Genomic DNA, 40,940 nt, shown 5'->3' with positions numbered 1-40,940 from the left:
GGAATGGGGGCTGAGCGTGCGCGCCTGTCGCATTTCTATCTTGCTGGCGCTGTCGCATCCTTAACTTGCTAAAACAAATTGTATAACAGGGGTGGGTTCAAGCTTGAAGTGCAACTTGCAAGCGAGGTAGTTTCGTATCAAGGGTTGATCCATTCAGAGGCCATGACCACGCCAGCAGGGTCATAGCTGAATCGCGCCCTGCGATTGCTCTCCCGCCGAAGCTGAAACCAATCCAATGTGTCGGCGCGGAAAGCCAGCACGCCGAAGTGCTCTTTACCGTCAGCACCGTCTGCAAGTTCCGATACAAAGGGCTGCTCGTCAGTTACAAAGGCAAGCTCATCTCCGGGTGGGCCTCCTGCATAGGTCGCACGCGTCCTAGCAGGGAGCATTTCCCAAGCTGTTTCGGCAACTGGGCTACCCGGCGCGTGAAGCTCTACCGTTCCCTGCAATCGAAGCTGCAAACGCGTCTGTGAACAGTAACCGAGCAAGGTCGCATAAGGATGCGCGCCAAATTCACGCCATTTGGCACTGCGTGTATCCGTGTGGAATTCAAGCATCCGTTTGGTCACGTCGGTTCGCCGAAGCACAACCATTCGCGCCTGAGGGAGGTTTTCGGCATCAACCGAACAGAGATTCACATAACGGAAGCAGGATTCCGGAGAAGACGCCGCCGCTTCAAGCTCGGCCCAAGCAGCAAGTTCCACTTCCTCGATAGGTTCCATTCTATGTCACTCCATATGATAAAAAGCGGCGCTGGCCCAATGACCGACACCGCTTCTTGATTGTTCCAAACAAGAACCGATCAAACGGAACGGGTCACACCACCGTCAACGCGAAGGTTCTGCCCGGTGATGTAACCTGCCCCATCAGACACCAGAAACGCGATCGTCGCGGCGATTTCCTCTGCCGTGCCATAGCGATTCATCGGCACGCTGTCGCGCCGCTCATCAGTAGACGGAAGACTGTCGATCCAGCCGGGCAGCACATTGTTCATACGGATGTTCTTGGCGGCATAGTTATCCGCGAAGATCTTGGTGAAGCTGGCCAGACCCGCCCGGAATGTTGCCGAAGTCGGAAACATAGCCGAAGGCTCCGAGGCCCATGCCGTCGAAATATTGACGATAGCGCCGCCGCCCTGTGCTTCCATAATCGGCGTTACCAGACGGATCGGGCGCACGGCGCTCAGGAAGTAAACCTCCATGCCCTTGTGCCAGTCTTCGTCGGTCAGCTCAAGGATCGGCGCACGCGGACCATGACCGGCAGAATTAACCAGTGCATCCACCCTGCCCCACTTGTCCATCGCCAGATCGACAAGTCGCTTCACATCGTCATTGACCAGATTTGAGCCGGTGACGCCCACGCCGCCCAATTCCTGCGCCAGCGCTTCGCCCTTGCCGGACGAAGACAAGATCGCTACGCGATATCCGTCCTGTGCCAGCTTTCGTGCAGCCGCAGCGCCCATGCCGGAACCGCCAGCGGTGATGATTGCAACTTTTTCTCCAGACATCAAAGGCTCCTTTGTTTCGATCTTGAGCACACTATGCCAAATTTTGATAAGACTTTCGCGCCAGAAAGAAACGCATTATACTGTAGAAAATCTACAGGCTAATCCATGAACCCGTCACGCCGCAAATTGCCTCCATTAAATGCCCTGCGCGCCTTTGAAGCTTCGGGCCGCAGGCTGAATTTCCGCGCCGCAGCGGACGAATTGCGTGTCACGCAAGGCGCTGTTGCACAACAAGTCCGTGCGTTGGAGGATCATCTCGGCCTGACGCTTTTTCATCGCCTGCCACGTGGATTAGCCCTGACGACGCAAGGTGCGAACTATCTGGCGGATGTGACCCGTGCCTTCGATACGCTTGGAGACGCCACCGGACGGCTTCTGGACAGACCGGAGACGGTTACGATTAGCGTTACGCCGACTGTCGCGGCGAAACTTCTTATTCCACGACTGGCCAGACTTCATGCAGATCTCGCAGGCGTGGAATTGCGCACCGTTGCGACGGAGGCGGTTTCCGATTTTGACCGGGACAATGTGGACATTGCGGTGCGCCTCACGCGGCCGCCTTTCCCGTCTACGCTTGATGCAAAACTGTTGTTTCGTCAGGAACTGGTAGCTGTTGCCAGCCCCTATCTCATCGACGGTAGGTCTTTGCCACTGACAAGCGAACAGCTTCGGGAAATGCCGCTTCTGCACGATGCGCATAATCACTGGCCCGAGCTTCTTGGCTCAAAAGGAAAACTGCCAGGTGCGATGTTCAACCAGACAGCACTTGCACTGGATGCTGCTCTCGCCGGTCAAGGCGTCGCTCTCGCATGTAGAGCCTTCGTTGCGTCCGACCTGGCGACCGGACGACTGGTGCAAGTGGCCGAGCCTACAATCATGATAGAACCAGATTATTACCTTATCCGCAAACGCTCAACCTCACCGAGAAAGGCGGTCGATGCCGTTTGGACCTGGTGCTCTGAGCGGTTGCTTCTGCCCGAAATGAAGTAAGGCTGAAACAGCATAGTCTTGCTAAGGGTTAGCCGACGTCCCGAAACTGTCTGTTTTCTAGGACCCAGAAGAAGACAATTGTTATGACGAGCACGATCAGAAGCAGGATGAATGCTGCTGCCGAACCCTCGTTGAGGGAGAGTCCAAGAAACGCCTGTCTATAGGCGAAGAAGCTCAAGACTTCCGTCGACGTGCCGGGGCCACCCTTAGTGAGAACATAAGTCAGATCATACGTGCGGAACTCATTGATCAGCTGGATGATGATGGCGATAGCCGCAACGGGACGCAACATCGGCAGCGTCAAGTACCAGAACTGTTCGATCTTGCCAGCGCCGTCTACTTCCGCCGCCTCGTAAGGATCGCGCGGCAACGAAGCCAGTCCAGCCGCAAGGATAAGCACGACAAAGGATGTTTGCTGCCAGATATCGATGGCTGCCATAGACCAGAGCGCGAGGTCGGACGAGCCAAGCCAGTCAAGCCTTGGCAGACCTATGGTCTCCATCATGTGGTTCACGATACCCAGATTGGGCTGCAGCAGCATACGCCAGATAAGGGCGACACTTACCGGAGACATGGCCATCGGTATGGTCAGGATTGCGAAGTAGATGGGTTTGGTTTTCACGACCGCGTTCAGCATGAGCGCAATCCCCAACCCGAGTATAAACTCGGCAACCACGGTGACGATCGAGTATTTGACTGTCAGCCATAGTGAACTCCAGAACTGCGCATTGCTCATGATCCGCGCGTAGTTTTCAAAGCCCGTGAACGGTAACAGCGATGGCCGCATCAGTGTCATCGAGGAAATCGACATGAGAACGGCATACAGAAGCGGCAGCCCCATGACGACTGCAAGTGTCAGTAATCCTGGCAAGGAAAACGCCCAGCCGGTTTTCCAGGTTCGGTCGATTGCAGTGGTGGACGTGGACATACGAATGTTTCCTAGAATGCCGCCGGGATGAAACTGAAAATTTTCTGCCGCCCTCCCTTCAACAGGGAGGGCGGCAAAGCATTATTTCTTGAGAAGGTCTTCCAGACCGGAAGCGGCTGCCTTTATGGCTGCGTCCGGCGCAATCTCGCCGCCTGCCGCCTGCGATACTTGCGTGCCGAGAACATCTTCATACTGCGCCGAATAGGCGAATATCGGGAACGACTTTCCAGAAGCGACAACATCCAGAGCCTGTTCATAGAACGGGTACTTCTTCAAGACGTCGGCGTCCTTGTAGACAGCTTCGCTGACAGGCGCATGGCCCTCAAGCGCGCGTGCGACGCCGATCTTTTTGCTCTGCACCCACTTGATGAAAGTCCAGGCTGCTTCCTGTGCTTCTGGTGATGTGTTCTTCGGAATGCCCCAACCCCAGCCACCGCTTTCGCCGTGGCCACCCGGCATCACGGAAAGACCGACCTTGCCAGCAACATTCGGGCACTTTTCGGCATTGTCCATCTGAGGCAGCATCCACCAATAGGTGACCATGCTGAAAGCTTCGCCGCTGCACATGAGGCGCATCGTATCATCCAATGTGGCCGACAGTGCGCCTTGTTGCGCCGCATTCTTGATCGCATCGACATAAAGCGTAAGCGCCTTGACGGCTTCCGGGCTGTCGAGCGTAACCTTGCGGTCCTTGTCGAGATAGCCGCCACCTGCCGAGAACAGGTAGTTGGAGAACTCCATGCTGTTCGGATCGCCACGCTGGCCCTGCATGGCCGTGCCCGCAACATTTGCCTTCGCCTTCATGAATTTGGCGACCTGCACATAGTCTTCAAGCGTTTCTGGCTTCTTCAGCTCGGCATTGAACTCGCTTTTATAGGCTTCCTTGAGCTTTGGATCGTCCAGCAGGTCTTTTCGATAAAGCATTCCCATCGAGTAGTTGTACATCGGCAGGATCGGCATGGCCTGGTCGGTCCGGCCAAGCAGATCGAGTGTTGAGGGGATAAATTCGGACAGATCAAGCTTGTCGCGTTCGGCAAGAGGCTTCAGATCAGTCAACCAACCGGCAGCGGGAAATTCGCCCGCCCATAGAAAATCTACCTCAAGGAGATTGTAATAGCTTTCCGGCGAGACAAGCTGCGTGGCGAGCTTGTCATGCATGTCGCCATAGCCCACTTTTTCAAATTCCACCTTGATGCCGGTTTCCTTCTCGAAGTCCGGCAGCAGTTTTTCAATGATGTGCGTTTCGGGCACATCTTCCATCAGTGCGCGCAGCGTAACGGTTTCCGCGTGTGCGTATCCCGCACCCGCCAGAAGAAGCAGGCTGACGCTCGCCAATAATTTGTTCCCATATTTCAGCATTTTCGTGGTTCCCTTTGTTATGTTTACCTGCATGCAATTTATCTTGGCGTCATTTGACGCTGCCGAATGTGAGCCCCTGCACGATGAAGCGCTGGATGAAACGCGATGCGATCACGAGCGGCAAAATGGCCAGAATGACGCCCGCCGCCACTTTCGCAATCTGAACCCCGTTGGAGGTCTGTAGAGAGGCAAGACCGACAGGCACGGTCGCTGTCGCCGGGCCGCTTAGCACCAGAGCAAACAGGAATTCGTTCCAGGCAAGGATGAAGCCCAGCACACCTGCCGCTGCGATACCGGGCAGAGAAACAGGCACGACAATACGCCAGAACGCACCCCAGGCGCTGGCGCCATCTGTCTGCGCTGCCCATTCCAGATCGACAGGAATACCCTCGAAGAAACCCATGAGAATCCAAATCAGGAACGGCAGATTGATTGCAGCATAAGCAATCGTCAGGCCGAGCACAGAATTGGTCATGCCCACTGAGCGGAACAGCATGAAGGCTGGCAAGACAATAGCCACTGGCGGAAGCATCTGAGTGGCAAGCACGGTGAAACGGGCCAGCGGACCGCCGGTCTTGAAGCGCGCAAAGGCATAGCCCGTCATTGCCGCAAAGGGCAGCGCGAGTAGCACAGAGCCCGTCGCCACAATCAGACTGTTGAGGTAATAGACGCCAAAGCGCTTTTGCGTGAACAGATCCACATAGTTCTGAAAGGTGAACTGAGGCATCAGTTCGGTGGAATAGGCCATCTGCTCCGGAACAAAGCTTGTTCGAAGAGTCCACAGCAATGGTAACAGGATCGCAAGCGATACGATGAAAAGGCCCGTATGGATGACTATCTTGCGCATCACCGTCTCCTAGACCGTCACAAGGCCGGGTTCTAACGGTGGTCGTTTGATGACCTTTTCCGTCTGGGCATCAAAGAGATGCATCGGTTTGGTATCGATGAACAACCGTACCTTTTGCCCGACTTCAGCGGTAAAGTGGCGGCTCACGCGGGCATTCAGTTCCAGCGGTTTGTCGTTTCCAATCTGCCCGATGACGACCGTCTCGACGCCCAGTTTTTCGACCGCAACGACAGTCAGATCGAGCGGTTGCCAATCGGGATTGTTCTGGGCTTCGTAGATGTCTTCAGGCCTGATGCCTAACAGAAGCGGTTTGCCGCTGCTGGCCGCATAATGCGGCTTATGCATCGCTGGAATGCGAATATCGACACCATCGCCCTTTGCCTGCAACTCGCCATCGTCAGATGGCGTTAGTTGCACAGGGATGAGATTCATCGGCGGTGTCGCCAGAAACTTTGCAACAAACGTATCCGCAGGATTGGCATAAACCTCCAGAGGAGCCCCCACCTGAACCATCACACCGTCGCGCATGATACAGATGCGATCTCCCATGGTCATGGCCTCGACCTGATCGTGCGTCACATGGATGATGGTCTTGCCAAGCCTGCGATGCAGCTTGACCAGTTCCAGCCGCATTTCTGCGCGCAATTGTGCATCAAGGTTTGAAAGCGGTTCGTCGAGAAGAAAGGCGTTGGGCTCGCGGACAATCGCCCGGCCAAGCGCAACGCGCTGGCGCTGCCCGCCGGACAGTGCGGCAGGTTTGCGATCAATATATTTGTTCAGCCCCAGCATATTGGCAGCATCGGAAACCTTGGCTGCAATCTCGGCAGCGGGCACGCCACGCATCTTGAGACCGAAGCCCATATTCTGCCGCACGCTCATATGCGGATAGAGTGCATAGGATTGAAACACGACCGCAACATTGCGATCTTTTGGCGGGAGCCGCGTCACGGATTTACCGCCAATACGCAGGTCGCCGGAGGTGATGCCCTCCAGCCCTGCTATCATGCGCAATGTCGTCGATTTCCCGCAACCAGATGGTCCGAGAAAAATTACAAACTCGCCGTCCTCGATCTTGAGATCGACATCACGCACCCCATAGGCGCCATTGGCGTATAGTTTGGAGACGTGTTCTAGTTCGATCGACGCCATTCAGGTCTACCCTTCTGCACGATCAGCGACACGGGCCATTTTTAGCCGGCCGCCGTTATTCCCCTGGAGGTGACTGCACTTTGTCAGCCATTCTTGTTCGTGGGCGCCTCACATCTGGCGTGAAGCGCCTTGTCTGCACTAGGTCGTATAGACGCCGCCGGTCACATTGATGCCTTGTCCGGTCATAAAGCGCGCGCCATCCGAGCAGAGGAACACAACCACTTCAGCGACATCTTCCGGTTCTTCGAGACGACCCAGCGGAGTCTGCGATACATAATCGGCAATGACCTGTTCAGGTGTAATGCCGCGCAGTTCTGCTTCCCATTCCACTTCGCGCGATTGCATGGAGGTTTTGACGAAACCGGGACAAACTGCGTTCACGCGAATTCCATTCGGCGCGAGTTCACGCGCCAGTGCTTGTGTCCAACCAAGAACTGCAAATTTGCTTGCTGAATAATGGGCCAGAAGCGGTGCCCCAATCTTGGCGGCGAGCGATGCCGTATTGACGATCACGCCCTTGGTGTCGCTGGCGAGAAAATAGCGGGCGGCAATCTGATTGGTCAGAAACACGCCACGTGTGTTCACGTCGAAATTGAAGTTCCACTCTTTGTCAGTGAGGTCGACAGCACGGTTCATCGTGGAAACACCGGCATTTGCCGCGACAATATCAAGACCACCCCATTGGGCGATCAGAGCTTCGAAACCCGCCTCGACGGATGCGCGCTGGCTGACGTCCATCGCCAGTCCGACAGCATCCCCGCCAAGTTCGCTTGCTGCGCGTTTCGCAGCATCACCGTTGATATCGGCAATTGCGATACGAACGCCATGGCGCGCCAATGCACGCGCTATCGCTTTGCCTATGCCGGAAGCAGCCCCCGTCACAATGGCGCGCTTTCCGTTCAGTTCGCTGGCCAGTTTGCCCGGCATTGCAGCGTTGGTCATTTTGTTCACCCTCGGAACGAATGTTATCGATCACGAAAAAGCATATTCACTGTTTGATTATGTTGGCAATACATAAAATTATGTTCGTTTATGTTTTTTTGAGATTGATTTTGTTCGATCCTTCTCCTAATGAATAAGTTGAATGTCTGGTCGAACCACCGGAGGAAAGTATGACGGACAAGCAAAAGGACATCCAGCCAGCAGAAGCAAAACGGCTGCCTGCCCGCGTTCGCCATGCCCATCTCGTCGACGCCGCACGCAAGCGTGGATTCCTCCAGGTTGTTGATATCGCTGCTGAACTTGGCGTCTCTGAAATGACCATTCGCCGTGATCTCGTTGAACTGGAGCGCGATGGCCTGCTTGTTCGAACCCATGGCGGAGCGGTTATCGACGAGGACGCGCCGGAGCCTTTTCTCGACCGCGAGGAACCTGCTTTTTCAGCCCGCCTGCGTGAACACAACCCCGAAAAGATGAGCATCGTTGCCAAGGCACTGGAGCTTGTTGAACGCCGCATGAGCGTCGCGCTTGATGTCGGTTCGACCACTTATCTTCTCGCCGAAGCCTTGTGTGACACCGTGGGCGTCAAGTTTTTTACATCCAGCCTCCGGACCGCGCAGCTTCTCGGCGGCGCACAACGCGAAGTCTATGTCCCTGCGGGTCAGATCCGCGGTGAAGAGCTTTCCATCTGCGGCAAGTCGGCCTGCGATGAGTTCGAGCGCCTGTGGTTTGATATCGCCTTTATTGGCGTTTCGGGCATTACGGCAGATGGTCTCTTCGATTATTCGCCGGAAGACAGTGACCTGAAGCGGGTTTACCTGCGCCGCGCCAATCGCAAGGTGCTTCTCTGCCATAGCGCCAAGTTCAACCATATGTCCCTCATCAGGATCGCCGATCTCGACGAAATCGACACCTTGATCAGCGACGCGGCCCCTCCTCCGAATATCGCCAGCGCGCTTTCCAGAGCGAATGTCGAGATCATTATCGCTCCCCCAGTTACAGGCATTTGACCGGAAATTTCCATGAGCTGCGTTCTAGGTCTTGATATCGGCACCACCTCTACAATCGGCATTCTCGTGCGACTTCCGGACGAAGTGCTCGGCATCACATCGCGACCCGTTACCCTGACGTCGCGTCAGCCCGGTTGGGCTGAAGAAGACCCGGAACAATGGTGGAGCAATTGCTGTGCCATCATTCAAGAGCTGATTGGTGCAGCCGGCATCTCAACCACCGAGATTGTAGGCGTTGGCGTCACTGGTATGCTGCCTGCAGTTGTTCTCCTTGACGAGAATGGTGCTGTGCTTCGACCGAGCATTCAGCAAAGCGATGGACGTGTCGCCGCTGAGGTCGCGGAACTGCGCAGTGAAATCGAGGAAGTTGAATTCATTGCCAAGGCTGGCAACGGCATAAACCAGCAGCTTGTCGCCACCAAGCTGCGCTGGATCGAACGGCACGAACCAGAGGTCTTTGCCAAGATCGCAACCGTTTTCGGCTCCTATGATTACATTAACTGGAAACTGACCGGAGAACGGCGGATTGAACAAAACTGGGCTCTGGAAGCTGGTTTTGTCGACATCGCAACCAACGAGTTGTCCCCGGAGTTGATCGCGCTCACCCACCTGCCTTTGTCGGTCGTTCCAGCGAAGGTCTCATCTCATGCGGTCATGGGAACGATAACGAAATCCGCTGCCCTCTCCACGGGCCTTGCAGAGGGGACACCGGTCGTCGGCGGCGCTGCCGATATGATTGCCTCAGCGCTTGCGGCAGGTGTTTCGCAAGAAGGTCAGGTACTGCTCAAATTTGGCGGCGCGCTGGACATTCTGGTTGCGACCGCAAAGGCAGCGCCAGATCCGCGCATGTTCCTCGACTACCATCTGGTACCGGGGCTTTATATGCCGAATGGCTGCATGTCGACCGGCGGTTCCGGGCTCAACTGGTTTGCCGAGAACTTTGCAGGCGGCGAAAAGCAAGCTGCAGTTGATGCGGGTTTAAGCTTGCACCAGCATCTCGATACGCTTGCCGCGAAAATCGATGCGGGCGCTGACGGCGTGGCGATTGTTCCGTATTTTCTTGGCGAGAAGACGCCTATCCATGACCCTTTTGCCCGAGGCACCATTACCGGTCTTAGTCTCAATCACAAGGTCGGCCATGTTTGGCGGGCATTGCTTGAGGCCTATGCCTATGCTGCACGCCACCATATCGAGGTGCTTCAGGATATGGGACACCACCCCAAGCAATATCTCGCTTCTGACGGCGGCGCGAACAGCCGCGTCTGGATGCAGATCATGGCGGACGTGCTTCAGGCTCCAATTCGTCAGCTCAAAGGGCATCCAGGCTCATCATTAGGCGCAGCCTGGGCGGCGGCTGTGGGCGCAAACGCCGTAGACGGCTGGGCGGGAATTGCCGCCTTCGTTGAAAATGGCGATCTCATCCAGCCACGGCCTGAAAATGCAGTGACTTACAACAGCGGTTACCAACGTTTCCGCGAAATCTACACCAACCTCAAGCCGCTTTACAGAGAGTAATCACAACGATGACGATCAAAGCCATCGCATGGGATATTGACGGTACGCTCGTAGATAGTGAGCCGCTTCACCATAAGGCACTTCTGGCCGGCACGGCGCATTTCGGCACCGATCTCAGCGATATTCCAGAAGAACGATTTCGCGGGGTCCATATGGATGCTGTCTTTGAAGCTGTCAAACCGCGATTGCCAGCCGATTTGAGCTTTGAGCCATGGATCGAACGCATTCGTGACCATTACATCGCCCATGCGGGCGAACTTCGGCCCATCACGGGCGTCCTGCAAGCAATGGACGCGGCAATGGAATACGGTCTGTTGCAGGTATGCGTCTCAAATTCCGGTCGAAATATTGTCGACACCAACATCGCCGCGCTTGGAATTGCAGACAAGCTTCGCTTCTCCATCAGCATCAACGATGTGCTGCATGGCAAGCCTGATCCAGAGCCTTATCTGGCTGCGGCCGAGCGGCTACGCCTTGCTCCAGCACAGATGATAGCAATCGAAGACAGTTTGACCGGAGCAATCTCAGCACATGCCGCAGGCATGAAGGTCGTCGGCTACGGTTTGGCTGAACAGCCCGGAAATCCAATCGACCACTACCTGGATAACTACGCAGAGCTACCGGCAATCCTGCGCGCTCACATGTGAGCGTGCAGACCGCATGAAGATCAACCGACCCGAGGTCGGAAGAAGAATACGAAGCTAACGCCGTCTCCGGATTGAACCGAAGACCGGCACAACAAAGGGGTTCACCATGAGCAAGTTTTTTGATCTTTTCCCGACGAAGAAGCCCATCATCGCGATGGTGCATCTTAACCCGATGCCTGGCGCTCCGCTTTATGACGCGGAAGCTGGCATCGAAGGTATCGTCGAGGCAGCGCGTCGCGATCTTACTGCTTTGCAGGACGCTGATGTCGATGCTGTCATGTTCGGCAACGAAAACGACCGTCCATACGAACTTGCTGTCGACGTCGCTTCCACGGCGACCATGGCCTATGTCATTGGCCGCCTGCGTGGTGAAATCGCAAAGCCTTTTGGCGTTAACGTTCTCTGGGACCCCAAAAGCTCGGTCGCTTTGGCCACGGCAACCGGCGCGTCCTTCATGCGCGAAATCCTGACTGGCACTTATGCCTCCGACATGGGGCCATGGACGCCAAATGCGGGTGAAACGATGCGCTATCGCAATCGTCTTGGCCGTTCGGATCTTGTCATGCTGGACAACGTATCTGCTGAATTCGCGGATTCAATGGATCGCCGCCCCCTCCCCGACCGGGCACGTTCGGCAGTCTTCTCGTCCATTCCGGATGCCGTTCTGGTGTCGGGCACGATCACCGGTGAAGCCGCCAATGTTTCGGACCTCGAAGCCGTCAAGCGGGTCCTGCCTAACACGGCGGTTCTGGCCAATACGGGCGTGCGTCATGCAACCGTCGCCGATATCCTCAAGATTGCCGATGGCTGCATTGTCGGTTCGTCGCTGAAGGTCGATGGTAACACCTGGAATGCGGTCGATCCGGAACGCGCCAAGGAATTCATGAACATCGTGAAGAAAGCCCGCAAGGACTGATAAAAAGACAATCGCGCGCGGTGACTGTTCGCCGCGCGCGATTGACGCCTATCACGCTCCCAAAGGCTGCGCCAGACGCGCCCGATGCCGGCTCAATCGCTCGATCAATATCGGCAAGCCCGTACCCACCACAATCAGACAACCTATTACGACCTTTTGCCAATAGGATGGCACACCCGCCATCAACAGCGTTGTATTGATCATTGTGATGACAAATACACCAAGTAGCGTCCCGAGCACTGTACCGTGACCGCCTGTTATTCGGGCTCCACCGAGAACAACGGCTGCGATGACATTCAACTCCATGCCAACCAGATCGAACGGATTAGCCATGCGCGACAGGGTCATATGGGTCATGGCAGCCAGACCAGCAATTGCGCCCGCCAGAACATAGATCAATAGCTTGACGCGCCCCACGCGAATGCCAATACGAGCGGCAGCTTCTTCAGAACCGCCGATGGCGTAGATTTTGCGCCCGAACAGCGTGAAGTTCATGATGAAGGCGACGAATACAGCGACCCCTACTAGAACAAAGAATGACATTGGAAGCGATACCATCTGGCCCAATGCGTTCTCCATCCGCACCAGAATGCTGCGCGCAAAATTGATAACTTCACGCGGCACTGACGTGACGTACACCGTCCCGACGAAGGTCAATAACGCCCCCCGAAAAAGGCTCATTGTACCAAGGGTGACGATAAGCGTCGGTAGACCGAGTCCACCGACCAGTATTCCATTGATAAGACCAAGACTGGCCCCTATGAGGGCTGCCAGTCCGAAATAGGCGATAATCGGAACATGGATATCAATACCCATGACGATTTTTACCGTTGCATACATCGCAAAGGCGCCGATTGCCGTGCAGGACACGTCAATGCCGCCGGATGCCAGCACCATCATAACGCCAAGCGCGAATATTCCGGTCACCAGTGAGTTACGTGCCAGGTCTATCAGCGTTGCCGGTGAAAAGAACGCAGGATTGAGAATGCTCAGCACAATCGCAAAAGCAACGGCTGTCAAAAAGACGACACCCTGTGGTGTCGAGAGCACCCGGATCAATGAATAGTTCATGGCCGGTCCTCCCGAATGACTTCCTGATAGAGTGTTTCTTCGTCGATATCACCGGCATCGAAACTGGCCACAATTCTTCCCTTCACCATCACCTTGATCGTGTCGGACAGTGCAATGGCTTCGCTAATGTCGTCGGTCACCACCAGAACCGCTGTTCCCGAACGGCTCAATGCGAGCAATAGTTCGTGGATTTCCCGTTTGGAGCCGACATCGACGCCGACTGTTGGACCATTGAGGATAAGCAGCTTCGGCTTTCTCTCCATCCATCGCGCCAGAACGACACGCTGTTGATTGCCGCCTGACAGCGTCACCACAGGTGGGAAGACACTGGGTGTCTTGATACGCAACCGCTTAACGGCTTCGCGCGCGCGCTCGGTGAGGCTCGACGCGCTGACAATGCCACCTTTAGTATCCGCTTCAAGACTTGAGACGATGATGTTTTCACGGATCGGCTGATTGAGAAAAAGGCCTTCTGTCAGTCGATCTTCCGGCACATAGGCAATGCCGTGTTCCATCGCGTCTGCGGGAGCCGTAAGATGCAATGGTCCATTCACGTCTTCAATGCGACCCTCGTCCGACGCAAGACATCCAAACAAAGCCAGCGCAAGTTCCGTTCGCCCTGACCCCAGAAGGCCCACAACGGATATGATTTCGCCCGCGCGCAAATCGAGATTGATCGAGACAAACTGGCCGCGTCGTCCAAGATTACGCACTTTGAATATGGCTTCCCAAGGCGTAACCGCCTCACGCGCCAGACGCTGGCTGTCAATTGGTCGACCGGACATGGCCTCTACCAGACGCGCTGGATCGAATTCACCTATCGGTCCTGCCACCACGACATGACCATCACGCAGAACCGTGACGCTGTCGCAAACAGCAAAAACTTCCTCGATCTTGTGACTGACAAACAGAAAGGCAACGCCTTCCGCCTTCAGCGCAAAGACGATATCAAGAAGCTTGGCGACCTCGCTGCGAGTCAAGGCCGTGGTGGGTTCATCCATAACGATAATGCGCGCATCATTGGCAAGCGCACGTGCAATGGCAACCAGCTGCTTGGAAGCAACAGGCAGTCTTTCCACCAGAATATCGGGATCAATATCGACCTTCATTCGTGCAAGCGTTTCAATCGCCCGCTTACGTCCAGACATGCGATTGAAGAAATGCTTGTTCTCGGTCACTGCCGCCAGAAAGCTGACATTCTCCCAAACAGTCAGATTGGGAAAAAGCGCAAAGTCCTGATAGATGACTGAAAGCCCCGCTGCTATAGCGGCTTTTGCGTCATTTTCGATGAACTTGCCGCCAATCGTGACCGTCCCGGCGTCGGCACGAACGACACCGGATAATATCTTGATCAAAGTCGATTTGCCCGACCCGTTTTCACCGGCAAGACAGCGCACCTCGCCCGGTCGCAGGCTTAAACCCACATCTTCCAGTACCCGGACGGGACCATAAGACTTGGCAACAGCCTGCATTTCCAGAACAAAAGCGCCGGAATTCTGCGTATCACTCATGCAGCTCTCCCATAGAGGCCGCCGGTTGTCCCGGCGGCCCATTGTCCATGGATCAGAAGTCGTAATTGCCCATATTTTCCTTGGTCACATCGACCCAAGCCTGGCCATAGACAACCTTGTCCTTGAGCTGAACCTTGTTGTAGCCTTCGACACCTAGGTCCATGCCATCGGTTACGGCCTTGCCATCAATGGCCATTGCGGCGAGCTTGTTCATGGCGATACCAGCCTTGGCCGGGTCCCAGAACGAGATCATGTTGATCGTGCCGCTTTCAAGATATGGGCCTGAAACCGAAACAAGGCTGGTGCCGACAATCTTGACCTTGCCCTCAAGACCCGCTTCCTCGACCGCAAGCGCCGCACCGGCGACATCTTCACCTGCGGAGCCCTGAATACCCTTGAGATTCGGATAGGTTCTCAACAGTTCCTTGGTCTTGGCATAGGCCGTCTGTTGCTGCTCGTTGCTCTCGATCTTGTCGGTCGCGAGCTTCATCTTCGGATAATGCTCTTTCTGATAGGCAATGGCTGCATCAACCCATTCATTGTGGGTCTTTGCCGTCAGATGGCCAACGAATACCGCATATTCGCCCTCTTCGCCCATCGCTTCGGCCAGCGCCTTCATCAGATGTTCGCCATAGGCGCCATTGTCGAAAGCTTCGACGTCATAGGTGACATTCTTCATGCTCGATGCTTCGTGGCCGATTACCTTGATCCCGGCCTGCAAAGCCTTGCCGAGCACGGGCTCCAAAGCTTCCGGGGAATTCGGCACCACGGTGATCGCGTCCACCTTTTTTGCAATCAGGTCTTCGATCAGCTGAACCTGCAGCGCAGCATCAGCCGAAGCGGGTCCGATCTGAGTGGCGTTGTTTCCACTTTCCTTGGCATATTCCTTCACGCCGGTTTCCATACGGTTGAACCAGGCAATGCCGGAAAGTTTGACGACAGTGACGATGGTGTGTTTTGCGTCCTGCGCGTTCGCATAGAATGCACCACCAGCAACAATAGCTGCGCTGACGGCAAGACCGGCTGCCATTTTCCTCAAGCTGATATTCATTGTTATTCCCTCCGTTGGTTTACCCCTGCTTGCCTCCCCGGCAATCAGTCAGGCTGTGTTCTGGCGAAGCTTCTGCGGCTTTCACCAATTCCTTTCCGGACGCGTGACTCCGTCCGGCCTCCCTTCAAGCCGATGCGATCCGCATCAGATCGGCTGTCCGCTCGTAGAGCTTTTTGAACGTATCGAAACCCTGCTGATAGACGCGCTTTGTCCCCGCATCAGGTTCAATGCGCCGCTCCACCGGGTTCCATTGTTCAATGTCAGCCTTCGCCACATCGCCCACCGCAAGCGCCCCCAGAAAACAGTTTCCGTAGGCCGCACCGATAGTCTTGCTTCTCACAAGCTGAAGCTTTTCGCTGACATCGGAAATGGCCTGTGACCAGACGGCATTTCTTGTACCACCGCCCACAGCAGCGATGCGCTCCAGCGGAGCATGTGCTTCGTGATAGGTATTGAAAATGTCGTTGACGCCATAAGCGACGCCTTCAAGAAGCGCACGATAAATGTCAGCGCGGATATGGGTCAGATCGAGACCGAAAATCATGCCTCGTGCTGACGGATCATGAACAGGTGTTCTCTCACCGGAAAAATAGGGGAGTACGAAAAGCCCTTTTGCGCCGGGCGGTGACGATGCGGCTTCTTCCGCCAGTGCTTGCAAGGCGCTGGCGGCGGGCAACTCGCGAGCGAACTGCTCCTGAAACCACCGCGTCAGCGTTCCGCTGGTCGACGTGCCGGACATACAGGCATGTTCTCCACGGAAAAGCCAAGGCGCATACCACAGCCGCGTATCAGCGATGCGTTGATCCGTGACCAGAATGATGAACATGGTCGAGCCATACATGACCATCATTTCGCCAGACTTCTGCACGCCGACGCTGACAGCCTCAGCGGCGGCATCGATGGTGCCAGTGATCACAGGCGTTCCAACAGCGAGCCCGGTCGCGGCTGCGGCCTGCGGTGTCACTGCTCCCGCAATGTCGGTTGTCCAGAGAAGATCGGGCAGCCGCTCACGTGAAACGATGCGTTCGGCAAAATCGTCAGTCCAGTCCTGCCGTGCAACGTCATAAAGCGGCGAGAACCCGGCCGCGGAATAGTGATCGATCGTATAGTTGCCCGTCAGCCTGTGAACGAGGAAGGAGGAGGAATTGAGAAACTTGTGCGTGCGGTCAAAAATATCAGGATGGTTCTTCTTCAACCAAAGGATTTTCGGGCCGACCGATTGCGAGGTCAACGCATTGCCGCCTTCCCGCATCAGGCGTTCAAGCCCGATTTCAGCGGTCAGTTCCTCTATCTCAACAGCTGCGCGCGTGTCGACACCATAAAGAACGGCCTTCATGAGCGGAGCGCCGTTTTCATCAACCGGCAGCATACATGGGCCAATGCCGCTGGCCGCGACTGCGCGAATATCGCTGGCCGCCACTGAACTTTGTTCGATCAATTCACGACTGATCGAACAAAATTCACCCCACCAGTTTTGTTCAGCATCATGTTCCGCCCAACCCGGTTGTGGAACCAGCATGCGATGCGGACGTGCGGCAGAAGCGACGATCCTTCCTTCCTCATCGGAAAGAACGCCCTTCGATTCAAATGTGCCGATGTCGATGCCCAGATAATAGCGCATCAGGTGTAAAGATCCCTGTCGAGGCTGAAGTCCTTGTTGATCCTGCCAATAGCCGCGACCAGAAGCGCAGTGAGACTTTCAAGATCACGCAGATCGCACATTTCAAGCGCCGTATGGGTATAACGGCACGGGAAACACACATCGATACAGGCAACGCCCTCATTGACGAGTTGCACGTAAGACGAATCCGTCAATGCGCCTGTATGGGCCGTGCGTTGCAACGGAATGGCTTCGCTTGCAGCGGCGTCGGAGAATAATTTCGGCAGTGCCGGATGGGGGATCGTTCCATTGAGCGTGCCGCGGCCATGGAAAGAGTAAAGGCTGATGGCTGGACCGCCGCCCAACTGAATTTCACCGCGATGAGCCATATCCGGCGTATCGGCATTGAGCCCGATATCAAGCTGAATGGCGATATCCGGTTTGATGGCCTGCGCTGCGACCATGGCACCACGCAGGTTGAACTCTTCCAGAACCGCGAAAACAAAATGAACTGTTGGTCGTGGACCACCTTTCGCGAGCTGACGGGCAACTTCCATCACGACGGCACAACCGGCCCGGTCGTCAACCGACGTTCCGATAACGCGATTTTCGTTGAGATGGATGACGCGCGGTGCATAGACCACCGGCGTACCGATTTCGATGCCGAGCGCCTTTACATCCGCAGCGCTTTCCGCGCCGACATCGATGAAAAGTTCGGCATAGGGCGTAACCTTGTATTTTTCTTCGGCTGGCGTGGCATGATGGCTCTTATTCGCAATGACGCCGTGAACGTCGCGCCCTTCGCCGACACAAAATAGCACCGCTTGCGCAGGCAACGCCTTTTCCGGAATACCGCCCAACCGCTCGATACGGATCAGGCCATTATCCTCGACCTTGCGCACGATGAAGCCCAGCTGATCCGTATGCGCAAACAGCATGACGGAGGGCGCATTTTCATCCCCCTTCATCGTTGCAATCAGATTGCCCAGACGATCGGTTGCAAATTCGAGCGGCAAATCAGCCAGATCGCGGGCGATGAGACGCCGTACGCGATCCTCATGGCCCGACAGGCCAGGCGTCAACATCAATGCTTCGAGCGTTGAACGTAATCGATTTTTCATGCCGTACGGGCCTTTCTTTGGAAAACGGACGCAAGGCCAAGTCGGCCTGCCAGAACGCGTGCCGACATGACGACCACAAGCAGGCCACCAAAGAACAGATCGCGTGAAAACGCACTGAACGACAGAAAGTTCAGTCCGCTCGATATGAGCTGGAGACAGATGACGGCTAACGTCACACCGGTCACGGTGCCAAAGCCGCCGGCTGGCGAAACGCCTGCCAGAATATTGATGAGAATGACAAGAAGCAGATAGGAGCTACCATAATCGGCATTGGCGGAATTGACACGCGCCAGAACCACAAGCCCGGCAATTGATGCGATGAGACCGGCAATAGCGTAGATACGAAGCAACAGACCTTTTTCGCGCGTGCCCGCAAAATGGGACGCGACGGGATTGGCTCCGAACAGCCGCAGGTGGATACCAACCGGTGTTCTCTTCAGCAGAAAGCCCAACAGAAGCGCTGTGGCTACAAACAGGACGAGTGGCAGTGGCACCACGCCACCGACCGACCAGTTGCCAAAGGCTGTGTACCACTGTGGCAGGCCCGTAATTGCAGGGCCGCCGGTAATTACGATACCAATCCCGGAGAACAGCTGCATCGTGCCAAGCGTAGCCAGAATTGGCGGAAGGCGCAGATAGGCAATCAAAAAGCCGTTGAGCAGCCCGCAAGCAACGCCTATCAGAAGCGCAACCGGAATGGCGAGGATGGCGAGTTCGGGTCCTGCCCTCATCATCACTGCTGCGACGATAGCGGCGAGATTGGCTGTGGCCACGACAGAAAGATCTATGCCACCAGACACCATCGTCGGCAGAACGGCCAACGAAAGCAGCCCGAATTCAGGAAACTGAAATCCCATTGAATTGAGGTTTGCAGCCGTTAGAAAGCCCGGCGCGAGCAGGCTCAACACTCCAAAGATGGCAATAGCCAGAACGGCCAGCCCCTTCAGATAATTGCCCGTCGTGTCCTGTCTTGCATCCATTGGCGCTCTCCCCTGCGCTGGTTGCCTTGGCCCGCTTAGCGGGCGAAAACGTGTTTGGCGATTAGCATTTCAGTTCCTCCCCCGAGGCGCCCGTTATACGGTTTCCAGAAAAGGCAGTTGGTCGCGATAAGGCTGCAAAGAGCCTTCGAAACCAATATCGGTGATAAAGCCGCTCAAATCCTGCAGCCCACAAACCGGCGCAAAACTGCGGCATCCAAGTTTACGCTGATCGGCGACAAGTATCGTCTTTTGCGCAATGACGATTGCTGCGCGTTTCACTTCTGCTTCCTCGACGGTAGACGTGGAAACACCGTCAAGATCGACACAGTCGGCGGACAGAAAGAAACAATCGGCGCGGATATGGCGTAGCGTTTCCGTGGCCCAGGCCCCGATGAGCGAATAATAGTCATTTCTGACCCGACCGCCGATGATATGCACTTCCGTTGCGCCGACGGCCGCCGCTTCGGCAATCTTCAGGTCCATCGTTACAAGCGTGATCGCCCTGCCCGCAAGCGCGCGCGCGACAGAAAGCGCTGTCGTGCCGGAGTCAAGAATAACGGTGGAATTATTGGCAACATAAGCAGCAGCTGCTTCGCCAATCCGCGCCTTGGCGCTCTGGCTTATGCGCAGCTTTTCCAGAAACATCGGCTCGGCAACACCCTCGCCCGCACCGCGGGCAACGACCCCGCCGTGAATTCTCAGGATCAATCCCGCCTGTTCCAGCGTGATGAGATCACGACGCAATGTCGGAAGCGAAACACCCATGATGCCAGCCAGATCCGAGGTGCCAATACGCTTCGCATCGGCGATGACGTCCATCATCTGCCGGTGACGTTCCTGCGGAAAACGTGTTCTTGCTTCGCTCATGTCCTGCTCCCAACGTGAACATTAATGATCGTTTTGAGCGAGTCAAGCGATTCCGTTCATATTCGGAACTGTGCAGAGCGGCGTTCAGACAGCTTGGGAAAGCATAATTTAGAAGGTCTGCAGCGGTTCAAACCAGCATTGCAAGGCAGCGCTTTTTCAGATCAGCCAATATGGACGCGCTGCGGTCGCGCGGACGCGGTAGTCCGACATCGAACACATCACGCACCCGACCGGGATTAGGCTCCATGATCAAAACACGGTCAGCGAGATAAAGTGCTTCTTCCACATCATGCGTGACGATAATGATGGAGACCTTGTTCTTCTCCCAGATAGACAAAAGTTCATCTTGAAGACGCATCCGCAGGATGGAATCCAAGGCACCGAAAGGTTCATCCATAAGAAGAATATCGGGTTCTTGCGCCAGCGCTCTGGCTATCGCCGCGCGCTGCGCCATCCCGCCTGAAAGCTGCTTCGGATAGGCCTTCGCATAGTCACTGAGACCAACGAGCGCGAGGTAATGCTGTACTCTTTCGCGCTTGGATGCGGGCGGAAGATCAGACTTGTCGAAAGCCAACTCGACATTGCCCTCGATAGTTAGCCACGGGTACAAGCGATGATCCTGAAAAACCATACCTGTTTTCGCCGGAACCGTTGTGGTTGAAACGCCACGTGTAATCGACCCACGATAGTCGCCATCCAGTCCGATAATCAGCCGCAGCAACGTGGACTTTCCGCAGCCAGACGCACCGACAATGGATATGATCTCGTTGTGCCCGACCTGAAAATTGATATCCCTCAACACCGGGCGAGGTGCGCCATCCAGAACAAAGGACTTGCTGACATGTTCGATTGAAAGGGCGTTCGTCAATTCTCTGAGCTCCAGGGCGATATAATCGATGTGACATGGCGAATGATGGACGCGAGCAAGACGCCGCCCGTTGCCAGGGTGAAGACGCCGACAATCACAATGTCCATGCGAAACTGGTCGCGCGCGCTGGCAATGTAGCTGCCCAATCCACGACCATTTCCAATGGCGTATTCCGCACCGACAGTTCCGATCCAGGCCGATAGAGCGGCAATCTGCAAACCAACATAGATATTCGGAAGCGCCGACGGCAGGCAAAGCCGGCGAATGCGGGTCCAGCGCCGCAAATTCAATGTATCAGCGACTTCAATCAACGAGGACGGCACCTGCCGCACACCCTGCTCTGTTGCAAGAAAGAGCGGGAAAAATGTCGAGAGAGCGGTAAACACAAGTTTGGTGCCCTCACCATTTCCAAACCATGCCGTCAGCAGTGGTATCCAGGCAAAGAGCGCAACCTGACGCACGGCATGAATAGACGGTGCAAGCGCCAAACCGGCCCAGCGGTAGCTGCCAACAACATAGCCGAGTGCAAGCCCAGCAATGCACCCGATAGTGCCACCGATCATCACGCGAACAATGCTTGCCAAAAGCCCCGCCCACAATTCGCGCCCCGAAGGGTCAAAGAACGGCGCCTCCAGCACCTGCAAGGGATGAATGGCCATGGGGCCAGTGATCAGCCCTGCGGATACACCACCCCACCAAACGGCGACCGCCACAAGCGGCACGACTGTGCCACGAGGAATCCGCAAAGCGGAACGTTCAGCCTTAGACATGACTACCCTTCCGCATCAGCGCTTCCGCCCGCTTCAGGAGAAGGTCGAGGGCAAAGCCGACAACGCCCACAACGATCATGCCAACAATAACGATATCGAGCTGGAAAAGCGTGCGGCCCCAAACCATCATGTAACCAAGCCCGTCAGTGCCCGCGAGCATTTCCACAACGATCAGGGAAACAAATGCCTGACTGAGCGAAAGCCGGACGCCGCTCGCGATATAGGGCGCCATAGCCGGGATTGTCAGCTTGAAAAACCGGGTACGCGCACGAAGGCCGAGAATGTCGGCAACCTCGTTGAACCCTTTAGGAATGTCCCTTGCTCCTTCGGCAGTACTGATAGCCATGGGCACGAAACAGGCTTTGGAAAGGATGATGATCTTCACGCTTTCTTCGATGCCGAATAGTAGGATCAGTATTGGCAGCCACCCAAGTGAGGGTACTGCGGCAAGCGCTCTGAAGCTTGGTCCCAGATAGGCCTCTACGATTTTAGATTTCCCAATCAGGAAACCGAACGCCAAGCCGAGAGATGCTCCAATCAGAAAACCCTCGGCAATGCGTTGGAAGCTGACGATGGCGGCAGAGAATATGTCGCCATCCGCCAGAAGATCCAGAAAGGTGTTAAAGACCCAATCCGGACGTGGAAGTACCTGCGGCGAAACCCAGCTGTTGGCCGACGCGGCCCACCAGAGAACTAGCAAGCAGACCGGCCCGGTCAAGACCAGAACTGAGCTTTTGATGAGAAACTGCAGTTTCGCCAGTCGCTCGTCTTTCATTCTCCGGGAGACGCTAAAGTCGGCTCCAGCTTCCAACGTCGCCATCAGCTTTCTCCGATCAGTTCAGAAGTTCACCCGTTGCGAAACGATCAGGCCACAACGACTGAAGGTTCAATGTCTTGACGGCATTGTCCACGTAGCTTCTATCGACCCATGTATCGAGATGGATATCATGCCTAATGAGCTTCTGCTGCTTGTCGAAGTCGATGCCGCTGCGATAACGCGCCGCAAAGAACCCATCGAGACGCGGATTGTATTTCTTACCAAGCTCGCCGCCTTCATTGGACTTGCGAATGACCTCTATTGGCGACCCTGCCCGCGACCAGATACTGAATGCCTCTTCCCGGTTTTTGTCATCCGACAGCCATTGCGCGGCTTTGACAAAGCCCGTCACGACTTTCTGCGTTGCTTCCGGATAGGCTTTACGGAACTTATCGGTGACGAGGAATGCGCCGAAACCGTCACCGGTCGCGCCAACCGCAGAGGATTTGTAGAAGATCTTGGCCAGACCTTTATCCTCAAGTGGAAGCAGGAAGTCTGCACCGAATACGGCATCGACGCTCTTTGCTGCAATAGCCGCAAGCTGGTCCGCATTTTTCAGATCGACGATGGTGATATCTTTTTCAGATAAGCCAGCATTCTTCAAAGCGGTAATCAACGCCCAGTGAATGATGGTTGCCTTCTGGATGGCGACTTTTTTGCCCTTCAAGTCGGCAATCGTTTTGATGTCAAGGTCCGGCCTGGACGCACCAAAGATCGTGGTGCCGCCATAGGACGCCAGAATGACGGTATCGAGACCATTGGCCTTCCCAATAATATTGGGAACCGCACCATAGGACGCAAAGTCCAGTTGACCGTTAGACAGCGCTTCGTTGATCGCTGGACCCGTTCCCGTGAAATAGGTAAACTCGATCTTGGTGGGAGTTCCCTTGAATTCATCCGCGATGAAGCCTTTGGCGTCCGCTATCGCCTGAAGGCCGACGCCGAACGGCGTACCAAAGCCGAAGCCCACATCACCGAAACGAATAGTTGCTGGTGCATCCTCGGCCAGCGTAGGAGCAGCCGCGGCGGTTATAACGCCGACCGCCAGCAGGAAGGTCGATAAAAATCGTCTCATAAATTTCTCCAGTCAGGGTATGATTTTTCCGGTCTCGAAGATCCGGTAACTCCAGTCGCCAGCCGTTCCGCGCGGCTTGGCATTTTTCCATCCCATCTCTCGACGGAAACTGCCCATCACGCCACGCGCAATCAGCTCGCTCTCGGTCGCGCCTTCAATCGCCTCGGAAAGCGGTGATACGTAGAGCGCGTCGGTTGGGCAGAAAAGCTCGCACAGGAAGCAGGTCTGGCAGTCCGACTGGCGCACGATGATGGGCGCGCTGTCGGGAACCGCATCGAACACATTGTCCGGGCAGGCGTCGACACACAGGTCGCATTTGATGCAGCGATCTTCACTGACGATCTCTATCATGACGCTGCCCTCACTTGATTATCCGTCTCAAACGAAGCCCAGATGTTTTCAATGCCCCCGGAGTCAATTGGCTTTGCCATATTCGGGTTCGTCTCCGGGAAATCCGTGCGGCGCTGCAAGCCACGGCTTTCCTTGCGTAACAGCGCACTTTGGGTCGCCCATCGGGCAGTCGCGATAAGCGCTTCGACCTCTCGCACCTTCGTCGTGCGGTGCAATCGCCAGCTTTCGTCCTGCCAAAGCGAGGCCAGTTTTTCGGACACTACCGACAACCGATCATGGTTTCGGAAGAAACTACCATCCAGCGGAAGAACCTGCTGCTTAACGTCGTTCAAAACTGCATCGACATCGCGGGTCGCATGATCTGCCCGTTCTCTCAATTGACCATTGGCGGAACGCACTTCCCTGTCGCGCCAGTTCGCGCCCAGCGATTGAGCGAACTTCGCGGCATCCTCGCCAGCCCAGGAACCTGTCGCCATCGCCCAGCTGGAGTTTGGGCCGCCGCCCCCGCTGGACGCGCCCGACATTCCCTGCCGGGTTGCCGCGTCTCCGGCAGCAAACAAGCCGGGGATCGTTGTCGTTGCGCGACCGTCGATCTTGAGACCACCGGTGCCGCGAACCGTCCCTTCGTGGCGAAGGGTAATTGGAAAGCGCTCAGTGAAGGGATTGATCCCCATGCGATCAAACGGCACAAAGATATTCGGCTGGCCGCGACGAAATCCTTCTTGCAAACGCGGTGGCGCTTTATCCAGAACGGCGTAGACCGGTCCCTTGATCAACTCGCGCGCGACAACGCTCTGGCGGTCACCTAACGAGGAAAGTTCATTGCCCTGCTCGTCGCTGAAAGTGCCCCAGAAATACACCACGCCTTTCGTAACGCTTGAATAGGCTGGCGAAATACCGAATTGGGCGGAAAACTCCATGCCTGAAAGAACAGCACCAGCTTCCGCGGCCATGAGATAACCATCGCCGGTGAGGTTGTTCGTGCCAAGCGCGCCGCTGCGAAACGCGCAGCCGCCTGTCGCAATGACCACCGCGCCAGCGCGGATGTGCAGCAACTCACCCGACCGCCGATATCGCGCTATTGCACCTGCAACCGCACCGTCGTACACAAGCAATTCTTCTATCGGGCAATGATCGATAACCCGCACGTGCGCCTTGATCAGCTTCTGTCGCATGAACCGCAAATAGTCCGGACCGCGCAGCATTCCGCGATAGGGCCTGCCATCCTCGTAAGTTGGAAAATTGTAGCCCCATTGGGCGAGCAGATCGAGGTTCTCGACAGTCCGGTCAAGCACGCGCTCAATACGTTCCTGTTCCGCGAGGCCCTGCCCGAGCCGCACCCTTTGGGCAACGGTCGCGCTCCGCTCGGCGGTGCCGCGATGGGTGTATATCGTGGTGGTATTGCCTGCCGCCGTGGCGCCGCTGGTGCCGACATAACCCTTTTCGACAAGGACGACGCTCGCGCCCCTGGCAGCTGCATTCCAAGCGGCCCAGCACCCGGCTGGTCCCCCTCCGATCACAAGCACGTCCGCTGATATTTCTACTGTATCTATATTCATGGTCTCTCACATTCGCGAAAAACCTACAATTTATATAGACTTTATCAAGGAAGGTTTGATTGGCGTCAGGGAGGTGGGTTAAAATAGTTTTCCATAATGATAAAACGCGCCGCAAAGACTTAAAGGTCTGCGGCGCGAAACTGAAATATTAGGCAGCGGATCGTGGTCGTGTCGGGATTTGCCTTAAAGCACCATTCTCGGCATGCCCTCGGGTCTGAGATAGCGCCTCAGAGCCGCGATACGGAAGATGGCGTTCACGGCCCCATAACCCTTGTAGCCGCGCCGTTGCACGACCTCGAAGAAGAAGCCCTGATCGTCTGTCGGACTGTACAATTGAAAATATTCGCCGGTTTCATCGCGATCATAAAGAACATTGGCTGCTTTCAACTGGTCCGTAAAATCCGGATCGAGGCCAAGTCGTGCCTCAAGATCGTCATAGTAGTTGGGCGAAATTTCCAGCGTGTGAAAACCATTGGCTTTCAACGCGGCAGCGGTTGCAAAGATATCGTCGGTCGCGAAGGCCAGATGCTGAATGCCGGAACCAAAGGTTTCTGCAATGAAGCGGCCAGCCAGTGTACGCCGGTTTTCAGCGCCATTGAGCGTGATGCGCAGTGATCCGCTGTCATTTTCCACGACCTGACTGCGCACGACACCAGCCGGATCTACAATGTCGACCATAGGCGATTTTCGCGATTCCGTAAGCGACGTGTAGAACAGGAGCCAGGTCAGAAGTTCGTCGAACTTCATCGTCTGCGCGACATGGTCGATATGGGTGAGGCCCACGCCCTGAGAGTTGCCGGTCTCCGCGACAGGTTCGAACTCAATGTCGAAGATACGAGCAAGATCGGTCTTTTCATCAAGGAAATAAATAAGACCGCCCCCAACACCGCGTATTGCTGGCATGCCAATTTCGCCCGGATCGAGCGGCTGTTCGAATGGCTCTGCGCCCAAGGCAATCGCGCGTGCTTGCGCCGCCGCAGCATCATCGACAACGAGGCCCATGGCATAGGCCGTCGTGCCGTGAACAGCATAGGCCGAGCTTGCGAAGCCGCGTATATCAGTGTTGACGACCAGATTGATGTGGCCCTGACGATAGAGCACGACATCCTTGGAGCGATGCTTGCCCGCCAGCTGAAAACCAAGAGCGCCGAGCACCGATGCGAGTTTATCGGCGCTTTCGGCATGCGCGGTAAATTCGATGAACCCAACCCGATCCACTTTGGCTCTCGCGGGCATTTGGGTCACCGTAAGCCGGTTTTCCGGCTCCACACGGCGGACCTGATCGCCAAGATAGATCAGCGAGCGACGGCCATCGGCGGCGATAGACGCGGGCAACCCACCACGGAACTGATCGTTGAAAATCTCCAGCGAAAAATAGCCGTCATAACCGGTGGCGGCTACTGCGCGCATGAAATCGAGAACCGGCAGATCGCCCTCGCCCGGCATGTTGCGATAATGACGACTCCAGTAAAGCAGATCCATATCGATCAGCGGCGCGTCGGCCATCTGAACGATGAAGAGTTTTTCCTTTGGAATGGAGCGGATCGAATTCACGTCGATCTTGCGCGCAAGCGTATGAAAGCTGTCGAGGATCAGACCGACATTTGGATGATCTGCGCGACGCACAATCTCCCAGGCATCGCGATGATCATTAATGTGGCGACCCCAGGCGAGCGCCTCGTAACCCACGCGCAAATCGCGGCGGGCGGCACGTTCGCCAAGCTCGCGGAAATCATCGGCAGCGCGATCAATCCCGCCCATGGCCACCGGCGATACATTCGAGCACACCAGTACGAGGTCTGTAGCAAGTTCCTGCATAAGATCGAACTTGCGCTCGGCGCGGTCGAACGTACGGCTGCGCAATGGTTCAGGCATGCCTTCAAAATCGCGGAACGGCTGGAACAGAGTGATTTCCAGTCCCAGATCGCGTGCCATACGCCCCACCTGACGCGGACTTTCCTCAAAGGTGAGAAAGTCGTTCTCGAAAATCTCGACACCGTCGAAGCCAGCTTTGGCAATGGCTTCGAGTTTCTGTGGCAGATCACCACTGATCGAAACCGTTGCTATCGAAGTTTTCATGAGAGTCTCTCCCGGTCCGGTTTACCGTATATCCGCATTTAAAGGGTTGGTGCTGCTATCGGCGCTTTTGGATTATCAAGCTCGACATGTCCGCCAAGGAACAGCTGCCCCACGCGCGGATCAGCAAGAAGCTTTGCGGCTTCGTCGTGCATCCGCGTTTGCCCGAGCTCGAGAACCAGACCGTAATCCGACATGGCAAGTGCTGCCTTGGCGTTCTGCTCGACCATCAGGATGGTGACGCCCTGATCACGCAGGCGAATAAGTGTTTGAAACACCTCTTGAACGAGATTGGGTGACAGACCGATGGACGGCTCATCGATCAAAATGAGCTTCGGATCAAGCAAAAGAGCGCGGGCGACCTCCAACTGCTTCTGTTGGCCGCCTGACAGCTCGATTGCTTTGCGGTCGCGGAACTGTCGCAGCATAGGAAACTGGTCCATGACCTGTTCGATACGGGCGCGGACCTTGGCAGGATCGGGCGATGTGATGCCCCCAAGTTCAAGATTGTGGTAGACGGAAAGCTGCGGCACGACATTGCGCCCTTGCGGCACATAGGTCACGCCGTTGGCGATCATCTGGCGCGGCGTATTGCGGGTGACGTCTTTTCCGTCCAGCAGGATTTGCCCCGAATGGATGTTCAGGAGGCCAAAGATCGCCTTGAATACGGTCGATTTACCGGCTCCATTAGGCCCAATCACGGTCGTGATGGTGCCCTTTGGAATGGAGAAAGACACGCCGTTCAAAATGGTGATCTTGCCATAGCCGCCGTGAAGGTCTTTGAGTTCAAGCATATGTCATCCTCCCAGATAAGCGTCGATAACCATCTGGTTTGACCGGATTTCTTCGGGTTTGCCTTCAGCAATGATGCGGCCTTCCGCCAGCACAATAATCCGCGTGCAAAGGCTCATGACGAACTCCATATTGTGTTCGATGACCACGAAAGTCGTTCCATGTTCGGCATTATAGGCGACCAAACGATCTTTGAGATTGGCAAGCATCGTCAGATTGACGCCGCCGGCCGGTTCATCGAGCAGAACAAGACTGGGGCCTGCCATGAACGCCATCGCCGCATCGACCAGCTTTTGCTGGCCATAAGAAAGCGACCCTGCCAATTCATCACGCAGATGGTTGAGACGGAAGAACGAAATCATCTGTTCCGCTTCTTCGGTCAGTCCGGCATCGCCCGGTCCAAACAGCCGGGAAACCATGGTTCCCTTGTGTTCCTGACCTGCCAGAATGATGTTCTCAAGCACGGACATCTTCGGGAAGACGGAAAGCTGCTGGAAAGTGCGTCCGACGCCAAGCTTGCTGAGGTCGGATGCCCGCATGCCGGAAACGTTCTTGCCGTTGACCTGCACTTCACCGCCATTGGGCTGAAGCTGGCCAAGAATGCAGTTGAACAGAGTCGACTTGCCGGAACCGTTCGGCCCGATCAGCCCGAGTATCTCACCCTGATTGACGTCGAAGGACACATCGCGAACGGCGTGAATGCCGCCGAAACGCTTCTCGATATTGCGTACGGAAAGTACAGGACTGCTCATTTCAGCCGTGCTCCTTCGCTCATGTCACCGCGCACTTGGTGCTTCGGCCAGAATTTTTCGCGGAACTTGCCCCACACTCCGATCAAACCCGAAGGCACGAAGACCAGCATGACAATCACCAGTACGGAATAAATGATCAGATAGTAGCCTTCCGTGAAGCGAAGCACTTCCGGCAGCAGAATAACGACTGCGGCTCCGATGAAGGGGCCGAAGAAGAAGCCTGCACCACCCACAACGACCATCAGCAAAATGCGCAGTGAATGGACGAGACCAAAGGAACCCGGCTCGATAAACTGAACCAGCGGTGTGATCAGCGATCCGGCAAGCCCGCCATAGACCGAGCCGATGGCAAACGCCAGAAGCGTGATGCGGCGCGTGTCTACCCCCAGACTTTCAGCGCGGATCGGGTTCTCGCGCAGAGCTTTAAAGGCGCGTCCCCAAGGGGAACGCACAATGCCCCACATGATCAACGCGGCTATGATCGTCACGCCAAGCGTAAAATAGTAGAATGGCATCTGCTTGGTCGTTGCGAAAAGACCAAGATCAGGACGCGGCATGCCGACAAGACCGTAATTGCCGCCGGTCAACCATTCTTCGTTGCGCAACACCAGAAAGACCAGAGTGTTGAACGCAAGCGTCACAAAGGCCAGAAAGTGTCCTTTGACGCGCAGAGCTGGATATCCCAGCACAAGGCCGACAATGAAACACAGGACGAGGCCAATCGGCATTGCCAGAAACCAGTGCCATCCGGCCAGTGTCAGGAGCGCTGTCGTATAGGCGCCAATCGCCATGAAGGAAGCCTGCGCCAGTGAGATCTGACCTGCATAACCAAGCGTCAGGTTAAGCCCCATCGCGGCAATGGAGAAGATCAGCCAGGATGTCAGCACATAGATGATATAGTTGCCCTGCCCAATCGGTGCGAGCAATGATAAGAGCAACAATATGGCAATAGAAATATTGCGTTTATGCGCGGTCATCACACGGTCCTCCCCTCGGAAGTGCCCATGATGCCCTGTGGCCGCACGAGGATGATCACGATCAACAATACCAGCGGCAGCGCCGCGCGATATTGCGCAGTAACATAAGCCGCCGTGAGATTATCGAGAACGCCGATCAGCAATCCGCCAACGAGCGCGCCACGGATCTGGTTGAAACCGCCGACGATGGCCGCGATGAAGGCGATAAGGCCAAGCGTTTCGCCATTGGAGAATTTGGCGAGATAGACTGGGCTGATCAGATAGGACGCAAGCGCCGCCAGAGCCGCATTGATCAGAAACGTATAGAGGATCATGCGCTTGACATTGACGCCGAGTATCTCAGCCACCGCTGGATTTTGCGCTGTTGCCTGCATGCAGCGCCCCGTACGTGTCCGGTTGAGGAACAATGTCAGCAAAACGACAATACCCAGCGACAATCCCAGATTGAGCATGTCTCGCAGCGAAAGGACCGCGCCGAAAACATCAATGGGATCGTTCGGGAACATTGACGGGAACGGTTGCGCTTCTGCCGAATAGAACTCTTTCACGCTCTCTTTCAGCAAGATGCCCAAAACCATCGTTGCGATGATCAGCGTGATACCCCCATGGGGCAGAATGGGTTCAACGATCAGCTTCTTGAACAGAAGCCCAAGCACGATCAAGGCGGCCACAAGCCCGATGAGCAAAGCAGGCCAGAACGACACGCCGAAAATGGTCATTGCCGCCAGAACGAAGAACGCCGGCAGCATCACGAATTCACCCTGCGCGAAGTTCACGGTCTGGGCTGCTTGCCAAACCAGCGTGAAACCAATCGCAACAAGTGCGTAAATGGAGCCGGTCGCAAGACCGGATAACAAAACCTGTAGAAACTGGGACATGACTTTACCCGTCTGAGGCGGCAGCCAGGCCGCCGCCTCTGCTGAAAGGATTGATCAGTTTGCCGGGACAGTACCAATGACCGTCGGCACACCGCCCTTCACCTGAACCATGAAGCTTGGGCGGGACATTTCTCCGCGGTCATCCCAGCAGGTGTCGAGAAGCACTTTCGGATAATCAGCCGCCTTCAGGCAAAGACCATGCATCTTTTCAGCAAATGCTTCCCCGTCGAGCTTGCCCACCATGTCGGTGACATATTTGGTGGTCCAGACGCCGACATAGCCCTTGAGCGCGTCATGCGTTGGCTTGCGCTTGTAGGCTTCTTCGAACTTCTTGGAGAATTCGCCGATACCCGGCACCTCGGTTGCGGCAGCGGTGATGCCGACATGCGCGATAGCACCGTCAGCCGCACCACCGGCAAGCTCAACCACCTTGGCTTCCGTCAGCGTCACTTCGCCAACCAGAGGCATTTTCAGGCCTTGCTTCTTGGCTTCGATCAGAAAACGCGCGGACTCTTCCTGGTTCATGTAGACGAAGATCGCCTCGGGATTGGCCTGCTTCAGTTTGGCAACGTCGGCGGCATAGTCAGTTTGCGCCTGCTCGGAGGCAACGTCGGCAATGATTTCGATCCCCGCCTTCTTCATTTCCTCAACGAAAACGTCATGGCCACCCTTGCCGAATTCGTTGTTGAGCCACGCGACACCGACCTTCTTCGCCTTCAGCGTGTCCGTGAAGTAGGACGTCAGTGCTGGAACGCCCTTCTGAGCGCCGGTCGAGGTGCGGAACACGAAAGGGTTGCCCTTTTCGACAATGCTCGGCGATTCAGAACCGACGAATTGCGGAATGCTGTTCTGCTGAGCAACCAGCATATTGACCATGGTTGAGCCGGAATAGATCGTGCCGAGAATGGCATAAGCGCCGTCGTCGATGGCCTTCTGCACCAGTGCGCGCGAGACCTGCGGATCGGTCTGGGTATCATATTCACTCAGTTCGACCTTCTTGCCGAGAATGCCCCCGTCAGCATTGACTTCGTCGATTGCGATCTTGATGCCATCGCGCCAGTTCGTGCCTGCCGGAGCACCCGGACCGGACAGTTCGACCACCATGCCGAGCTTGACCACGTCTTCCGCCTGTGCAGCTCCGACAGTCGCGAATATCGCCGTCGACAGCGCCAGAAGTTTCTTACGATAATGCATTTTAGTTCCTCCCCTTAAGTTCATAGAGATCAAGATATAGAGATAAGCCTACCCTTTCGTGGACGTCGGCAACGGAGCGCGACCGCTAGGGTGCAGATGCCCGTCGTGACCAGTCAGAAAATCCGCCAGGACCTCCGCCTGCGCATCGAACATTCCAGCACCAATCATCGTCTGGCAGCCCCGTTTTCTAGCTTCCTCAATAAATGGCGATACGTGCGGTTTGGTAATCACGCAAGCAGCAAACTGCTCTGAACGCAACTTTGTTACGTTTACCGGTAAGGGATCGTTCGATTTCATGCCCATCGGTGTCGCATTTGCAATCAAATCGAACCCGGATGGATCGTCGCTCCCCATAGCGACCTTACCCGTATAACGAGCATCAAGCTTGCGGATCACAGAATCACGTTTCTCTCCGTCAACATCGTGAATAGCGAGGCGGGCGGCACCCCGCCTCAGCATTTCCAGCGCAATGGCCGTTCCCGCACCGCCGCACCCGACGAGGAGCACAGTTTTCCCCTGGACATCGAACCCTTCCCGCTCAATCCCGTTGAGAAAGCCGACCCCATCCGTATTGTCGCCATACCAACCATTTTCGGCCCGTCGAACGACATTGACCGCCTCAATGCAAACCGCATTGTCCGTTAGCCCTGTGCAGAGCTGAAAGGCCTGCTGCTTATGCGGTATCGTCACCAGCAAGCCGCCGACGTTATCGACCTCTATTAATGTGCTGAAAACGGCAGACAGACCGGATGATGAGACATGGAATGGAACAACAACCGCATTTTCACCGCGCGCCCGAAACAGTTCCGTCATGATTTCTGGCGAACGCACCTGCTCAATCGGGTCGCCCACCACAGGGAAAAGACGAGATGCTCCATTAGGAAACGGATTCAAGTCCTTCAAATGTCGGGCACTATTGTCATGCGTCATTTCTGTACTGATCCCGGTCTGCGCGCTCGTTCTTGCGTCCTCCATGATCAGCTTAGCGAATGGTGGAGATAATATCGCCTACCAAATCAACAGCAATCCATAACATTATGTTAATTCACACGCATCAGTCTTTGCGACTGAATGAGCTCACAGCATTCATCTCCTGACGCAGCACATCAATGAAATGTTCGGCGTAGACGGAAAGCGGCAGATCGTTGCGGTAGGCGATGTAAGTATGAAAGGCGCTCTCGGCGTCAATTGGAATGCTCTTCAGCCCCCGTACCACGCCATGCGCGACGGTAAACTCGTCGATGATTGCAATGCCGAGCCCTGCCGCCACCAGACTGCACACGGTCGTTCCAAAACGGGCTTTGATATTCATGCGATAATCGAGGCCCGCATTGGTGAACATTGCCGCCATGATTGCTCCATATGGATCTTTCGGATTAATGCCGATCAGCGGATATTCCGACATTTCCTCCGGCGTTATCTTTTCCCTCAAAGCCAGCGGATTTGCTTCCGGCACAATGCAAAGCAATCGGCCCTTCGCAAGCGGCTCGAACTTGATCAGCGGATGCTCGAAGCGCGATGATATTGCAACGATCTCACCGCGCCCTAACAGAAGATAATCAACGGCTTCTTCGATTTTGAGAATGTTCAGGTCGAGGATGAGGTCGCTGTAACGCTCCCGTACCTTTGCCACAGCACGCGGCACCATGACATTGGCGATGCTCGGCACGGAAGCCACGCAAAGCTCCTGCGCTTTGCCTTTGCTTAAATCTGCAACAGCCGATTGCAGGTCGTCGATTTTCCGATGCACCGTATCCAACAAATCGAAGATGTTGCGGGCCTGCGACGTTGGAACATAGCGCCCGCCACGGCGGTCGAAGAGCCGGATGCCAAGCGAATCTTCTGAATATTTCATCAGTCTGCTGATGCCCGGAGCGGAGACATTCAAGAGCTTGGCCGCGCCGGCAATCGTCCCGGTCACCATGATGGCCCGGATCACTTCGATTTGTCGCAATGTCAGCATTTGTTTCCCGCCTGTTTATTCGTTACACAGGCATATTCAACAAATGTAGCCGGAATTGCCACAGCTTCCTACAAAACCCATAGAATCCTTAAGTCACCGACGGGATCATGACATTCGAACGAAGCAGCTAAGGCATATTCTTCATCATTTCCGGGCTCATCGGCATCATGTTCTCATTGAGGTGATGCATAACCCAAAGTGATCCAGCCAGTGCGATGCCGACAATGATGAGTGTAAAGATCAGCGCCATCAGCGTCCACCCGCCTTCGGAGCGGGGGCTCATGTGCAAGAAATAGACCATGTGAACAACAATCTGGACAGCGCCAATGCCCATGACCAGCATGGCAGTCAACTGCCTGCTGGCGAAGACATCGCCCATGACGAGCCAGAATGGGATGGCGGTGAGAATAACCGACAGGACAAAGCCTGTCATGTATCCGCCAAAGGTCGCATGGACTTCGTCCGCGCCCGACCCATGATTGTCGTGATGGCCCGATTGGGCTCCGTGGTACTCGCCTTGTACGCTCATCCCAGAACTCCCAACAAATATACAAAGGAGAATACGCCAATCCATATAACGTCGAGAAAATGCCAGAACATCGAAAGGCACATCAATCGTCTGCGGTTCTCGACAATCAGGCCATGACGTACGACCTGCAACATCAGCGTGACCAACCAGATGATGCCGAAGGTGACGTGCAGTCCGTGGGTGCCAACGAGCGTGAAAAATGAGGATAGGAATGCCGAACGGCCCGGCCCGGCGCCTTCGCGAATAAGATGACTGAATTCATAAATTTCGATTGCAAGAAACAATGCGCCGAAAATGCCGGTAATGCCCAACCAGAACAGCGTTGCCGTCTTGTCATCGCGCTGCATCTGCAGCATGGCGAAACCATATGTGATGGATGACAAAAGCAGCATTGCAGTGTTGATTGCCACCAGATTAAGGTCAAACAGGTCTGCCGGCGACGGTCCGGCAGCGTAGTTGCGACCAAGCACGCCATAGGTAGCAAAGAGAACAGCAAAGATCAGGCAGTCGCTCATCAGATAGAGCCAGAAGCCCAGCATGGTGCTGTTTTCCGGATGATGCTCTTCCGTCAGATAAAACTGCGGCTTCTCGGTTTGGTCCAGATGTGTTTCTGTCATGGTGCGACCTGTTCAGCGAGAAGTTTTGAACGTGCATCTTCTGTCGCCGTCACCGCTTCAGCGGGGATATAGAAGTCACGCTTATAATTGAATGTGTGCCCGATCGCGGCGAACAGCAAAGCAACGAAAGACACAATCGCCAGCCACCAGATGTACCAGATCAAGGCAACCGCAAGAACGACGCTCAACCCGGCAAGAACTACGCCAGCACCCGTATTGAGCGGCATATGGATGGGGCGATAGCCAGTAAGCGGGCGCTCGTAGCCGCGATTTTTCATGTCATACCAGCTGTCGTGATCATGCACGACAGGGGTGAAAGCAAAGTTATAGTCCGGCGGCGGTGATGATGTTGACCACTCAAGCGTCCGTCCGCCCCATGGATCGCCAGTCAGATCGCGCAGTTGTTCCCGCTTCAAATAGCTGACCACCAGCTGAATGAGAAAGGATGCAATGCCGAGCGCAATCAGAAACGCTCCAAAGGCAGCCAGAACAAACCATATCTGCAACGATGGATCTTCAAACTGGCTGACGCGGCGCGTAACGCCTTTAAGGCCCAGAACGTAGAGCGGCATGAAAGCAAAAAGAAAGCCGATCTGCCAGAACCAGAAGCTCATGGTGCCCCAGAATGGATCGAGTTTATATCCGAAGGCCTTCGGCCACCAGTAGACAAGTCCCGCCATGAGTCCGAAGACAACGCCACCAATAATCACATTATGAAAATGCGCAATGAGAAAGAGCGAATTATGCAACACGAAATCCGCAGGTGGAATGGCGAGCATCACGCCAGTCATGCCGCCGATCACGAATGTCACCATGAACCCTAACGTCCATAGCATCGGCACTTCATAGCGGATGCGTCCCCGATACATCGTGAAGAGCCAGTTGAACATCTTCGCGCCCGTGGGGATGGAGATGATCATCGTCGTTATGCCGAAGAACGCATTGACAGACGCGCCCGACCCCATGGTGAAGAAGTGATGCAGCCACACGAGATAGGAGAGGATCATGATAACGCAGGTCGCATAGACCATTGAAGCGTAACCGAACAGGCGCTTGCCGCAGAATGTCGCCACCACCTCGGAGAAAATGCCGAATGCAGGCAGAACGAGAATGTAGACTTCCGGGTGCCCCCATATCCAGATGAGGTTGATATACATCATCGGATTGCCACCAAGATCGTTGGTGAAGAAGTTTGTCCCTACATAACGGTCCAGGGATAGCAGTGCGAGCGTTGCAGTGAGAATGGGGAACGTTGCCACAATGAGAATGTTGGTGCACAAAGACGTCCAGGTGAATATCGGCATCTTCATGAACGACATGCCCGGCGCGCGCATCTTCACGATTGTGGCTATCAAATTGATGCCCGACAGGGTAGTGCCGACCCCCGCAACCTGCAAGCCCCATATATAATAATCGACCCCGACATCGGGACTGTAATCAATACCGGACAAGGGTGGATAAGCCAGCCAGCCCGTGCGGGCAAACTCTCCAACAAAAAGCGACATCATGATGATGATTGCGCCGCCGGTCGTCATCCAGAATGAGAAATTATTGAGAAACGGAAAAGACACGTCCCGCGCGCCGATCTGAAGCGGCACCACATAGTTCATCAGGCCCGTCACGAATGGCATGGCCATGAAGAAGATCATGATCACGCCATGGGCGGTAAATATCTGATCGTAGTGATGGGGCGGCAAATAGCCCTCATAACCATTAAAGGCGATAGCCTGCTGGATACGCATCATGATCGCATCCGCAAAGCCACGCAAAAGCATGACCAAGGCCAGAACGACATACATGATGCCGATCTTCTTGTGGTCCACGCTGGTGAACCACTCGTGCCAGAGATAACCCCACAGCTTGAAATAGGTAATCAACCCAACAATGGCGATCCCACCAATTGCTACCACGATGAAGGTCAGCAAAAGGATGGGTTCGTGATAGGGTATCGCCTCAAGAGAGAGACGCCCGAAAATCATACTCGTAGGACTGTTTCCGCCAATCATGATAGAACATTCCCGAAGTTATATCTGAAGCGATCGCCGCTTTTCCAACTGTGTGGTCTTGTATGTAGGACTGAGGCGCAATTCAGCTTCAAGGCATGTTGTGCATGTCATGGCCCTGCTCCTGTTTTGCGTCCGGGGTGGCTGGAACGACCGCCCCGCCCGATTGTGTTTCGTCTTGGCTATATCGATTGTCGTGTTCAAGCTTCGCCTTGTTTTCACGACTGTCGATGCCACCGCCGCCCATTCGATCAATATGCATCATGTCGCTCATGCACATCTGGCCGGAACGAACGCACATATTTAATATGGCTTGAAAAAGCCCGTTTTCGACTGCCCCAAAATATCGAACGGGCTCCCGGACACTGGGCTTTTCGAGCTTCAAATAGGTATCGCGGTTCAGCGCGGTTCCGTTCTGCTTGACCTGACTGATCCAAGTGTCGAAGCCGGAATCATCGAGACCGTGAAACTGGAAGCGCATATGTGAAAAGCCTTCACCGCTGTAGTTCGATGAGAAACCTTCATATTCACCAGCCTTATTGATCACCGCGTGCAGTCGTGTCTGCATTCCGGGCATAGCGTAAATCATGCCCGCAAGTGCTGGAATATAAAAGGAATTCATTACAGACGAGGCGGTGATCTTGAAATCAATCGGCCTGTCGACGGGGGCCGCCATCTCGTTGACTGTGGCCACACCGTACTCCGGATAGAAGAACAGCCACTTCCAGTCGAGCGCCACAACCTCCACCGTCAGCGGCTTTGTTCCCGCCTCGACCGGTCGTGTGCTGTCTATTCTGTCCAGCGGCCTGTAGGGGTCAAGCTTATGCGTGTTGACCCATGTAATCGCACCCAATGCAATGATAATGAGCAAGGGCGCGGTCCAGATAACCACTTCCAGCGCGGTGGAATGATGCCATTCAGGATCGTATTTAGCTGCACTATTGGATTGCCTGTATCGCCACGCAAAGAAAAGCGTGAGGAAAATAACCGGCACAATAATGATCAGCATCAGGATCGTCGATATGACGATAAGGTCCCGCTGCTGGGCTGCAATGTCTCCTGACGGGGACATGACGACCATATTACACCCGGCCAGCCCCAAAAAAAGTGAGGCCAGTATCGTATTTCGTATGAAACTAAAGAATGCGTCCATGTTAAACCCGACCTACATTCTGTTCCTTTAATCATGATAAGGCACAATCGCATTTCGGGAAGACCCATTTTTCAGTTTATGAAATTTTCACGGCAAAGGAGCTTTTAAGCAACTATATCTGCTTTTTTTTTGCCCTGTTCCTTGATATCGTGCCACCGTGCGACATCATAAAGCACATGATACGTTTCCCTCGGAGAGTTTCATGAGTTCGTCCGCCACGCCGACATCGACAGGTCTTGAACAAGACGCGCGACGCATCCACAGCGACGGAAAACCCTTGTCTCCGGGGAACGTCGCCATCGGTGTCGTCATCGGTCGCACATCCGAATTCTTCGATTTTTTCGTTTATGGGCTCGGGTCCATTCTGGTTTTCCCCAAGCTGATTTTCCCGTTCGCGCCTGATGCGGTGTCGGCGACATTGATGTCATTTGCCGTCTTCTCGCTCGCATTCATTGCGCGTCCGGTGGGGTCCTTCATCTTCATGTGGATTGACCGCCATTACGGACGAGGAACAAAACTCACGCTCGCCCTCGTTATTTTGGGAGGCTCAACCGCTTCTATCGCGTTCTTGCCCGGCTATGAGACGATCGGTTATTGGGCCGTGTTCCTGCTTGCCCTGTTCCGATTGGGCCAAGGCTTCGCCCTTGGCGGTGCCTGGGATGGTCTGGCTTCGCTGCTCAGCCTGAGTGCGCCCCAGAATAAACGGGGCTGGTATGCAATGATACCACAATTGGGAGCGCCTATCGGCTTTGCGCTCGCCAGCATTCTCTTCGCCTATTTCGTACATAATCTCAGCGAAGCAGACTTTCTCGCTTGGGGTTGGCGCTATCCATTCTTCGTTGCCTTCGCGATCAATGTAGTCGCGCTCTTTGCGCGCCTTCGCATCGTTGCGAGCAGTGAATTCGGCGCAGCCATGGAAGCGCAGGAATTGCAGCCGCGACCGGTGTTTGAAATGCTGAGCAAGCATAGCATCGACGTCCTGCTCGGCGCATTCGTGCCGCTGGCAAGCTTCGCCATGTTCCATCTTGTGACGATTTTTCCACTCAGTTGGGTTGTCCTTTCAGGAACGCAGCCGGCAGAACGTTTCCTCTGGGTGCAGGTAGCTGGCGCTGCAATCGGCGTCATCGGCATCATCTTGTCGGGCTTTGTCGCCGATCGCATCGGACGACGCAGCGAATTGATGGTCGGCGCCATCATCATCGCGATATTCAGCTTCTCCGCGCCCTTCCTTCTCGATGCGGGCAGCGCGGGACAAGATGCTTATATCCTGATTGGTTTCGGCGTATTGGGGCTGACATTCGGCCAGTCTTCTGGTGCGGTCTCCTCCCGTTTCACGCAGTATTATCGCTATACCGGTGCGGCACTGACATCGGATCTTGCCTGGCTCGTCGGAGCAGCTTTTGCCCCGCTCGTCGCTCTTGGCCTTGCAAGCAGCCTTGGGATAATTTTCATCGGCGGGTATCTGATATCCGGTGCAATCTGCACGCTGGCTGCCTTGCGCCTGTCGCGGGTATTGGATCACAACTGACGGATATTTCGGCAAGCCAAATCAAGATTGTCTTGCCGAAGATTACTATCGTTTATGCCAACGGCTTATAGGCGATGACGTCCATTTCCACCTTGGCGTCGACCATCAATGGCGATTGCACCGTGGAACGCGCTGGCGGATGGTCGATAAAGTGCTTTTGGAACACAGCATTGAAGCTGGAGAAATCGCGCGCATCATCCAGCCAGACATTCACCTTCACGACATCAGCCAAAGTACAGTCCGCGAGAGCCAGCACGTCCTTGATGTTGGTGATCACCTGCTCGGTCTGGGCAACGATATTGCCCACCACCACCTCACCGTTGAGCGTTGGCACCTGTCCGGAGACATAAACGAAATCGCCGGCCCGAACCGCTTTTGCAAAAGGGCGGCGCTGACCGCCTGCCTGATTGTCAGCCGTCTCGTAACGGATCAGTTTTTCGTTGTTCATATGTCATGCTCCTTATTCAACGATTGAGGTCGCTATCATTCACGCAGCAGATAAGCGTCCGCCCCATTCCGTGAAATCCTGCACCAAATGCCCAGGAGAAACTTCGATATAGTTGCGTTTCGGCGGAACATAATCGAGCGGTCGCAATGGGCTTTTAGTTTCTTCGCCAAGTTCCGGGCGCACCAGTCCTCGTGAAGCCGGGTCGGGAATAGGGACGGCCTCTATAAGACGGCGCGTATATGGGTGCTGGGGGTTGCCAAAGATCGCTTCGCGCGGACCAATCTCGACAATTTCGCCGAGATACATCACTGCCACGCGGTGGCTGATCCGCTCAACGACAGCCATGTCATGGCTGATGAAGAGATAGGCAAGATCATGCTGCTCCTGCAAATCAAGCAGGAGATTGGCCACTTGCGCCTTGACCGAAACATCGAGCGCCGACACCGCCTCATCCGCGACGATCAGCTTTGGCTTCAACGCCAAAGCGCGCGCGATGGAAATTCTTTGTCTTTGTCCGCCTGAAAATTCATGCGGAAAGCGGTCTGCAACCGAAGCCGAAAGCCCTACCTGCTCCAGCAGTTC

At 55.2% G+C, this 40,940-nt stretch carries 40 protein-coding genes (1 of these 40 only partly in view); 6 read left to right on the top strand and 34 right to left on the bottom strand.

Translation table 11 applies throughout. The features are described from left to right. Positions 1 to 137 precede the first annotated feature (137 nt). The gene (locus tag HWD97_RS16090) at positions 138 to 722 is read right to left on the bottom strand and encodes a pyridoxamine 5'-phosphate oxidase family protein (protein WP_283735295.1); all 585 of its coding nucleotides are present in this window, start codon (positions 720 to 722) and stop codon (positions 138 to 140) included. Between the two features lie 80 nt (positions 723 to 802). Beyond that, positions 803 to 1,507 (bottom strand): SDR family oxidoreductase, encoded by a 705-nt coding sequence (locus HWD97_RS16085; RefSeq protein WP_078337470.1) that lies wholly within the window; start codon positions 1,505 to 1,507, stop codon positions 803 to 805. A gap of 105 nt (positions 1,508 to 1,612) precedes the next feature. On the opposite strand from HWD97_RS16085, the gene HWD97_RS16080 reads away from it, so the two are divergent. Beyond that, complete coding sequence (locus tag HWD97_RS16080; protein ID WP_121537889.1) at positions 1,613 to 2,497, top strand: LysR substrate-binding domain-containing protein; 885 nt, start codon at positions 1,613 to 1,615, stop codon at positions 2,495 to 2,497. Between the two features lie 28 nt (positions 2,498 to 2,525). Here HWD97_RS16080 and HWD97_RS16075 read toward each other — a convergent pair whose 3' ends face one another. From HWD97_RS16075 to HWD97_RS16055, 5 genes are all read right to left on the bottom strand, one after another. Next, positions 2,526 to 3,425 (bottom strand): carbohydrate ABC transporter permease, encoded by a 900-nt coding sequence (locus tag HWD97_RS16075; protein WP_371835258.1) that lies wholly within the window; start codon positions 3,423 to 3,425, stop codon positions 2,526 to 2,528. An 81-nt stretch (positions 3,426 to 3,506) separates the two neighbouring features. Next, positions 3,507 to 4,784 carry an ABC transporter substrate-binding protein gene (locus HWD97_RS16070; protein ID WP_171317676.1) on the bottom strand — a complete coding sequence of 426 codons (1,278 nt, stop codon included), beginning with the start codon at positions 4,782 to 4,784 and terminating at the stop codon, positions 3,507 to 3,509. Between the two features lie 49 nt (positions 4,785 to 4,833). Next, positions 4,834 to 5,631 carry a carbohydrate ABC transporter permease gene (locus tag HWD97_RS16065; protein WP_078337097.1) on the bottom strand — a complete coding sequence of 266 codons (798 nt, stop codon included), beginning with the start codon at positions 5,629 to 5,631 and terminating at the stop codon, positions 4,834 to 4,836. Between the two features lie 9 nt (positions 5,632 to 5,640). Continuing rightward, complete coding sequence (locus tag HWD97_RS16060) at positions 5,641 to 6,780, bottom strand: ABC transporter ATP-binding protein (protein ID WP_371835257.1); 1,140 nt, start codon at positions 6,778 to 6,780, stop codon at positions 5,641 to 5,643. 138 nt (positions 6,781 to 6,918) lie between these two features. Then, positions 6,919 to 7,722 (bottom strand): SDR family NAD(P)-dependent oxidoreductase, encoded by an 804-nt coding sequence (locus HWD97_RS16055; protein ID WP_235858937.1) that lies wholly within the window; start codon positions 7,720 to 7,722, stop codon positions 6,919 to 6,921. Positions 7,723 to 7,892: 170 nt separating this feature from the next. Between HWD97_RS16055 and HWD97_RS16050 the strand changes: the two genes are divergently transcribed. The 4 genes from HWD97_RS16050 to HWD97_RS16035 all read left to right on the top strand — a co-directional run bounded on the left by HWD97_RS16050 (position 7,893) and on the right by HWD97_RS16035 (position 11,807). Further along, a complete protein-coding gene (locus HWD97_RS16050; protein ID WP_078337100.1) occupies positions 7,893 to 8,729 on the top strand; it encodes a DeoR/GlpR family DNA-binding transcription regulator in 837 nt (278 codons plus the stop codon). 12 nt (positions 8,730 to 8,741) lie between these two features. Next, entirely contained in the window at positions 8,742 to 10,244 is a 1,503-nt protein-coding gene (locus HWD97_RS16045) for an FGGY-family carbohydrate kinase (protein ID WP_371835256.1), read from the top strand. A gap of 8 nt (positions 10,245 to 10,252) precedes the next feature. Next, entirely contained in the window at positions 10,253 to 10,891 is a 639-nt protein-coding gene (locus HWD97_RS16040; protein WP_109365978.1) for an HAD family phosphatase, read from the top strand. A 106-nt stretch (positions 10,892 to 10,997) separates the two neighbouring features. Continuing rightward, entirely contained in the window at positions 10,998 to 11,807 is an 810-nt protein-coding gene (locus tag HWD97_RS16035; RefSeq protein ID WP_109365979.1) for a BtpA/SgcQ family protein, read from the top strand. Between the two features lie 51 nt (positions 11,808 to 11,858). Here the strand turns inward: HWD97_RS16035 and HWD97_RS16030 are convergent, their stop codons facing one another. The 25 genes from HWD97_RS16030 to cyoA form a co-directional block, all read right to left on the bottom strand. Next, positions 11,859 to 12,878 carry an ABC transporter permease gene (locus HWD97_RS16030; RefSeq protein ID WP_283735290.1) on the bottom strand — a complete coding sequence of 340 codons (1,020 nt, stop codon included), beginning with the start codon at positions 12,876 to 12,878 and terminating at the stop codon, positions 11,859 to 11,861. After that, a complete protein-coding gene (locus HWD97_RS16025) occupies positions 12,875 to 14,389 on the bottom strand; it encodes a sugar ABC transporter ATP-binding protein (protein ID WP_371835255.1) in 1,515 nt (504 codons plus the stop codon). Before HWD97_RS16025 ends, HWD97_RS16030 begins: the two co-directional genes overlap by 4 nt. 52 nt (positions 14,390 to 14,441) lie before the next feature. Continuing rightward, positions 14,442 to 15,440 carry an autoinducer 2 ABC transporter substrate-binding protein gene (locus tag HWD97_RS16020; RefSeq protein WP_209445980.1) on the bottom strand — a complete coding sequence of 333 codons (999 nt, stop codon included), beginning with the start codon at positions 15,438 to 15,440 and terminating at the stop codon, positions 14,442 to 14,444. A 124-nt stretch (positions 15,441 to 15,564) separates the two neighbouring features. After that, positions 15,565 to 17,061 carry an FGGY-family carbohydrate kinase gene (locus HWD97_RS16015; protein WP_124915470.1) on the bottom strand — a complete coding sequence of 499 codons (1,497 nt, stop codon included), beginning with the start codon at positions 17,059 to 17,061 and terminating at the stop codon, positions 15,565 to 15,567. Next, positions 17,061 to 18,161 carry a M42 family metallopeptidase gene (locus HWD97_RS16010; protein WP_124915469.1) on the bottom strand — a complete coding sequence of 367 codons (1,101 nt, stop codon included), beginning with the start codon at positions 18,159 to 18,161 and terminating at the stop codon, positions 17,061 to 17,063. The genes HWD97_RS16015 and HWD97_RS16010 overlap by 1 nt, the downstream gene beginning before the upstream one ends. Continuing rightward, a complete protein-coding gene (locus tag HWD97_RS16005) occupies positions 18,158 to 19,141 on the bottom strand; it encodes an ABC transporter permease (protein WP_113534276.1) in 984 nt (327 codons plus the stop codon). Before HWD97_RS16005 ends, HWD97_RS16010 begins: the two co-directional genes overlap by 4 nt. Positions 19,142 to 19,234: 93 nt before the next feature. Next, the gene (locus tag HWD97_RS16000) at positions 19,235 to 20,008 is read right to left on the bottom strand and encodes a DeoR/GlpR family DNA-binding transcription regulator (protein ID WP_124915467.1); all 774 of its coding nucleotides are present in this window, start codon (positions 20,006 to 20,008) and stop codon (positions 19,235 to 19,237) included. 127 nt (positions 20,009 to 20,135) lie between these two features. After that, entirely contained in the window at positions 20,136 to 20,876 is a 741-nt protein-coding gene (locus HWD97_RS15995; RefSeq protein ID WP_109365986.1) for an ABC transporter ATP-binding protein, read from the bottom strand. After that, positions 20,873 to 21,646, bottom strand: a complete 774-nt coding sequence (locus HWD97_RS15990) for an ABC transporter permease (RefSeq protein WP_235858935.1) — start codon at positions 21,644 to 21,646, stop codon at positions 20,873 to 20,875. The genes HWD97_RS15995 and HWD97_RS15990 overlap by 4 nt, the downstream gene beginning before the upstream one ends. After that, positions 21,639 to 22,466 carry an ABC transporter permease gene (locus tag HWD97_RS15985; protein ID WP_124915466.1) on the bottom strand — a complete coding sequence of 276 codons (828 nt, stop codon included), beginning with the start codon at positions 22,464 to 22,466 and terminating at the stop codon, positions 21,639 to 21,641. Before HWD97_RS15985 ends, HWD97_RS15990 begins: the two co-directional genes overlap by 8 nt. 13 nt (positions 22,467 to 22,479) lie before the next feature. Then, on the bottom strand, positions 22,480 to 23,538 hold the full coding sequence (locus HWD97_RS15980) for an ABC transporter substrate-binding protein (protein WP_371835254.1): 1,059 nt from the start codon (positions 23,536 to 23,538) through the stop codon (positions 22,480 to 22,482). 12 nt (positions 23,539 to 23,550) lie between these two features. Then, entirely contained in the window at positions 23,551 to 23,889 is a 339-nt protein-coding gene (locus HWD97_RS15975; RefSeq protein WP_109365989.1) for a ferredoxin family protein, read from the bottom strand. Beyond that, positions 23,886 to 25,448: an FAD-dependent oxidoreductase gene (locus HWD97_RS15970; RefSeq protein WP_371835253.1), complete on the bottom strand. Its 1,563-nt coding sequence runs from the start codon at positions 25,446 to 25,448 to the stop codon at positions 23,886 to 23,888. The genes HWD97_RS15975 and HWD97_RS15970 overlap by 4 nt, the downstream gene beginning before the upstream one ends. Before the next feature lie 183 nt (positions 25,449 to 25,631). After that, the gene (locus tag HWD97_RS15965) at positions 25,632 to 27,527 is read right to left on the bottom strand and encodes a bifunctional sugar phosphate isomerase/epimerase/4-hydroxyphenylpyruvate dioxygenase family protein (RefSeq protein WP_124915463.1); all 1,896 of its coding nucleotides are present in this window, start codon (positions 27,525 to 27,527) and stop codon (positions 25,632 to 25,634) included. A 38-nt stretch (positions 27,528 to 27,565) separates the two neighbouring features. Beyond that, on the bottom strand, positions 27,566 to 28,318 hold the full coding sequence (locus HWD97_RS15960) for an ABC transporter ATP-binding protein (protein ID WP_124915462.1): 753 nt from the start codon (positions 28,316 to 28,318) through the stop codon (positions 27,566 to 27,568). Between the two features lie 3 nt (positions 28,319 to 28,321). Continuing rightward, a complete protein-coding gene (locus HWD97_RS15955; RefSeq protein ID WP_140025283.1) occupies positions 28,322 to 29,068 on the bottom strand; it encodes an ABC transporter ATP-binding protein in 747 nt (248 codons plus the stop codon). Continuing rightward, on the bottom strand, positions 29,065 to 30,045 hold the full coding sequence (locus HWD97_RS15950; protein ID WP_371835252.1) for a branched-chain amino acid ABC transporter permease: 981 nt from the start codon (positions 30,043 to 30,045) through the stop codon (positions 29,065 to 29,067). Before HWD97_RS15950 ends, HWD97_RS15955 begins: the two co-directional genes overlap by 4 nt. Continuing rightward, positions 30,045 to 30,923 carry a branched-chain amino acid ABC transporter permease gene (locus HWD97_RS15945; RefSeq protein WP_124915459.1) on the bottom strand — a complete coding sequence of 293 codons (879 nt, stop codon included), beginning with the start codon at positions 30,921 to 30,923 and terminating at the stop codon, positions 30,045 to 30,047. The genes HWD97_RS15950 and HWD97_RS15945 overlap by 1 nt, the downstream gene beginning before the upstream one ends. A 54-nt stretch (positions 30,924 to 30,977) precedes the next feature. Next, positions 30,978 to 32,117 (bottom strand): ABC transporter substrate-binding protein, encoded by a 1,140-nt coding sequence (locus HWD97_RS15940; RefSeq protein WP_371835251.1) that lies wholly within the window; start codon positions 32,115 to 32,117, stop codon positions 30,978 to 30,980. Between the two features lie 48 nt (positions 32,118 to 32,165). Continuing rightward, the gene (locus HWD97_RS15935) at positions 32,166 to 33,047 is read right to left on the bottom strand and encodes a shikimate dehydrogenase (protein ID WP_371835250.1); all 882 of its coding nucleotides are present in this window, start codon (positions 33,045 to 33,047) and stop codon (positions 32,166 to 32,168) included. Positions 33,048 to 33,171: 124 nt separating this feature from the next. Next, positions 33,172 to 34,080 (bottom strand): LysR family transcriptional regulator, encoded by a 909-nt coding sequence (locus tag HWD97_RS15930; RefSeq protein WP_371835249.1) that lies wholly within the window; start codon positions 34,078 to 34,080, stop codon positions 33,172 to 33,174. Positions 34,081 to 34,207: 127 nt separating this feature from the next. Continuing rightward, positions 34,208 to 34,609 carry a cytochrome o ubiquinol oxidase subunit IV gene (gene cyoD, locus HWD97_RS15925; RefSeq protein ID WP_371835248.1) on the bottom strand — a complete coding sequence of 134 codons (402 nt, stop codon included), beginning with the start codon at positions 34,607 to 34,609 and terminating at the stop codon, positions 34,208 to 34,210. Next, positions 34,606 to 35,226: a cytochrome o ubiquinol oxidase subunit III gene (gene cyoC, locus HWD97_RS15920; RefSeq protein ID WP_109366000.1), complete on the bottom strand. Its 621-nt coding sequence runs from the start codon at positions 35,224 to 35,226 to the stop codon at positions 34,606 to 34,608. The genes cyoD and cyoC overlap by 4 nt, the downstream gene beginning before the upstream one ends. After that, on the bottom strand, positions 35,223 to 37,232 hold the full coding sequence (gene cyoB, locus HWD97_RS15915; protein WP_371835247.1) for a cytochrome o ubiquinol oxidase subunit I: 2,010 nt from the start codon (positions 37,230 to 37,232) through the stop codon (positions 35,223 to 35,225). Before cyoB ends, cyoC begins: the two co-directional genes overlap by 4 nt. An 88-nt stretch (positions 37,233 to 37,320) precedes the next feature. Next, positions 37,321 to 38,382 (bottom strand): ubiquinol oxidase subunit II, encoded by a 1,062-nt coding sequence (cyoA, locus tag HWD97_RS15910; RefSeq protein WP_371835246.1) that lies wholly within the window; start codon positions 38,380 to 38,382, stop codon positions 37,321 to 37,323. A 202-nt stretch (positions 38,383 to 38,584) separates the two neighbouring features. On the opposite strand from cyoA, the gene HWD97_RS15905 reads away from it, so the two are divergent. Further along, on the top strand, positions 38,585 to 39,910 hold the full coding sequence (locus tag HWD97_RS15905) for an MFS transporter (protein WP_109366003.1): 1,326 nt from the start codon (positions 38,585 to 38,587) through the stop codon (positions 39,908 to 39,910). A gap of 52 nt (positions 39,911 to 39,962) precedes the next feature. On the opposite strand, the gene HWD97_RS15900 is transcribed toward HWD97_RS15905, so the two are convergent. Together HWD97_RS15900 and HWD97_RS15895 are read right to left on the bottom strand one after the other, a co-directional pair. Beyond that, the gene (locus HWD97_RS15900; protein ID WP_339441330.1) at positions 39,963 to 40,358 is read right to left on the bottom strand and encodes a Rid family hydrolase; all 396 of its coding nucleotides are present in this window, start codon (positions 40,356 to 40,358) and stop codon (positions 39,963 to 39,965) included. Between the two features lie 39 nt (positions 40,359 to 40,397). Then, a protein-coding gene (locus HWD97_RS15895; protein ID WP_371835245.1) for an ABC transporter ATP-binding protein crosses the window boundary here: on the bottom strand, positions 40,398 to 40,940 show its 3' end. It continues 1,293 nt past the right edge of the window; only the last 543 of its 1,836 coding nucleotides appear in the window; its start codon lies beyond the right edge, outside the window; it ends in the stop codon at positions 40,398 to 40,400.

This window comes from Ochrobactrum sp. C6C9, from assembly GCF_022627935.1.
GTDB lineage: Bacteria > Pseudomonadota > Alphaproteobacteria > Rhizobiales > Rhizobiaceae > Brucella > Brucella teleogrylli.
The sequence above is the reverse complement of the archived record's forward strand: the minus strand, read 5'-3'. Positions and strand labels throughout refer to the sequence as shown.

What these genes read in the sequence shown, in the direction of transcription:
- cyoC (WP_109366000.1), bottom strand. Translation starts at nt 35,226, where the DNA reads ATGACAGAAACACATCTGGACCAAACCGAGAAGCCGCAGTTTTATCTG.
- cyoD (WP_371835248.1), bottom strand. Translation starts at nt 34,609, where the DNA reads ATGAGCGTACAAGGCGAGTACCACGGAGCCCAATCGGGCCATCACGAC.
- HWD97_RS16020 (WP_209445980.1), bottom strand. Translation starts at nt 15,440, where the DNA reads ATGAATATCAGCTTGAGGAAAATGGCAGCCGGTCTTGCCGTCAGCGCA.
- HWD97_RS15935 (WP_371835250.1), bottom strand. Translation starts at nt 33,047, where the DNA reads ATGACGCATGACAATAGTGCCCGACATTTGAAGGACTTGAATCCGTTT.
- HWD97_RS16010 (WP_124915469.1), bottom strand. Translation starts at nt 18,161, where the DNA reads ATGAAAAATCGATTACGTTCAACGCTCGAAGCATTGATGTTGACGCCT.
- HWD97_RS16065 (WP_078337097.1), bottom strand. Translation starts at nt 5,631, where the DNA reads ATGCGCAAGATAGTCATCCATACGGGCCTTTTCATCGTATCGCTTGCG.
- HWD97_RS15980 (WP_371835254.1), bottom strand. Translation starts at nt 23,538, where the DNA reads ATGAGACGATTTTTATCGACCTTCCTGCTGGCGGTCGGCGTTATAACC.
- cyoB (WP_371835247.1), bottom strand. Translation starts at nt 37,232, where the DNA reads ATGATTGGCGGAAACAGTCCTACGAGTATGATTTTCGGGCGTCTCTCT.
- HWD97_RS16045 (WP_371835256.1), top strand. Translation starts at nt 8,742, where the DNA reads ATGAGCTGCGTTCTAGGTCTTGATATCGGCACCACCTCTACAATCGGC.
- HWD97_RS16070 (WP_171317676.1), bottom strand. Translation starts at nt 4,784, where the DNA reads ATGCTGAAATATGGGAACAAATTATTGGCGAGCGTCAGCCTGCTTCTT.
- HWD97_RS16005 (WP_113534276.1), bottom strand. Translation starts at nt 19,141, where the DNA reads ATGGATGCAAGACAGGACACGACGGGCAATTATCTGAAGGGGCTGGCC.
- HWD97_RS15945 (WP_124915459.1), bottom strand. Translation starts at nt 30,923, where the DNA reads ATGTCCCAGTTTCTACAGGTTTTGTTATCCGGTCTTGCGACCGGCTCC.
- HWD97_RS16050 (WP_078337100.1), top strand. Translation starts at nt 7,893, where the DNA reads ATGACGGACAAGCAAAAGGACATCCAGCCAGCAGAAGCAAAACGGCTG.
- HWD97_RS15975 (WP_109365989.1), bottom strand. Translation starts at nt 23,889, where the DNA reads ATGATAGAGATCGTCAGTGAAGATCGCTGCATCAAATGCGACCTGTGT.
- HWD97_RS15940 (WP_371835251.1), bottom strand. Translation starts at nt 32,117, where the DNA reads ATGCATTATCGTAAGAAACTTCTGGCGCTGTCGACGGCGATATTCGCG.
- HWD97_RS16090 (WP_283735295.1), bottom strand. Translation starts at nt 722, where the DNA reads ATGGAACCTATCGAGGAAGTGGAACTTGCTGCTTGGGCCGAGCTTGAA.
- HWD97_RS16025 (WP_371835255.1), bottom strand. Translation starts at nt 14,389, where the DNA reads ATGAGTGATACGCAGAATTCCGGCGCTTTTGTTCTGGAAATGCAGGCT.
- HWD97_RS15950 (WP_371835252.1), bottom strand. Translation starts at nt 30,045, where the DNA reads ATGACCGCGCATAAACGCAATATTTCTATTGCCATATTGTTGCTCTTA.
- HWD97_RS16040 (WP_109365978.1), top strand. Translation starts at nt 10,253, where the DNA reads ATGACGATCAAAGCCATCGCATGGGATATTGACGGTACGCTCGTAGAT.
- cyoA (WP_371835246.1), bottom strand. Translation starts at nt 38,382, where the DNA reads ATGGACGCATTCTTTAGTTTCATACGAAATACGATACTGGCCTCACTT.
- HWD97_RS15990 (WP_235858935.1), bottom strand. Translation starts at nt 21,646, where the DNA reads ATGTCTAAGGCTGAACGTTCCGCTTTGCGGATTCCTCGTGGCACAGTC.
- HWD97_RS16080 (WP_121537889.1), top strand. Translation starts at nt 1,613, where the DNA reads ATGAACCCGTCACGCCGCAAATTGCCTCCATTAAATGCCCTGCGCGCC.
- HWD97_RS15960 (WP_124915462.1), bottom strand. Translation starts at nt 28,318, where the DNA reads ATGCTTGAACTCAAAGACCTTCACGGCGGCTATGGCAAGATCACCATT.
- HWD97_RS16000 (WP_124915467.1), bottom strand. Translation starts at nt 20,008, where the DNA reads ATGAGCGAAGCAAGAACACGTTTTCCGCAGGAACGTCACCGGCAGATG.
- HWD97_RS15965 (WP_124915463.1), bottom strand. Translation starts at nt 27,527, where the DNA reads ATGAAAACTTCGATAGCAACGGTTTCGATCAGTGGTGATCTGCCACAG.
- HWD97_RS15905 (WP_109366003.1), top strand. Translation starts at nt 38,585, where the DNA reads ATGAGTTCGTCCGCCACGCCGACATCGACAGGTCTTGAACAAGACGCG.
- HWD97_RS16015 (WP_124915470.1), bottom strand. Translation starts at nt 17,061, where the DNA reads ATGCGCTATTATCTGGGCATCGACATCGGCACATTTGAATCGAAGGGC.
- HWD97_RS15900 (WP_339441330.1), bottom strand. Translation starts at nt 40,358, where the DNA reads ATGAACAACGAAAAACTGATCCGTTACGAGACGGCTGACAATCAGGCA.
- HWD97_RS16035 (WP_109365979.1), top strand. Translation starts at nt 10,998, where the DNA reads ATGAGCAAGTTTTTTGATCTTTTCCCGACGAAGAAGCCCATCATCGCG.
- HWD97_RS16075 (WP_371835258.1), bottom strand. Translation starts at nt 3,425, where the DNA reads ATGTCCACGTCCACCACTGCAATCGACCGAACCTGGAAAACCGGCTGG.
- HWD97_RS15930 (WP_371835249.1), bottom strand. Translation starts at nt 34,080, where the DNA reads ATGCTGACATTGCGACAAATCGAAGTGATCCGGGCCATCATGGTGACC.
- HWD97_RS15970 (WP_371835253.1), bottom strand. Translation starts at nt 25,448, where the DNA reads ATGAATATAGATACAGTAGAAATATCAGCGGACGTGCTTGTGATCGGA.
- HWD97_RS16030 (WP_283735290.1), bottom strand. Translation starts at nt 12,878, where the DNA reads ATGAACTATTCATTGATCCGGGTGCTCTCGACACCACAGGGTGTCGTC.
- HWD97_RS15985 (WP_124915466.1), bottom strand. Translation starts at nt 22,466, where the DNA reads ATGGCGACGTTGGAAGCTGGAGCCGACTTTAGCGTCTCCCGGAGAATG.
- HWD97_RS16055 (WP_235858937.1), bottom strand. Translation starts at nt 7,722, where the DNA reads ATGACCAACGCTGCAATGCCGGGCAAACTGGCCAGCGAACTGAACGGA.
- HWD97_RS15955 (WP_140025283.1), bottom strand. Translation starts at nt 29,068, where the DNA reads ATGAGCAGTCCTGTACTTTCCGTACGCAATATCGAGAAGCGTTTCGGC.
- HWD97_RS16085 (WP_078337470.1), bottom strand. Translation starts at nt 1,507, where the DNA reads ATGTCTGGAGAAAAAGTTGCAATCATCACCGCTGGCGGTTCCGGCATG.
- HWD97_RS16060 (WP_371835257.1), bottom strand. Translation starts at nt 6,780, where the DNA reads ATGGCGTCGATCGAACTAGAACACGTCTCCAAACTATACGCCAATGGC.